The organism is Sedimentitalea todarodis, from assembly GCF_032595355.1.
Taxonomy (GTDB): domain Bacteria; phylum Pseudomonadota; class Alphaproteobacteria; order Rhodobacterales; family Rhodobacteraceae; genus Sedimentitalea; species Sedimentitalea todarodis.
In genome coordinates, this window is sequence record NZ_JASMWN010000018.1 from 57672 (window position 1) to 112416 (window position 54745).

General features: G+C 58.7%; 43 protein-coding genes and 1 pseudogene (1 of these 44 running past the window's edge). 32 read left to right on the top strand and 12 right to left on the bottom strand.

What is annotated here, in order from left to right; translation table 11 throughout:
• The 3 genes from QO231_RS19205 to QO231_RS19215 all read right to left on the bottom strand — a co-directional run.
• Positions 1–604: the start of a SpvB/TcaC N-terminal domain-containing protein gene (locus QO231_RS19205; RefSeq protein ID WP_316780190.1), read on the bottom strand. The gene continues 6749 nt to the left of window position 1, outside the view; only the first 604 of its 7353 coding nucleotides appear in the window; the start codon lies at positions 602–604; its stop codon lies off the left edge, out of view.
• Positions 605–1115: 511 nt separating this feature from the next.
• On the bottom strand, positions 1116–2456 hold the full coding sequence (locus QO231_RS19210; protein WP_316780194.1) for an MmgE/PrpD family protein: 1341 nt from the start codon (positions 2454–2456) through the stop codon (positions 1116–1118).
• 31 nt (positions 2457–2487) lie between these two features.
• Positions 2488–3288: a crotonase/enoyl-CoA hydratase family protein gene (locus QO231_RS19215; protein ID WP_316780198.1), complete on the bottom strand. Its 801-nt coding sequence runs from the start codon at positions 3286–3288 to the stop codon at positions 2488–2490.
• 293 nt (positions 3289–3581) lie between these two features.
• Here QO231_RS19215 and QO231_RS19220 point away from each other — a divergent pair, with 293 nt between their 5' ends.
• The 3 genes from QO231_RS19220 (at position 3582) to QO231_RS19230 (ending at position 8247) form a co-directional block, all read left to right on the top strand.
• The gene (locus tag QO231_RS19220; RefSeq protein WP_316780201.1) at positions 3582–6758 is read left to right on the top strand and encodes a 2Fe-2S iron-sulfur cluster-binding protein; all 3177 of its coding nucleotides are present in this window, start codon (positions 3582–3584) and stop codon (positions 6756–6758) included.
• 66 nt (positions 6759–6824) lie between these two features.
• Entirely contained in the window at positions 6825–7139 is a 315-nt protein-coding gene (locus QO231_RS19225; RefSeq protein ID WP_316780203.1) for an ArsR/SmtB family transcription factor, read from the top strand.
• 55 nt (positions 7140–7194) lie between these two features.
• A complete protein-coding gene (locus QO231_RS19230) occupies positions 7195–8247 on the top strand; it encodes a permease (RefSeq protein WP_316780206.1) in 1053 nt (350 codons plus the stop codon).
• Between the two features lie 120 nt (positions 8248–8367).
• On the opposite strand, the gene QO231_RS19235 is transcribed toward QO231_RS19230, so the two are convergent.
• Positions 8368–9390, bottom strand: a complete 1023-nt coding sequence (locus QO231_RS19235) for a LacI family DNA-binding transcriptional regulator (protein WP_316780209.1) — start codon at positions 9388–9390, stop codon at positions 8368–8370.
• Between the two features lie 146 nt (positions 9391–9536).
• Between QO231_RS19235 and QO231_RS19240 the strand changes: the two genes are divergently transcribed.
• From QO231_RS19240 to QO231_RS19300, 13 genes are all read left to right on the top strand, one after another.
• Positions 9537–9722: a hypothetical protein gene (locus QO231_RS19240; RefSeq protein WP_316780211.1), complete on the top strand. Its 186-nt coding sequence runs from the start codon at positions 9537–9539 to the stop codon at positions 9720–9722.
• Between the two features lie 21 nt (positions 9723–9743).
• A complete protein-coding gene (locus QO231_RS19245; RefSeq protein WP_316780213.1) occupies positions 9744–10892 on the top strand; it encodes a TRAP transporter substrate-binding protein in 1149 nt (382 codons plus the stop codon).
• 109 nt (positions 10893–11001) lie between these two features.
• Positions 11002–11514: a TRAP transporter small permease gene (locus QO231_RS19250; RefSeq protein ID WP_316780216.1), complete on the top strand. Its 513-nt coding sequence runs from the start codon at positions 11002–11004 to the stop codon at positions 11512–11514.
• 11 nt (positions 11515–11525) lie between these two features.
• Positions 11526–12854, top strand: coding sequence for a TRAP transporter large permease (locus QO231_RS19255; protein WP_316780219.1), 1329 nt, complete (start codon positions 11526–11528; stop codon positions 12852–12854).
• A gap of 11 nt (positions 12855–12865) precedes the next feature.
• The gene (gene hisD, locus QO231_RS19260) at positions 12866–14173 is read left to right on the top strand and encodes a histidinol dehydrogenase (protein ID WP_316780221.1); all 1308 of its coding nucleotides are present in this window, start codon (positions 12866–12868) and stop codon (positions 14171–14173) included.
• On the top strand, positions 14166–14927 hold the full coding sequence (locus tag QO231_RS19265) for an SDR family NAD(P)-dependent oxidoreductase (protein ID WP_316780224.1): 762 nt from the start codon (positions 14166–14168) through the stop codon (positions 14925–14927). Before hisD ends, QO231_RS19265 begins: the two co-directional genes overlap by 8 nt.
• Complete coding sequence (locus QO231_RS19270; protein WP_316780225.1) at positions 14924–15904, top strand: zinc-dependent alcohol dehydrogenase; 981 nt, start codon at positions 14924–14926, stop codon at positions 15902–15904. Before QO231_RS19265 ends, QO231_RS19270 begins: the two co-directional genes overlap by 4 nt.
• A 27-nt stretch (positions 15905–15931) precedes the next feature.
• On the top strand, positions 15932–16345 hold the full coding sequence (locus QO231_RS19275; protein WP_316780228.1) for a universal stress protein: 414 nt from the start codon (positions 15932–15934) through the stop codon (positions 16343–16345).
• Positions 16346–16402: 57 nt separating this feature from the next.
• On the top strand, positions 16403–16909 hold the full coding sequence (comD, locus tag QO231_RS19280; protein WP_316780230.1) for a sulfopyruvate decarboxylase subunit alpha: 507 nt from the start codon (positions 16403–16405) through the stop codon (positions 16907–16909).
• The gene (gene comE, locus QO231_RS19285; RefSeq protein ID WP_316780233.1) at positions 16906–17460 is read left to right on the top strand and encodes a sulfopyruvate decarboxylase subunit beta; all 555 of its coding nucleotides are present in this window, start codon (positions 16906–16908) and stop codon (positions 17458–17460) included. Before comD ends, comE begins: the two co-directional genes overlap by 4 nt.
• Positions 17461–17466: 6 nt before the next feature.
• Positions 17467–18612, top strand: coding sequence for an alpha-hydroxy acid oxidase (locus QO231_RS19290; protein WP_316780237.1), 1146 nt, complete (start codon positions 17467–17469; stop codon positions 18610–18612).
• A gap of 506 nt (positions 18613–19118) precedes the next feature.
• Entirely contained in the window at positions 19119–20498 is a 1380-nt protein-coding gene (locus QO231_RS19295) for a glutamate decarboxylase (protein ID WP_316780239.1), read from the top strand.
• 34 nt (positions 20499–20532) lie between these two features.
• Positions 20533–21387, top strand: a complete 855-nt coding sequence (locus tag QO231_RS19300; RefSeq protein ID WP_316780240.1) for a hypothetical protein — start codon at positions 20533–20535, stop codon at positions 21385–21387.
• A gap of 291 nt (positions 21388–21678) precedes the next feature.
• On the opposite strand, the gene QO231_RS19305 is transcribed toward QO231_RS19300, so the two are convergent.
• Positions 21679–22461, bottom strand: coding sequence for a DNA cytosine methyltransferase (locus QO231_RS19305; RefSeq protein WP_316780243.1), 783 nt, complete (start codon positions 22459–22461; stop codon positions 21679–21681).
• Here QO231_RS19305 and QO231_RS19310 point away from each other — a divergent pair.
• Positions 22397–22585, top strand: coding sequence for a PDDEXK family nuclease (locus tag QO231_RS19310; protein ID WP_316780246.1), 189 nt, complete (start codon positions 22397–22399; stop codon positions 22583–22585). The genes QO231_RS19305 and QO231_RS19310 overlap by 65 nt on opposite strands.
• A 531-nt stretch (positions 22586–23116) precedes the next feature.
• Here QO231_RS19310 and QO231_RS19315 read toward each other — a convergent pair.
• From QO231_RS19315 to QO231_RS19325, 3 genes are all read right to left on the bottom strand, one after another.
• Positions 23117–23434 carry a type II toxin-antitoxin system RelE/ParE family toxin gene (locus tag QO231_RS19315; RefSeq protein WP_316780248.1) on the bottom strand — a complete coding sequence of 106 codons (318 nt, stop codon included), beginning with the start codon at positions 23432–23434 and terminating at the stop codon, positions 23117–23119.
• 4 nt (positions 23435–23438) lie between these two features.
• A complete protein-coding gene (locus QO231_RS19320) occupies positions 23439–23693 on the bottom strand; it encodes a ribbon-helix-helix domain-containing protein (protein ID WP_316780250.1) in 255 nt (84 codons plus the stop codon).
• Between the two features lie 98 nt (positions 23694–23791).
• Positions 23792–24097, bottom strand: a complete 306-nt coding sequence (locus QO231_RS19325; RefSeq protein WP_316780302.1) for an XRE family transcriptional regulator — start codon at positions 24095–24097, stop codon at positions 23792–23794.
• Between the two features lie 250 nt (positions 24098–24347).
• On the opposite strand from QO231_RS19325, the gene QO231_RS19330 reads away from it, so the two are divergent.
• The 3 genes from QO231_RS19330 to QO231_RS19340 are packed head-to-tail and all read left to right on the top strand — an operon-like array spanning position 24348 to position 27744.
• Positions 24348–25919 (top strand): recombinase family protein, encoded by a 1572-nt coding sequence (locus QO231_RS19330; RefSeq protein ID WP_316780253.1) that lies wholly within the window; start codon positions 24348–24350, stop codon positions 25917–25919.
• Entirely contained in the window at positions 25919–26830 is a 912-nt protein-coding gene (locus tag QO231_RS19335; RefSeq protein WP_009502498.1) for a plasmid partitioning protein RepB C-terminal domain-containing protein, read from the top strand. Before QO231_RS19330 ends, QO231_RS19335 begins: the two co-directional genes overlap by 1 nt.
• Positions 26827–27744 (top strand): plasmid partitioning protein RepB C-terminal domain-containing protein, encoded by a 918-nt coding sequence (locus QO231_RS19340; RefSeq protein WP_316780258.1) that lies wholly within the window; start codon positions 26827–26829, stop codon positions 27742–27744. The genes QO231_RS19335 and QO231_RS19340 overlap by 4 nt, the downstream gene beginning before the upstream one ends.
• A gap of 352 nt (positions 27745–28096) precedes the next feature.
• Here the strand turns inward: QO231_RS19340 and QO231_RS19345 are convergent, their stop codons facing one another.
• A complete protein-coding gene (locus tag QO231_RS19345) occupies positions 28097–31066 on the bottom strand; it encodes an SNF2-related protein (protein ID WP_316780261.1) in 2970 nt (989 codons plus the stop codon).
• The gene (locus tag QO231_RS19350; RefSeq protein WP_316780265.1) at positions 31066–34032 is read right to left on the bottom strand and encodes a hypothetical protein; all 2967 of its coding nucleotides are present in this window, start codon (positions 34030–34032) and stop codon (positions 31066–31068) included. Before QO231_RS19350 ends, QO231_RS19345 begins: the two co-directional genes overlap by 1 nt.
• A 271-nt stretch (positions 34033–34303) precedes the next feature.
• Between QO231_RS19350 and QO231_RS19355 the strand changes: the two genes are divergently transcribed.
• From QO231_RS19355 to QO231_RS19370, 4 genes are read left to right on the top strand one after another with little or no spacing between them, the layout of a single operon-like run.
• Complete coding sequence (locus QO231_RS19355; protein WP_316780269.1) at positions 34304–36547, top strand: UvrD-helicase domain-containing protein; 2244 nt, start codon at positions 34304–34306, stop codon at positions 36545–36547.
• A gap of 25 nt (positions 36548–36572) precedes the next feature.
• Positions 36573–39731 (top strand): helicase-related protein, encoded by a 3159-nt coding sequence (locus QO231_RS19360; protein ID WP_316780271.1) that lies wholly within the window; start codon positions 36573–36575, stop codon positions 39729–39731.
• A complete protein-coding gene (locus QO231_RS19365; RefSeq protein WP_316780273.1) occupies positions 39728–41548 on the top strand; it encodes a DUF1998 domain-containing protein in 1821 nt (606 codons plus the stop codon). The genes QO231_RS19360 and QO231_RS19365 overlap by 4 nt, the downstream gene beginning before the upstream one ends.
• 2 nt (positions 41549–41550) lie before the next feature.
• Positions 41551–43224, top strand: a complete 1674-nt coding sequence (locus QO231_RS19370) for a nuclease-related domain-containing DEAD/DEAH box helicase (protein WP_316780276.1) — start codon at positions 41551–41553, stop codon at positions 43222–43224.
• A gap of 58 nt (positions 43225–43282) precedes the next feature.
• Here the strand turns inward: QO231_RS19370 and QO231_RS19375 are convergent, their stop codons facing one another.
• Positions 43283–44881: a DNA cytosine methyltransferase gene (locus QO231_RS19375; protein WP_316780278.1), complete on the bottom strand. Its 1599-nt coding sequence runs from the start codon at positions 44879–44881 to the stop codon at positions 43283–43285.
• A gap of 67 nt (positions 44882–44948) precedes the next feature.
• Here QO231_RS19375 and QO231_RS19380 point away from each other — a divergent pair, with 67 nt between their 5' ends.
• Positions 44949–45416 (top strand): very short patch repair endonuclease, encoded by a 468-nt coding sequence (locus QO231_RS19380; RefSeq protein WP_316780280.1) that lies wholly within the window; start codon positions 44949–44951, stop codon positions 45414–45416.
• A 326-nt stretch (positions 45417–45742) separates the two neighbouring features.
• Here QO231_RS19380 and QO231_RS19385 read toward each other — a convergent pair.
• Positions 45743–46765, bottom strand: a pseudogene (locus QO231_RS19385) (phage tail protein); the annotation flags it as partial.
• A gap of 41 nt (positions 46766–46806) precedes the next feature.
• Between QO231_RS19385 and QO231_RS19390 the strand changes: the two are divergent.
• The 7 genes from QO231_RS19390 (at position 46807) to QO231_RS19420 (ending at position 54339) form a co-directional block, all read left to right on the top strand.
• A complete protein-coding gene (locus QO231_RS19390) occupies positions 46807–47739 on the top strand; it encodes a recombinase family protein (RefSeq protein ID WP_316780282.1) in 933 nt (310 codons plus the stop codon).
• Positions 47736–49580 (top strand): arylsulfatase, encoded by a 1845-nt coding sequence (locus tag QO231_RS19395; protein ID WP_316780285.1) that lies wholly within the window; start codon positions 47736–47738, stop codon positions 49578–49580. Before QO231_RS19390 ends, QO231_RS19395 begins: the two co-directional genes overlap by 4 nt.
• 252 nt (positions 49581–49832) lie before the next feature.
• On the top strand, positions 49833–51065 hold the full coding sequence (locus tag QO231_RS26185) for a sulfatase-like hydrolase/transferase (RefSeq protein ID WP_394356640.1): 1233 nt from the start codon (positions 49833–49835) through the stop codon (positions 51063–51065).
• A gap of 192 nt (positions 51066–51257) precedes the next feature.
• Positions 51258–51527 (top strand): hypothetical protein, encoded by a 270-nt coding sequence (locus QO231_RS19405; RefSeq protein ID WP_316780288.1) that lies wholly within the window; start codon positions 51258–51260, stop codon positions 51525–51527.
• A 666-nt stretch (positions 51528–52193) separates the two neighbouring features.
• Entirely contained in the window at positions 52194–52646 is a 453-nt protein-coding gene (locus QO231_RS19410) for a DUF2924 domain-containing protein (RefSeq protein ID WP_316780292.1), read from the top strand.
• Positions 52643–53950, top strand: coding sequence for a recombinase family protein (locus QO231_RS19415; RefSeq protein WP_316780294.1), 1308 nt, complete (start codon positions 52643–52645; stop codon positions 53948–53950). The genes QO231_RS19410 and QO231_RS19415 overlap by 4 nt, the downstream gene beginning before the upstream one ends.
• Complete coding sequence (locus tag QO231_RS19420; RefSeq protein ID WP_316780297.1) at positions 53947–54339, top strand: hypothetical protein; 393 nt, start codon at positions 53947–53949, stop codon at positions 54337–54339. Before QO231_RS19415 ends, QO231_RS19420 begins: the two co-directional genes overlap by 4 nt.
• Positions 54340–54745: the final 406 nt, after the last annotated feature.

Genomic DNA, 54745 nt, shown 5'->3' on the forward strand with positions numbered 1-54745 from the left:
CCGCGCCGGCACCATAAACCGATGTGATATTGTCGCGTGTCTTGACGCGCCAATGAAGAACTCCGTTCGCAAGGTTTTCCCAACGCTCGATCCGCGAAAACGACCCCTCAATGCGCGGCCGGTAACGCCGCACCCGATGGCTCTGACTGGCCCCGTCGTCAAGCGTTGTCTCGATCAAGGCGCCGGATCCATCGCGCGCAGGGACCAGATCCTCAAGCCCCGCGATCACATATGTGTCGCTGTCCTCTGCATCGCGATACTGCGGCAATCCGCGATCGGTCCGGCGCGAGACCGAAGGGATATCGACGCTCCATCCCAGGCCGAAGGGACCATTGCCAGCCGCGGAGCAATAGGACAGCGTCAGCGCAGGTTCGCCACCGCGCGCTGGCGACACCGGTAAAGGCACCGAAAAGGTTGCGGTCCCGTTGGCACCGTTGACCGCGAACCGCTCGTCAAGACCACGGATCGCGCCGCCGCCTTCGGGAAGTGTCGTTTCCGGCAGGGTGAAGCGGGACGCCCCGGTGCTGGTGCCGGTGCTGGTGCCGGCGCTGGCATCCATCGGGCTGGCGTCCATCGGGCTGGACACAGGGCGGGTCTCGGACACGGTTCCAATCCTTCCTGGATCGCAGCGGGAGAAATCGGGATCCCACTATCCTGCTGTGGCGGGATCAATGCACAACGCCGTATCCGGCGGCCCACCATGCCCGTGTTCGGCGGAACAGGTCCGTCCAGCGGCTTGAAAAAACACAACACGTGGATCATTGCTGGCGGACGTGTCGCAGGATACCACAAATCGCCTCGAAGCAGAACCGAAAGCCAGGATTGCGACTCCTTGCTCAGATGCGCTTCAGCGCTGTGCAGCACCGCGTGACCAGAATTTGCGACCTGCCACTACTTGATCATGCCCCGGCTTTGGACAGTGAACTCTCCAGCGCCGGCAAACCGGTGCGGCCTTGAGTGCATCCGCTTCCTAGCGAAACCGAGCGACTAGATCGGACTGGCACTTGCGATGGCAGCAACAAGCACGCGGTGGGCACTGTCATACAGGAAAGGCGTGACTTGGTGGCCTTGCGTCTACTCCACCCGGGCGGGCGTTCCGTAAAGAACGGTATCGTTCATGTATCAGGTCCGTCTGCGGGTGTAAGAAGCAGATCTGGCAGCATGTCGTCAACGCCACTTCCAAGCGCGTCGACCGCAGCGGAAATCGCCGAACTTCGCCGGGCCCCGATCACCGGGGTCGTCCAGGCATGGAATTTCTCGCGCAGCTCTTGCAGCGATGCCCGGGCTTCGGGATCACCGCGGGCCTCGGTAGGCTGAGATGTCAGCCGTCGGCCATCTTTCAGCACCAGCGAAACATGAGCGATCCGGTTGGCCGGGAACGCGGTGTTGTAGGTATCGCTCTCGGTCACGATCATGCCTTCTGACAGGCGCAGGATCTCGGGGTCGGTCAACGCTCCGGCAGCGACATCTTCGGGCCCGACATCTCCCCGAACCATGGCCACTGCCGTGGGGAAAGAAGTGGAATACTGTGCTTCTTCGGTCGAGCATGGACGACGAACGGCCAGTCGAAGCGATTGGTGAAAGGTGGTAACCTCGATGCGCTCGACCTGATCGGAGGTCAGATTGTGCTCGGCCCGCAAATCCAGAACGGCACGCAGCGGGGGTTGTGCCCAACGGCAAACCGGGTGGGGTTTGAAGTATTGCTCGAAGATGCGCCAGTTTTCGCCGAGATCAGACCAGAGGTCGGAAACCTCCTCGCCTTCGACGGTGATCGCGGGTGCCCCGGTGAACCCATCCGCCGCAAGATAGGCTGCCGATACACCTGTCATGGCCCCCCAACCGGATCCGTCCTTGACCATGGTGGGATGATCGATACAGCGCATCATCTGGCTGCGCGGGCCGTGATACTCGGCGATGCCAATGGCCTCGCGGCTCTGGTTCCTGTCCAGTCCCAGCGTCCGAGCACCAAGTGCTGCGCAGGCCACTGCGGTCCAGGCCCCGGACGTGTGGTAGTCCGATGCGGTACGATGCAACGCAATGCCGGCTCGGGTGCCGATTTCGTAGCCGATCGCAAGCGCGGTCAGAAACTCGGCACCATCGGTCCGGCGTTCTGCCTCCGACATGGCGAGCAACGCGGGCAATATCCCGCATCCTACATGACCCTTGGTGAGCTTGTGGCCGTCATGACCATCAAGAGCGTCGATTGTCATGCCCCCTGCAAGGGCCGCACCTGCCGGGCTGACGGGGCGACCGTCAAACAGCATGCGGGCCGGTCTCGCACCGGCTCCGAAATGCGCGGCGGCGTGATCCCGGATCACCCGCGACAAGTCGGTCCTGCTGCCGCCGGCTGCGACGCCGATCAGGTCGAGCAGCCAGCGCCGTGCAAAGGCCCGGACATCCTCGGGCAGATCATCATACCTGGTGTCATGAAGGAAATCCGAAAACCTGGTGCCCATTGTTCTGGCCTCTGCGCAGGTGAAATTGAAGTCAGCGACCGGTGAACTCTGCGTCGCGTTTTTCAAGCAGTGACGCGACGGCTTCCTCGTGGTCTCTGGTCTGGTGGCAGGCCCCCTGATAGGCGGCGGCAAGTTCCAGAACCGTGTCCAGCCGGTTGTTCAGCCCCTCGCGCATCAGCCGCTTGGCCATGCGCAGGTGGCGAGGTGGGTTCTTTGCGATCCGCGATGCCAGATCGCGCGCCTCGTTCAGCAATTCATCCGGTTCGACCACTTTGGACACCAGCCCCCATGACAGTGCCGTCTCGGCATCAACGGGTTCGGCGGTAAAGGTCATCTCGGCCGCACGCGACAGCCCGATCTGGCGGGGCAGCAGCCAGGCGCCGCCATCACCGGAAATCAGACCGACGCGAACAAAATTCTCGGCAAATGTTGCACGGGTCGAGGCGATGCGGATATCGCACATACAGGTGGTGTCGCAGCCAGCCCCGTAGGACGGCCCGTTGACCGCTGCGATCAGCGGCACTTCGCATTCCCACATCGCCTTGGCGACCCGTTGGATCCCGTTGCGATATCCGTCCTTGGCATCGATGGCATCGCCGCCAAAGATCGAAGTTTTCTCTTGCATGTGCTTGAGGTTGCCGCCCGATGAAAACGCCTTGCCCGCCCCGGTGACAATGGCGCAGCGAACCGAAGCGTCGTTGTTGATCCTGTGCATCGCGTCGACAATGGCGGCGCAAAGGTCCATGTCGGTCAAGGCGTTGCGTGTTTCGGGCATGTTGAACGTAATCGTGACGACATGTCCGTCCTGATCATAGAGAAGTTTCTCGGTCATTGTGCAGTTCCCGTGGTTGTGACGGCAGCGGAAAGTCCGCGCTTTGGTCCCTTGCCGCTTGGATTGAGTGGCCATTCATTCCCGAAGGTATAGGCTATTGAATGCCTGTATGGTGCAACATCGTCGCCGGACCTGCAAAGGATGGCATGGTGTGTCGCAGCCGTCGATGCGTTCCGGGAGTTTCTGACCGGCGGCTGGGGATGCAGACCCTGCCCTCCCCTCATTGTGGCGGCCTTGTTTCCCGCATAGTCTGGCGCAAATCATGACACGCTCAGCAGTCAGGTAGTGCACAATTGGCCCGTTTCCTTTCCAACGCAAGGCGCCCGGTTCACCTCGGTCGGTTTCCGCTTGAGACGCTGAAACGGACGCCGGACCTGCCCGATCTTTCGGGTGTTCCGGCAACGCGGCAACTGTCATTTGATCGCAAAGACGATCCGGAATCGATTGTGAATGCGATGCGGGATCATCAGGCGGTGATGGATGCGATCCGTGGCGGTTTTGTCAACACGAGCAAGTCCACCTGCCCCGATGATCCGCTTGAACGGGCCAATCATATCAAGGCCTTTTGCCATTTTGCCGACGCCGCCATGGTCGGGGTTGCCCGGCTGCCCGCGCAGTCACTTCTGGAGCAGCCCTTTCGCAATTCCGATATTGACCGGCTTGCGCACACGCTGAAGACGCAACAGACGAAAACGCTGGCTTCCGGCATTGACATGGTGATGGCCGATCTGCGCGAGTCGATGGAGGCCCCGTCAAAATCGATTGCCGCCCACAGCCATGCTTTGGTGATCCTGATCGAACACCAGCGCGACCCGCGTGATGATGAACGTGGCGCGGACTGGATCCGGAACGCGCAGGACCATCGGGGCTGTCTCCTCGCATCGGAAATCGCGATCGTGCTGGCCAATTACATCCGGCTTCTGGGCTGGGACGCACAGGCCCACACCCAAAGCACATCGGATGTTTGCCTAAACCAGTTGGCCGTCGCTTCCGGACTGGCCGCTATGCAGGATGGCGCGTTGGTGAACCCGTTCGTCGGATCCCGGTTCACCATCGCCGTCGTGACCACAGAATTTGAAATGCAGACCGATCTGCCCCTTGCACCCTCGAGCGGCGACAAACCGTTGATAAAGCGCTCTGCGCTGGCAGAGAACCCGTTTGAAAATCGTGATTTTGCCGAGGGCGGCCACCCGTTCGAAACGCTGCGACGGGTCGCAAAACCTACGACCTACATCGACGAAGATCGTGTTGCACGCGTTCCAAAGCGGGCCGACATGTTCGCACGCGCGCAATTCGGCGAAATGGGCAAACGCCTTCAGGACAGCGCCAAGGGCGGGCATTACGTGCGCAAGGCCGCCCCGTCCTTTGCGCAACGCCGCCTGCTGGGCGCGTTCACCCTGTTGCAGGATGGCGAGCCTGCGCCCGATCGGCAAACAAGTGATCCGCAACGCAACGCCGACAACCTCAAGACGGTCAGCTATTTTTTGGGCGCGGATGCGGTGGGGCTTTCGGCCTGCCCGGATTGGACTTGGTATTCCCATGACGCCCTCGGCGCGCCGATCGTGCCCGAGCATGATCAGGCCGTTTCGATGATTATCGATCAGGGCTTTGAAACCATGGAAGGGGCCAGCGGCGATGACTGGATCGCGGTCAGCCAATCGATGCGGGCCTATCTGCGGTTCTCGCTGATCGGCGGTGTGATCGCCAAGCAACTGCGCAATCTGGGCTACAAGGCCAAGGCGCATACGGTGATGGATGGCGAAGTGTTGCAACCGCCCCTGTTGCTGCTTGCCGGGTTGGGAGAGGTGAGCCGCATTGGCGAGGTCATCCTGAACCCGTTCCTCGGCCCGCGCCTGAAATCCGGTGCCGTCACTACCGACATGCCGATGGCCCATGATCAGCCCATTGATTTCGGCCTGCAGAAATTCTGCGAATCCTGCAACAAATGCGCTCGTGAATGTCCGTCCGGCGCGATCACCGCCGGGCCGAAGCTGATGTTCAATGGCTACGAAATCTGGAAATCCGACAGCCAGAAATGCACCACCTACCGGGTCACCCAGCCGGGCGGGGCGATGTGCGGTCGCTGCATGAAAACCTGCCCGTGGAACCTTGAGGGGTTGTTCATCGAAAAGCCGTTTCGCTGGGCAGCGATGAACATGCCATCGGCGGCCCCTCTGCTGGCGTGGCTGGATGATGCACTTGACAAGGGCACCATCAATCCTGTCAAGAAATGGTGGTGGGATCTGGAACTGGGCGAGGACGGCGGCTATCACCCAACTCCAACACCGGTCAATCATCGCGAGTTGCAAAAGGATCTGGACCTCAAATACGAGGATCAGACGTTGGCGGTCTATCCCGCCAATCTGGCCCCCCACCCTTATGCCTATCCGTTCCCGATGAACCGCGACCAGGGCATCGAAGCCTATCAGGCGATGATCACCGCCGAGGCGTATCAAAAACGGCTCGAGGCCGGTCAGACCGAGGGGCTGGCCCATGAATACAAGGCCGATGTCACCAGCCCGGTCCTGCATGTCGAAATAACTTTGGCGCAGGAAATGGCATCGGGCATCACCAAATACGAACTGCGGTCCCTCGATGGGGGCGAACTGCCGGAATGGACTGCGGGTGCTCATATCGACATCGTGGTGGCTCCGGAATTTCTGCGCCAATACTCACTGTCGGGCGACCCGGCGGATCGGTCACGCTATCAGATCGCCGTGTTGCGCGAGGACGAAGGACGCGGCGGATCGCGGCTGCTGCATCGGATATTCCGGGAAGGGCGCAGGATCTTCATCTCGCGTCCCATCAATCATTTCCCAATCGCACAGCCTGCGAGTCGTCACCTTCTGATGGGCGGCGGCATCGGCATCACACCGATGATCGCAATGGCCCATGAATTGCACGCCAAGGGGGCGGAGTTCGAGCTGCACTATTCGATCCCATCACGTGCAAGGGCCGGGTTCCTGTCTGATCTGGCGGGATTCCCCTGGAGCGAACGGGTGCGCCTGCATGTCTCGGACGAAGGCAGCCGCGCCGATTTTGATCACCTGATCGGCACCTATCAGACCGGCTCGCAGTTCTATGCTTGTGGCGCCGACCGCTATATGCAAGCGGTCATGACGCGTGCGGAACAGGCCGGGTTCCCGGACGAGGCCCGACATCTTGAGTATTTCTCGGTTCCTGAAGTACCGGACTATGTGAACCACCCATTCCGCGTCCATCTTGCCCAATCGGGGCGCGATCTGGATATCCCCGCCGATCAGAGCATTGCCGATGTGCTTCAGGCCAGCGGGTTTGCAATAGATATCAAGTGTTCCGATGGGATTTGCGGAGTCTGCAAATGCGGTCTTCTGGCGGGTGAGGTGGAGCATCGCGACCTCGTTCTGTCAGGCAAGCAGCGCGAGACATCCATCATCACCTGCCAGTCACGTGCAGTGCGGGCCGGCGGCACGGTCATACTGGATCTTTAGACCGCGCGGATGCCGGTGACGCCACAAACGTATTTACAAAACTAGAAATGTAGTTATATTGGCGGAATGATGACACATACCTCAGTTGCAAACTCGCTCGCCGCTCTGGGCCATGAAGCCCGGCTCGCAATCTTTCGTCTGTTGGTCCGGGCCGGGCATGACGGGCTGAACGTCGGGGATATCGCGCAGGAACTGAACATGCCCGCGTCAACCCTTGCGCACCACCTCAAGTCGTTGGTTGACGCAGGATTGGTCGTGCAGGAACGCGTGGGTCGGCAAATCGTCAACCGGGTCGACTATGACGCGATGCAACAAACCGTTTCGTTCCTCACCGCGGAATGTTGCGTGGGTGTGAAACTGACAACAGATGATGCCGCCTGATACATGGCCACGGTTTTTTCCGGCCAATTACAACTATTTTTCTAGGAGAATAGATATGAATACGCTAGCGCAGAACACCCGGCATTGGTCCGTAGAATTGGCCCTCAAAATCTGGACAAAGGAACGGGTTTGGCTGGTCTCATTGGCCATACTGATCGTGTTGTTCCTCTTTGCCCCTGATCAGGGTGTGGAAAGCGCGAAATTCACCGCGACCAACCTGCGCGATGTCGCACCGTTCCTCGTGTTGTCGATCGGGATCGCGGCCTATGCGGGGGCGACTGGCGCGGATGGCCTGATTGCGCGGGCCTTTACCGGTTCCCCTGCGGTCATGATCCTGATCGCTGCCCTGGCCGGCGGCCTGTCTCCCTTCTGTTCCTGCGGAGTCATCCCTTTGATCGCCGCATTGCTGGCCATGGGCGTACCGTTATCGGCGGTGATGGCGTTCTGGTTGGCCTCGCCTGTCATGGACCCTTCGATGTTCGTTCTGACCACCGGCGTGCTCGGGGTCGAGTTTGCCATCGCCAAGACGATTGCGGCCGTCAGCCTCGGTGTCTTTGGCGGGACCGTTGTGCATCTGCTGGCGAAATCGGGCGGATTGACCGATCCACTGCGCGAAGATGTTGGCAACGGTGGATGTGGCGGCGCCAAGGTTCGCACGGCACAGCCAGTTGTCTGGACGTTCTGGCGCGACAGCGCGCGGGTCACGAAATTCGTCAGGGAAGGCATCAAGACGACGCTGTTCCTGGCCAAGTGGCTGACCCTCGCCTTTGTCCTGGAAAGCCTGATGCTGGCATGGTTGCCTGCGGATCTTGTCGCCAGCACTCTGGGCGGCGCCGGATTGGCCCCGATCGGCATTGCAACGCTTGTCGGCGTTCCGGCCTACCTCAACGGGTATGCAGCGCTCCCTTTGGTCGGCGGGCTGATGGGACAGGGCATGGCACCCGGCGCCGGGCTGGCGTTTCTTGTCGCGGGGGGCGTGACCTCCCTGCCTGCGGCGGTGGCGGTCTGGGCGCTGGTCAAGCGGCCGGTGTTCCTGTTGTATCTCGGCATCGCACTATCGGGGTCTTTCGCGGCCGGGTTGGCGTTTCAACTCTGGGTCACGCTCTGAGCGACCGGCCGGCGTCCGATACCAACACAGGACAAACCTGCCGAATGACTGAATCGTGCGGTTTCAACCGGACCGTTGTGCGTGCAGGCAAATGAAACCGACGGTCCGGCGGCAGACAAGTCAGGCACGAGGCGGTGCGAGGGATCCTCTGAGACGGACATCCGCTTCGAGTTCGATGGCCTCGCCGATACATTTTTTTTCAACAAGGCCTATCAGCATGCTGGCCGACCTGGTGCCCATGTCGCGATGCGGTACATGCACGGTTGTCAATGCTGGCTCTACAATCGTCGCCAATTCAATATCGTCAAATCCGGTGACGGAAACATCCCCTGGAACATCAAGTCCAAGGGCGCGCGCCTGCTTGATCGCACCAACCGCCAATACGTCGTTTCCACAGATCACGGCTGTTGGCGGTACCGGAGCCGCCAACAGTTGGTCGAACGCCTGAGCCCCGGCGTCGATACTGTAGGTGGTTTCAATAATCGGCAATTCTGCCGGGTCCAGCCCGGCAGAATTCATGGCGTCGCGTATGCCATGAACCCGCAAGCTGGCGCGGTCATTTGTTTTCATTGCCGCAGAGATAACGGCCATGCGCCGATGCCCCATTTCGATAACCTTTTCTGCCAGAGCACGCATTGATTTGCGGTTGTCGAACCCGATCGATGGCAGGGATTTGGTGCAGTCGTGGCTCCAGGCGACAAGCGCGGGAACATCCTGGGTTTCCAGGAACCGGTAGATTGCAGGATCGCGCTCGTGGCCAATCAGCAAGAGCCCGTCGGCTCCGCGTGATACCATCGAACGAATTTGCTCTTCCTCGATATCCGCCCGGTAGGACGAACTTGCCACCAGAAGCGTATAGCCGTGCCGGCGCAACTCCTCCTGAAAGGCCTGCAAACCGCGCGCGAAGATGGCGTTTTCCATGGTTGGGATGATTGCGCCGATCGTATTGGTGCGGTTGACCGCCATCACCCGGGCACCAAAATTCGGGGAATAGGCCAACTTCCGGACCGCGCTCATGACCGTCTCGCGGGTCTTGGCGGTCACCTGATCCGGAAAGTTCAGACAGCGCGAGACCGTCGCAGTCGAAACACCTGCTTGCCGTGCGACATCGTTCAAGGTGGGCGCTTTGCGCTTAACAGACATTGTTTTTCAATTCGTAGTAACGGCTTACCCAATGGATCAGTTATCCTAGAATTATGCCGAGTTTCGGGCAGAATGTAAACGCTTGCAAAGTTATGATGTAAGCGCTTACATTGCAGGTGGAACTGATTCCTATTGGAGCCGCTCACATGTTTCTTTTCGCATCTCTGCTGGCTTTTGTTGTTTTCGCAACAAACGTCGCCCTGGGAGCCTTTTCAGGAAACGCCTTTCTGAACGATGTGGGTGAAATGCTGGTTCTTCTTGCCGCTTCGGTCTTGTTCGTCGTGGCAATTCTAAAAAAGGAAGCTGACCGAAAAAGCGAAAACGGCAGCTGAACGTCCAGGGGAGGACAACAATTGACAACCGAACAGAACGAACTGAAATCGACCGAACGTCGGAATTTCCTGAAACTGGCGGCAGGTAGTGGATTTACTGCGGCGCTGGTTGCGGGCGCGGCAGGCACATTGTGGTCTTCCGCGGCGGCGGCGCAGACCGCGAACGAAGAACGTGACCGCGAAAAGGCGGCTGAACACGTCATGACCGTCGCCACCGCCTATGTGCTGGGAGCCTCGCGCAGCTATCCGATCATGCAGCTGGACCTGAAAGAGAACATCCAGAATGCAACGAATGGGAAAGTATATGTCAAACTGGCCCCGGGTGGCCAGCTGGGTGCCGGTGGCTCGTTGGTTCAGAAAGTGCAAGGCGGCACGATCCAGGCGGCACAGCATTCGGTGTCGAATTTTGCGCCCTTTGCCTCGACCGTTGATCTGATCAACATGCCCTATCTGTGTGGCTCTAACCAGCGCTTCACCAACCTCGTCACGTCCGACTACTGGAATTCCGAGGTGCATCCGAAAGTCGAGGCTGCGGGTTTCAAAGCCTTGTTCTACGTCAACATCGACCCGAGGGTCGTTGCCGTGCGCAAGGGTGGAGCAGGTGCCGTTCTGTCGCCAAGTGATCTGTCGGGCGTGAAATTTCGCGTGCCGGGTTCGAAAATGTTGCAGCAGTATTACCGCATGGTTGGCGCCAACCCGACGCCCGTCGCCTGGGGGGAAACACCTTCGGCGATCAAACAGGGCGTGGCCGATGCGCTCGATCCCTCGGTCGGCGCACTCTACGTCTTTGGCTTCAAGGACATTCTCAGCCATGTGACATTCACCCAGGCGGTGCCGGACAGCCAAGTGTACTCTTGCAATCTCGAATGGTTCAACAGCATGCCTGCCGACGTGCAGGACGGTATCGTGTGGGCCTCGGAAATGACCGCACACCAGAACCTGTCGAAAGTGCCTTCGGCCCGCGCCTATGCGATGGCTGAACTGGGCAAGGCCGGCGTCGAGTTCCACTCGCTCAGCGACGAACAGCTTGATGAATGGAAAGCGGCAGGCGGCTATCAGCGTACCGAATGGGACGAGTACAAGACCGAACTTGCCGGTTCGATGGAGGCCTTCAACAAGCTTGAAGAAGCCGCCGGCACGCAGGGCAAGTACTACGTGCACGACGCTTGATACGACTGCGGGCGTCAATCGCGACGCCCGCACCTTATGCGATCAGCAAGCCACATGCCCCGGCTATCTGCCAGGTCAGGGAAACTGCGGCCAACCGACAGGGTGAGACATGGGGATTCTAAAACGCATTGACCGGGACGCCGAACGCTGGTTGCTCCTTGTATTCTACGTCATGCTGGTCATTACGATGGCGATCGAAGTGCTGCGGCGCGAGATCTTTTCATACTCGTCGATCTGGGGCGAAGAGATCGTTCGCTATTCATTCATCTACCTTGCCTGGATCGGGGCTGCGGCGGCGGTCAAAGAACGCGCCCATATCCGGATTGATGTCCTGATGCATTATCTCGGGCCTCGACCAAAGGCCCTGCTCTACATTTTCGGCGACCTGGTGATGTTTGCTGTCGCGATCGTTGCTCTCTACTGGTCGTTCGAGACCGTGCACGTTTCGGCCAAGTTTGGTTCAGTAACCGATGGCCTACGCATCTCGAAGGTCTGGTTTCTAATGGCCGTGCCTGTTGGGTTCGGTCTGATGATCTGGCGTTTGCTGCAATCATTTTTGCGCGACTTTCGCGCCTTGCGAGACGGTACGCCGGTCTTCGAAGGCGACAAGCTGTTTGATTAGGGACACCCGATATGCTTTGGAATCAAATTGGTCAGACAGTCGAACTGGGCTGGGATTTCTATCTTCCCGTCATGATGTTCGTGGGGCTTATCGCGCTTGCGGTTCCAGTTTGGGCCGCCATTGGCGCCGCCGCAATCACCATGCTGGTGTTGTCAGGTGATCTGCCGCTGAGCCTGATTGGTGAAAGTCTGTTTACCGGCATTGACGCCTTCGCGCTGACCGCTGTGCCGCTGTTTATTCTCACCGGCGACGTGTTGGTGCGCACCGGGCTGTCACGCAAATTTCTGGATGTGGCCGAGGCCCTGACCTGTTTTGCCAAAGGCGGATTCGGATCGGCCACGGTGCTGGTGTGCGGGATGTTTGCTGCGATCTCCGGCTCCGATGCCGCAGGTGCCGCGGCGGTTGGCCGGATGACCATCGACCGGCTTGTCGAGAGCGGCTACCCCCGCCCCTATGCCTGTGCGCTTGTCGCCGCAGGAGCCTGTACCGGCATTCTGATTCCGCCCTCGATCGCTTACATCATCATCGGGCTGGTTTTGGGCATCTCCGCGTCAACCCTGTTCCTTGCCGCGCTGATCCCCGGCTTGGCCATCCTGGTCGCCATCCTGGTCACCAACCTGATCATGAACCGGCTTTACGCCTACGAGGGTGGTGGCATGATGACGTTTTCGGAATGGTTGGCCAATCTGGGTCGATCGCTGAAATCTGGCTGGTATGCCTTCATTGTGCCCGGCATCATCTTTTATGGGATTTTCTCGGGTCGGCTCACCCCGACCGAGGCCGGGGCAACCGCGGTCGTGGTCACGATCCTGATGGGATTTGCCCTTGGAACGCTTCGTCTGGCGGATTTTCCGGCCATGCTGGTCAGCTCGGCCAAGGTCAACGGGGTGATCCTGCCGATCATCGCCTTTTCGGCCCCGCTGGCCGAAGCGTTGGCAATCATGGGTGTGCCGCAGGGGTTTGTGACGTCGGTCACATCGCTGACCGACGAGCCCTGGCTGTTGATCCTGTTGATGATCGGGATTTTGATTGCCGCAGGGTGCGTGATGGAGACCACACCGAATATCGTGATCCTTGCACCAATCCTGAAACCTCTGGCTGACAATATCGGCATGAACGAGATTCAGTTCTGCATCATGATGATCACCGCATTGGGTGTTGGCTTCATCACACCACCGCTTGGACTGAACCTGTTTGTCGTCTCGGGCATCACCGGTGAATCCATCCTCAAGATCGCAGCCCGCGCCACACCGTTTGTGCTGTGTATGTTCTTTGTCGTCCTGCTGATTGCCTATGTCCCGGCCGTGTCGACCTCACTGCTTCCTGAAATCTACAAATAGAGCCCGCAAACATGACACGTGAATATCTGAAAAAGGCGACGTTGACCGCCAAATCCGATGCCTCGGAAGTGCATGATATCGTCAAGACCATCTTAAACGATATCGAAGCAGGTGGAGACCAGGCGGCTCTCGACTATGCTGCAAAGTTCGACAAGTACGAGGGCAGTATCATCCTCTCGGAAAGTGAGATCGAGGCGGCGTGCAGACTGGTGCCCGAAAAGCTGAAGAAAGACATCCAGTTCGCCCATGACAACGTCAAGCGCTTTGCCGAAATCCAAAAGTCCACTTTGACGGATATCGAGCTTGAAGTGGTGCCGGGGGTGATCACCGGACAAAAGGCGATCCCTGTGGATGCAGCAGGTTGTTATGTGCCTGGCGGGCGCTACAGCCATATCGCCAGCGCCATCATGACCGTGACCACAGCCAAGGTTGCCGGTTGCGACAGGATAACGGCCTGTTCCCCTCCTCATCCCGGTGTGGGAGTCGCCCCGGCCATCATCTATGCGGCGCATATCAGCGGCGCCGACAAGATCCTTGCGATGGGCGGGGTGCAGGGCGTTGCGGCGATGACCTTTGGCCTTTTCGGACTGCCCAAGGCCAAGATTTTGGTCGGCCCGGGCAACCAGTTCGTGGCCGAGGCCAAGCGCATCCTGTTTGGGCGCGTCGGCATCGACATGATCGCCGGACCGACAGACAGCCTGATCCTGGCCGATGGGTCTGCGGATGCACATTTCGTGGCGACCGATTTGGTAAGCCAGGCCGAGCATGGCTACAACTCGCCCGTCTGGCTGGTGACCGATGATCGTGCGCTGGCGCAAAAGGTTATGGCGTTGGTGCCCGATTACATCAACGACCTGCCAGACGTTAACCGCGAGAACGCCACGGCCGCGTGGCGCGACTATGCCGAGGTCATCCTGTGTGCCGACCGCGAGGAAATGGCCGCGACATCGGATGACTATGCCCCGGAACACCTGACCGTTCAGGCCGCTGATATTGACTGGTGGCTGGAACGTTTGACCTGTTATGGCTCGCTGTTTCTCGGCGAAGAAAGCACCGTGTCTTATGGTGACAAGGCCGCAGGCACCAACCACGTTCTGCCGACCAGCGGTGCTGCCAGCTATACCGGCGGGCTGAGCGTGCATAAATACATGAAAATCGTCACCTGGCAGCGCGGCACCCGCGAAGGGTACAAGCCCGTCGCCGAGGCCACGGCGCGGATTGCAAGGCTGGAAGGCATGGAGGGCCATGCCCGGGCCGCCGACGTTCGTCTGGCAAAATACTTCCCCGACGAAGAATTCGATCTGACGACCAATGGGTGATCCACGCCTTCTTTTTGATCTGACGGATCGGGTGGCCTGTGTCACCGGTGCAAGCTCGGGCCTTGGCCAACGCGCCGCCGGCGCATTGGCCAAGGCCGGTGCCCGGGTGGTGGGGGTTGCGCGGCGGCAAGCGGCGCTTGACGATTGGGTTGACGAAACCGGAGCAGGCAGCGCTGCTGTGGCAGCGGATGTTTCGGACCGTTCAGGCATTCCGGCGCTGGCCGAGGCCATTTCCGCCCCGTTCGGCGCGCCAGACATTTTGGTGCATGCCGCGGGGTTGAACACGCGACAAGCTGCGGATGAGGTAACTGCGGACGGATGGGATCAGACGCTGGCGATCAACCTGAGCGCGCCGTTTTTCCTGAGCCAGGCCCTGGTGCCTGCCATGAAAGGAAAGGGCTGGGGTCGGATCGTGAATTTCGCTTCGTTGCAAACTACACGCGCCTTTCCGGGGGGGATCGCCTATGGCGTGTCCAAGGCCGGGGTAGGTCAGTTGACCCGCGCCATGGCCGAAGCGTGGTCATCGTATGGGATCATGGCCAATGCCATTGGTCCGGGCTTTTTTCCGACCGAACTCACGCAATCGGTGTTTGCCGACCCGAGCCGGGCCGCGCGCAATGCCGCGCAGACCTGCGTCGGACGCAATGGCCGGGTCGAGGACATGGACGGGCCATTGCTGTTCCTGTGCTCTGACGCGTCAGGCTTTGTCACCGGGCAGGTTCTGATGGTCGATGGGGGATATACGGCAAAATGAAGGCACTGGTTTATGAAGGTGTTGAAAAACTCAGGTTTCGCGATGCACCCGATCCGGTCCCCGCACCGGGCGAGCACCTGATCAAGGTCGAAGCGACAGGCATTTGCGGGTCGGACATGCATGCCTTTCTCGGCCATGACGCGCGACGCCCGGCGCCGCTTATCCTTGGGCACGAGGCGGCTGGGGTGATCGTCGGGGGCCCACGCGACGGCGAGCGCGTGACGATAAACCCGCTGGTCCATTGCGGCACCTGTTCGGCCTGTGCTGCGGGCCGCGAAAATCTGTGCCCTTCACGCCAGATCATATCGATGCCGCCGCGCGAAGGCGCCTTTGGACAATATGTCGCGATGCGCGACACCAATCTTGTTTCGGTCCCGGATGGGTTTGCAATTGCAAAGGCCGCCCTGGCCGAACCGCTGGCTGTCAGCTGGCATGCGGCGCGGATGGGGTTAGAGGCTCTGACTCCGAAAATCGGCTCGAACGTCCTGATTTTGGGCGGCGGGCCTATCGGGCTGGGATCCGCGCTGGCGCTGCGCGCGATGGGGTTGGACGACATTACCATTGTCGAACCGAACCCGGTGCGGCGCAGCTATCTGATTGATCATTGCGGGGAAAATGCGGTCGACTCGGTTGATGGCCTCTATGCGCTGGTTGTCGATGCGGTTGGATACGCGGCAACCCGCGCCCGCGCGTCGGCTTTGGCGCGCCCTGGCGGCGTGATTGTGCATGTCGGCTTGGGAGAGGATACCGGCGGACTCGATGTTCGACGTGTGACCTTGCAAGAGATAACGTTCATCGGCACCTATACCTACACCTCCGACGATTTCCGCCAGACTGCAGAGGCGATGTATCGCGGCGAGCTGGGCGCGCTGGACTGGTTCCAGCCAAGGGCGCTGCAAGACGGTGCCGATGCATTTGCCGATCTGAGGAACGGCACTGTTTCAGCCCCAAAGATCGTTCTCGATCCTTGGGCATAATCGCAGAAACAAGAATGGAGCAGACACGTGTATAAGAAAATCTTGGTCCCTCTGGCGCTTGATCACGGCATCGCCCCGCAAACGCTTGGCGTTGCCAAGGCGTTGATTGTCCCCGGCGGCGAGATCGTCGCGTTTCACGTCTACGAGGCGCCGCAAGGATCGGTCAGCGTCTATCTTGACAAGGATGCCGTCAAGTCGGGCTTTGAGAGGGCACAGGCACGGCTGTCGGAAAAAGTGACTGGTCTTGATGGTGTGACCGCCGTTATCTTGACGGGTCATACGGCGCGCACGATCATCGACTACGTCACCGAACATGACTTTGATTGCATCGTAATCGGGTCGCACAAACCGGATTTGCGCGACTATCTACTGGGTTCAACCGCCGGCAGGGTGGTGCGCCACGCGCCATGCGCAGTACATGTACAGCGCACCCGCGACTGACCAGAACGCGATGAAGACACAACGATCATCCCTGAGAAAAGGAAACGGTCCGCTCCAATGAACATTGATAAGAAAATCGCCGACGATCTGGTTGCAAACGACATTTCGTTTGTGACCACAGTGCCGTGCAAACAGCTTGCCGGGGTGATCGAGGAAGTCGAAGCCCGGCCCGAAATCTTTCACATTCCCGCCAACAAGGAAGACGAGGGCATGGGCCTGTGTGCCGGTGCATTCATGGGCGGCAAACGCCCGGCGATCATCATGCAGAACACAGCCATCGGGGTCACGATCAACACGCTGGCGACGCTGATCCAGTACTATCGGTTGCCGCTGCCAATGCTGATCAGCTATCGTGGCGAATTGCGCGAGCCGGTCGCCTGTCAGGTCGAAATGGCCGTGCATACCAAGGCGCTGCTGGCGCAAATGAGTATCCCGACCTACCATTTTCACAAGCGATCGGACGTCGAAGAACTCGATATGATCCTGAAATACACCTTCATGTGCAACAAACCCGTGGCGATCCTGACCGACGCCAATTTCTGGGGAGGCTATGGCGACCAATGATCCGTTCTGAAATCCTGCGCGACATCGCGCCCATCCTGCGTGACCATCTGGTGGTCTGCAACATCGGTCTGCCCAGCCAGGAGCTGCATATGATCGATGACCAGCCAACGAATTTCTACATGCTGGGCACGATGGGTCTCTCATCGTCTATCGGTCTGGGGCTGGCTCTCGCTCAGAACAAGACGGTGATTTCCATCGACGGCGACGGGTCCGTCCTGACCAACCTTGGAACCTTGCCCACGATCGCCAACAACGTGGCTGACAATTATGTTCTGCTGATTATCGACAACGGGTCTTATGGCTCGACCGGGGATCAACCGACCTATGCGGGCAAAAAGACCAAGCTGGAGAGCGTCGCCACCGCCTGTGGCTGTGAAAATGTGGTGACCTGCAAGGCGGAAGACACTGGCAAGGTGCTGCAAGCCGCAATCGACAGCAAGAAAATGACCGTGATCGTCAGCAAATGCGAAAGCGGCAACATCAAGTTGCCGGTCATTACCAAAGATCCGGTCGTGATCCGCGACCGGTTCATGACGGCGGTGAAGGCGTAAGAGACCGTGGGCGCTGCCGCGCATATTCATTCGGCCGAGGATGCGCGGCGGCTGGCCCGGCGGCGGCTGCCATGGATGGTGTTCGACTATATCGACGGCGCCGCAGGGTCGGGGCTGGGCGCGGAACGCAATCGCGCGGCCCTGGACGCCATGTGCCTGCGCCCTCGGATCTTGCGGGATGTGAGTCAGCGGTCACTTGAAACACGGCTGTTCGGTTCGGTCGCAAAGCGCCCGTTTGGAATTGCGCCGATGGGGATGTGCAACCTTTCAGCGCCCGGTGCCGACCTGATGCTGGCACGTCTTGCCGCGCGATATCAGGTCCCTCTGGGCGTTTCGACCGTGGCGTCGACCGCGATGGAACAACTCATCGAGACAGCCGAAGGCCATGCCTGGTTTCAACTCTATTTCAGCGGCGATGGTCGCGGCTCCTTCACGCTGGCGGAACGTGCGCAATCGGCTGGTTTCAAGAGCCTGATCCTGACCGCTGACGTACCGGAGGTTGGTCGTCGACCGCGTGAATTGCGCCATGGCTTTGCAATGCCCTTTCGTATCGGTCCGCGACAGTTTCTGGATTTTGCGATGCATCCGCGATGGTCCTTGCCGACCTTGTTCAAAGGTCGACCCGAGATGGCGAATTTTCGGATGAATGGCTATGAATTCGATCGCACCGAGAGCCGGGCGAAGGCCAATTGGGATACGCTGAAAAGACTGCGGGACATGTGGAAAGGCAATCTGATCGTCAAAGGCGTTCTTGATGTCGAGGACGCTGTCAAGCTGCGCCAATTCGGCGTGGATGCGATTCAGGTCTCCAGCCATGGCGCACGTCAGTTGGAAAGTGCTCCGGCACCGATCGAGGCGCTCGTAGAGATACGCACCGCCGTGGGACCCGACTTCCCGTTGTTTTTTGACAGCGGTCTGCGATCGGGCGAGGACATCTTGAAGGCAAACGCTGCTGGCGCGGATTTCTGTTTCGTCGGCCGCATTCTCCAGTTCGCCATCGCTGCGGGCGGGGAAGAAGGCCTGGATCGTCTTTGGACAGTACTCAGCGATGAGTTGAGCATCGCCATGGCACAAACTGGTTTGACCAGCCTCGCCAAGGGGACCGTCGCGGCAGCGTGGAAAAGACACCCTATAGGCGCTGGCGCAACCTGAGCAAAGTTCACCGTGAGGGGCAGGACAGATGTTTATTGACTGGGCCGAGTTGGGTGCTTGCCGTTGCAGGTAATTGGCATCCGAACCGGAAGTTATTTTCGCCTTTAGGAACAACGTGTTCTGCTCAGAGCATTGATGCTTCTGAGGGCGTAAGATCGACGTGCCGCTATGTCGTGCAAGGCGCGACGGGCGCATTCTTCGTGATCAACTCCGACAATACAAAGTTGACACCCAAGGGAAACCGGTTCGGCGCAATGTCTAACGGCTCCGATTTTGGCGGGTATCCGACGAACATGAACACCTATACGTTCCTCAGCAACCTCGACAATTCCAGCGCGAGTTAGTGGGAGATTTCAGACCATGCGGCCAGACCCCGACGTTACGGTCATGCCAGCGCACCCAAGCAGCAAGCAAGAACCGCCTGTGCGATGAAGTAACAACAACCAAACGGGCTGGCGCCAATGCCGACAGTCCAAGAGACACTGCAAGATTACCCGGAGTTCAAAATGACCGATCAGCCCGAAAACCAGAATGACGAAGTCTATGGCTCGAACCTCTTGTCACAGACCCTTCCCAAGTCCGAGTTCCCCGCGACAGAGAACGACCCGCGCCGCGTGTTCGCGGCCGTTCGCGACGAATTGATGCTGGACGGAAATTCGAGGCAGAACCTTGCGACATTCTGTCAGACCTGGGAGGAGCCCGAGATTCACGAGCTGATGGACGCCTGCATCGACAAGAACATGATCGACAAGGACGAGTATCCGCAAACTGCCGAGATCGAAGCCCGCTGCGTTCGAATGCTCGCCGACCTTTGGCACGCGCCTGACGGGCCTGCAACCGGGTGTTCAACCACCGGCTCCAGTGAAGCTGCCATGCTGGGTGGTTTGGCCATGAAGCGCCGATGGGAAGCGAGGCGCAAGGCCGAGGGCAAACCGATTGACAAGCCCAACCTTGTAACGGGTCCGGTTCAGGTCTGCTGGCACAAGTTTACCCGCTACTGGGATATCGACCATCGTGAAATCCCGATGGAAAACGGTCGGCTCCTGATGACGCCGGAAGAGGTGCTGAAGTATTGCGATGAAAACACCATCGGCGTGGTGCCGACGCTTGGCGTGACCTTTACGGGAGAGTTCGAGCCTGTAAAGGCGGTCAGCGATGCGCTGGATCAGTTGGAACAGGATACCGGTCTTGACATCCCAATCCATGTCGATGGCGCGAGCGGCGCTTTTCTCGCCCCGTTCTGTGCACCCGAACTGGACTGGGATTTCCGACTGCCGCGCGTGTGCTCCATCAATGCATCCGGGCACAAGTTCGGGCTGGCACCTCTTGGTGTCGGCTGGGTTGTGTGGCGCGAAGAAAAGGATTTGCCGGAGAACATGATCTTCTGGGTGAACTACCTTGGCGGCAACATGAAGGACATCGCGCTGAATTTCTCGCGCCCCGGCGGGCAAATCGTATGCCAGTACTACAACTTCCTGCGTCTTGGTCGCGAAGGGTACGAAAAGGTCCATGGTGCCTGCTACGATTCCGCCAGGTTCCTTGCGGATGAAATCAGCGAGATGGGCCCGTTCGAGATCGTGTTTGACGGAAATCGCAACCGGGGCATTCCGGCTGTATCCTGGAAGTTGAAGGATGGGAGCGATCATGGCTTTACTCTGTTCGATCTCGCCGACCGCCTTCGGGTTCGCGGATGGCAGGTGCCGGCCTATTCCTTGCCTGCCGATTGCGAGGATCAGGCGATCCAGCGCATTCTCGTGCGCAACGGAGTCAGCCGCGATCTCTGCGCACTCCTGATCGAGGATATGAAGACCGCCCTTGTCCACCTCGACAAGCATCCGGCCAAAACTCCGCTGGGAAAGGAGGATGCATCCGGGTTCCATCACTGATGCGAACCAGGCACAAAACGATGCGAGGCGCGCAATGAGTGGGCCTCGCGCCAACGGTGAGGTCTCGGAAACGATGGCTCGGGGGGCCGGCCCTTTTGTCACTTTGCGCACCTACCTGCACCATGGGGCGCAGGTTCGCTGGAGGGCGAGACAACACCGAAAGGGTTTGTTGCGGCACCCGGATCAATCGAGCGTGCCGGTCTGGCAACGGCCGGCCTATAACTGGTGGACCGGGCTGGCCTTCAGTCTTGGTTCCCTTCTGTTCATACTGGGCGCGACCCTGTCGCTCATTCCCAATTCGCTCAGCGCTGTTCAAATCGGGATCATCTTTTTCTGTGGCTCCATTCCATTTACCACCGCCGGGTTCCTGCAGAATTTCCAGGCGGCCAACGCCGCAGATTTTTCGCCCGAGGCGCCAAGCTTTCCGGAGCGCCTGCACCTGCTGGGCTGGCATCGAAACAATTTGGGCTGGCTGAGTACGATTACACAATTCTTGGGTACAGTGGCCTTCAACTTCAATACCTTCGACGCGATCTACCCGGCAACGGGGTGGTACCAGCAGGATCTCACCATCTGGCTGCCCGGTATGCTGGGATCGGTTCTGTTCCTCGTCTCCGGATATCTCGCTTTCATGGAAACCAGCCACGCCTATTGGTCTTGGAAGCCGCATGATCTGGACTGGCGTATCGTTTTCATCAATCTCCTTGGCTGTATCTTCTTCATGACGGCCGGGATCCTGGCCGTTGTGCCGAAGGGACCTGAACCTGGTTGGATCGTCGATCTGGCAAACATCCATCTGTGGTTCGGCGCGCTTTGTTTTCTCTTGGGCGCTCTACTGATGATGCGGGAAAGCCGCCAGGTTGAAACGCTGGGAGCGCCGGCGCAGTAGTCCCTTGCGGTCGGCTCGGAAAGTGGTCGATCGCCCAAAGCACGTTGGATTCCGCAACCTAGACCGAGGCACGGCAACTAGCACTGCCCCAGGCAGAAGTATTGGTGCACGGGTTTGCCAGGCGTTGAGTTCACCCTGGGTGACGTGAGCATCACGTTTATCGACTATTCCACTTGACCGGCTTTGTTGCGCAAAGGCTGGATGAGGGATTCATTTTGTGAATCCAGCATGGTAGCTGGCCTGTATGAGCAGACCTATCCCGCCGAGCTACATGACCAAGAACTGGCCGGCTTACAACGAAGCGCTGAAGCAACGTCGCTCCCTGACGATCCACTGGTCGGTAGGCGATTGTCTGCAATCGGCGTAAGGCTGGTTCGACCCGGACATGGTGTGGGTGCCCTTGACGTTTTCCATCACGAAGGCCGCGGGATGAAGCCTGTCGAGCACGCGGATGTACTCTCGGAACAGGTAGTGCCGCTCATCCTCTTCAGGCACATAGCCGATCTTGCCCTTGGCCCGGGCGCGCCCGACAAGGGAATAAGCCTGACAGGGCGGTCCGCCGATCAGAATCGTATCGTCATAGTTTTTGCGCAGCTTCGCGATGGCACCGTCAATCGCCGTCGCAGCTGCCTCAGTGCCGAGTTCGAGTGCACGAGCCTCATCAATGGCACGCTGCCACGCTTCGGCGTCGACTGCAGACCAATTCGGCTCGGGGACAAGCCCCGCGTGGAAATCGATGAACTGAACGGACAAGGTGCCGTGAAGCGCCCGGTATTCACGCAGGAATGCGCGCAGCGTCAGGGTGCGATGGGCCGATGCCTCTTTCTCGACCGAGATGCCGATCCGGAACGGCGCATGTCCATCCTCGACGAGGGAGGCAAAGCCTTCGCCAAGTCCGCCGGGACCGGCAAACAGATCGACAATGCCGAAAGTGGCTGACAAATCAGGCTCCTGACGAAATTCATTCAGTCGGGGTATACTAGGTTCCAGATCGAAGACCAGGGTGCACGTGACCGATATCGTAGACAAACAGACCCGATCCCGAATGACGGCCGGGATCAAGGGGAAGGACACGAAGCCCGAACTGGTGCTTCGGCGGGCTGTTCATGCGCGCGGCTTGGCTGCCTGGCTCCGCAGCAGTGCTGCCGAAATCCAAATTGGGAATGCAGATGTCATCGCCGACGAAAATGCAGGATGATGTGCTTCAAGCTGATTGAAATTCCGATCCCAGTTCCAAGTGGCCGAAGGAGGCTGGCGTCGAAGTCAATTTTCGACCCTCGAAATATAGACAATAAATCATCCACTTACGAGCTATTCACTAAATCGGCGCAGTCATGAGGTCTGGAGAATATCGGCGCTGAGAGACTGCTTCCTGCCCTCCCGGCACATGGGCCGGTGAACAGCCCCGCCCGCATAACCCTTGAATATAACGGAAAAATCCGGCCAAAGCCGGATCGGGAGAACGGTTTCTCAAGGGCAAGTGGCGGAGGGAACGGGACCCCCGTCGAACCTTCTCCAATTCAAGGCATTGATTTTAATGAAATATTTTTCACTCGATGTACCCTACGTGAGCTTTCAACACTGCAAGCGTCTTACATGGCGATGCCGTCTGGCGAGAGCGGCATCCTCCCCACCTCCAGTAAGTAGGTGTCTACTATTACCGCTGGACCGTGCAAAAATTGACGATTCCAAGCTGCGCAAATCTGATGCGCCGTGAAAAGGCGTCCGATCAACCGAGCCCGAAATCTTCCCCAAATCGGTCGATCTGATGCATGCGCTCGTGCAGGATCGTCACAATCCCGATGTCGCCATTCGAGAGATGGCGCCAGTAGACGAAATGGCGCTCAAAGCGAAAGAAAAACCCCTCAACGCCGAATTCGGCAGGGATGGGTTTTGATGCGACGCCGTGGGCAGCGATCTTGTCGAAGGACGCGAACAGTCCGGCGATATATTTCTCGGCCTGATCATCTCCCCACCTGTCTCGAGTGTAGCGGTAGATGTCATCGAGGCGGTGGGACGCCCCTTCCTGGATTCGAATGGCGGGCACCGGATCAGGCCCTGTTCCGCGCAATCACCTCGGCTGCGGTCAGCGGTTGATACGTCTCCTCTGGGGCTGCGAATGCGTGGGTCAGCTCGCCCTTCAGCCGGTTGAAGGCTTCTTGCTCCGCCCTCTCCTTGTCACGCCGGATCAGGTCGCGGATGTACTCGCTGACGTTCTCATAGGACCCGTCATCGCCTACATTGGCCGACACGAAGTCACTCAGTGCTCCACCAAGGCGGACGGTCATCGTGGTCGTTCGGGCCATGGCGCAGCACCTCTCATCTCGCGTGTATTCAATATAACCAAAAACGCACACAAAACAAGAGTGAGCTGCCCCTATTCCTGCCGATCATCGTTCGCCTCTCAATCGTCTGCCTCCTCGATAATGTGGCGGCCTGCCAGTGCAAGAACAACGTAGAGCACAGCATCCGAATGCCGCGCGAGGGCGATCAGATGGTCGCCGCTCGGCCCCCGCTCGCCCGAAAACCAGTATTTCACAGTGCGTTCGCTGGCACCCGTCCAGCGCATGGCCATTTTGATTGCCCTGTGTGTGTCGTCCAACTCTTCGTGCAGAGCCATCGCTATGGCGGTACGATAATCAGTTGGTTCTTCGACCAGGTGCACAAATGTGCCCATTTTCGGCAAAACTGTGCCCATCTTCACGCGCATTTTCACGTCCTTCTTCGTTAAACAATTGAAGAACCATGAAAACGGCGGGAGTCGATTTTGTCCGCGGTGGGTCATTGGACCGCGCTTGACGGACACTACTGATTTTAGGAGCGCAGTAATGAATTGGAATTTGAGAACTGACTGCCGGGCAAACGGAAAGACCTTGCCCGTTTCAGGAAACGACTTTCCAGACGCGTTTGTGCCAGGTGGAAAAATATAAACCAAAAAAGGCTGAAAAGGAAAACCCGATTTGAATAACGGTCGAGACAACAGCGAGGGCAAAGGCGACGAGGCCGGACAGGATATTCCGGCGGTCGCCTATGTGCGGATGTCGACCGATCACCAGAAATACTCTACGGAAAACCAGCTCGACATCATTCGGGATTACGCCACCGCCCGGGGTTTGCAGATCCTGCGCATCTTCGAGGACTCCGGTCGGTCCGGGTTGCGATTGGACGACCGCGAGGCGCTGCAGAACCTGATGGCAGAGGTCCGAACCGGTCAGGCGGATTTCAGGGCCATTCTGGTCTATGACGTCAGCCGCTGGGGCCGGTTTCAGGATGCTGATGAAGGGGCCTACCACGAGCATGTCTGCTCCCGTGCCGGGATCCGGGTCCATTATTGCGGCGAGCAGTTCGAAAACGACGGCAGCATCGGCTCCAACCTTCTAAAAACCGTCAAGCGGGTGATGGCGGGCGAATACAGCCGCGAGCTTTCGGTAAAGGTTTTCGCGGGGCAATGCCGCCTGGTAGAGCTTGGATACCGCCAAGGCGGTGCGGCTGGATATGGGTTGCGCCGGGTACTGATCGACGAACACGGCAACCCGAAGGGTGCCTTGTCCCGCGGCCAACAGAAGAGTTTTCAGACCGACCGTGTCGTTCTCGTTCCGGGCCCTGAGCAGGAACAGGATGTCGTGCGCCGCATGTACCGAATGTTCGTTGAGGATGGCTGCTCGGAGCGTGAGATTGCGGAAACCCTGAATGCCGAGGGGCATCAGACGGATCTTGAGCGGCCGTGGTCCCGGGCATCCGTGCACCAGGTCCTGACCAACGAAAAATACATCGGCAACAACGTTTACAACAAGGTGTCCTTCAAGCTGAAGCACAAGCGAGTGGTGAACCCTCGCGAGATGTGGATCCGGGCCGAGGGCGCCTACCCCGCCATTGTGGACGAGGTGCTGTTTCTGCGCGCACGCGAAATCGTCGACGCGCGCAGCCAGCATTTCACGGACGCAGAACTGCTCGAAGCCCTGCGCGCCGTGCTGAAACAGAAAGGCGTACTGTCAGGACTGATCATTGATGAACAGGACAACGTGCCATCCTCCAGCGCCTTCCGGAGCCGCTTCGGCAGCTTGCTGCGCGCTTACCAGATGATCGGTTACGAGCCAGAGCGCGACTATCGCTACGTCGAGATCAACCGGGCCTTGCGGCAGGCCCACCCCGGCATCGTAGCCCGGATCCTCGACGGGGTCGCGGAACGTGGAGGACAGGCGGCGCAGGATCCGGACACCGACCTGATCCGCATCAACGACGAGTTCACGGCGTCGGTGGTGTTGGCACGATGTTTCGAGACGCAGGGCGGTTCCCTGCGATGGCGCATCCGTCTCGATACTGGCCTGGTGCCCGACATCACGATTGCCGTGCGAATGGACGAATTGAACGAAGTCCCGCGGGATTACTACCTGCTGCCGAGCATCGACATGACCATGGCCAAGTTGAGGTTGGCCAAGCAGAACGGGCTGTCGCTGGACGCCTACCGCTTCGACACGCTCGACTATTTTTATGCGCTCGCTGGCCGGGCCCGGATCACGGAGGCCGCCTGATGCCCGACGACGCCCAAGACATCACCCAGAAACAGGTTACTCTCATCCCCACCGACCGAATTCGCATCCTCAACCCCCGTGTGCGCAACCGGCGCACTTTTGAGGAAATGGTTGAGAACATCGCGAAAATCGGTCTGAAGCGACCCATCACTGTAGCGCAGCGCGCCGGAACAGACCCTGCGGAATATGATCTCGTCTGTGGCCAGGGGCGGCTTGAGGCGTTCATGGAGCTTCAGCAGCATGCCATACCGGCCATCATCATCGACGCCGACGAGAGCGACTGCCTGGTCATGAGCCTCGTCGAGAACTGCGCGCGCCGCCAGCACAGCCCGATCGACCTGATGCGCGAGATCGGCAACCTGCGCAAACGCGGCTACAACGACCGCCAGATCGCAAATAAGATCGGCGTCACGCCAGACTACGTCGGCATGATCGCGGGCTTGCTTGAGCGCGGCGAAGAGCGGTTGGTCTCGGCCGTCGAAACCGGCCTTCTGCCGCTGAACCTCGCCATCGACATTTCAAAGACAGATGCCGAGGGCGGGCAGCGCGCTCTGATGGACGCCTACACCCAGAAAAAGCTACGCGGCAAGAAACTGGCCGCCGTGCGCCGTCTCATCCAGCAGCGCGATGCACAGGGTCCGCACCTTCATCGCAACCGCTATGGCAGAAGCGACGGCACCAAGCGGCCCCTGACCAGCGACGCGCTTGTGAGAGCCTATCAACAGGAAGCAGAGCGACAGAAGTTACTGATCAAGAAAGCCGAACTGACACAAGGCCGCCTGATGTTCGTCGTGGAGGCGTTTCGCTCGCTGCGCGACGATGACCACTTCCTGACGCTCTTGCGCGCGGAGGGGCTGGATACCCTGCCTACCTATCTCGGGCAATCACTGGATGCGGGAGCGGCAGAATGAGCCGGGGCAAGCGCAAAACCCCGGACGCGGTCACGCTTGGCTTCGAAAGCGATTGCGTCACCGTGCCGGTAGAGGCCGTCTTGCCCGTGCGCGCGCTGAGCTCATCGGTCAAATCCAGCCGCAAGTACCGCCAGATCACCGCGTCCATCAAAGAGGTTGGCCTGGTCGAACCGCCGGTCGTCACGAGATCCACGGGTGAGGAAGACACATATATGCTGCTGGACGGGCATATCCGGATCGAGGTGCTGAAGGATCTCGGCATCGAACGGGTCGAATGCCTGATTTCCACGGACGACGAGGCCTTCACCTACAACAAGCGGATCAGCCGTCTTGCGCCCATCCAGGAGCACAAGATGATCCGCAAGGCCATTGAGCGCGGGGTCTCCGAAGAAAAGATCGCCCTGGCTCTCGACCTCAATCCGCGCAGCATTGTGCGTAAGGCCAAGCTCCTCGACGGGATCTGCGAAGAGGCCGTCGGCATCCTGAAGGACAAACACTGTGCGACCGCCGTGTTCGAAATCCTGCGCAAAATGAAAGCCATGCGCCAGATTGAGGCCGCCGAGCTGATGATGAACGCGAACAATTATTCTCCGGCTTACATCTCTGCAATTCTGGCGGGGACGCCCCAGGCGCAGCTGGTGGACACCAAGAAACCCAAGAAGATGAGGGGCATCACCCCCGAGGCCATGGCCCGCATGGAGCGCGAGCTGGCCCGGCTGCAGGAAGGGATCACATCGATCCAAGACTCCTACGGCCAGGACCACCTGCAGCTGACCGTCATCAAAGGGTATCTGGGAAAGCTACTAGGGAACGCCAGGATCGTCCGGTATCTGATGCAGCATCGGCCGGAGTTTCTGACAGAATTTCAAGCGATCACCGAGATGACCTCCGCTCCACCAACCGAGTTGGAATAGCCAAAGCTGCCAGAACTGATGGGGACCCGGACCCGACAAGCGCTGGGACCGCAGGAGACGCCGGACAGTGGGCCGGATCGAGCGCGGCGGGGATGGCGGCGAACCCGCTCGGAGCCCACCAGGTCGGCTGAGGTTTCGCCGACCGCGCGACCACGCATGTGGTTGCGACATTTGCAGGCGTGCCGAGGGTTGGCGCGGATCGGCACGCCTGCTTGGTTTATCGTTCGTTCTCGCCAAAACGGGTCCTGCCGTATCTGTTCGACCGTCTTGCATTTGGACTCATGCAGGGGAGGTTCCCCGAAGACTAGTGCCATGAAACGGTAGCGCTAGAGTAGTTTTCTTCCCTGGCAGATTAGGTTTCCGAGACGAGTGCAAGAAGGATGCTAATTGGCTCAGAGGACTTGGGACGAATTCTTCCGGAACCATATTCTTGTATATAAGCTGATGCCTCGGCACTAATGACCCGCGCCATCGATAGCGAGCGTTCCAACGCTGCTACCTGACCCTGCCAAAGCTCTACTGGTCCACTTTCGGGCGGAGAGCTTCTACGACGTTCAAGTGCGAGTTCTCTGTTTAGAATCTCGGCCTGGAAGTGCCCGAAGATCTGCATGGCGAGGTACTCGAGAGCGGGACGGGAACGCTCCAAGGTCTCAGATTGATACCGTGTCGTCTCTGTACTGAGCTGATTGAGCTGGCTAGACCTCACTGCGCGCGCGACCTCTGGCTTCTCAAGCGCAGATAGCGGTGTTTTCCCTCGAGCCACCGCATTATTGGTCGACGACGTTAACGGCTGCAGGCAAAGATCAACTTGCTCAGTCGATAATCCGGTCCAGCCATCCTTCCCTTTGACGGAACCAATGCGCAACATTTGCGCAGGCACTTCAAACCGCACCCTGCGCTGAATTGCACGCAACATGACCTGCAAACGCCGACGGTCGGCGGTCAGCGACTTTCTTTGAGCTTCGGTCGGTGCTGACGCCAGGATCTCATTTGCAGCGGGCGACCAAAGTGGCGGCAGAAGCTCGTCGGGAAAGGGATCCAGACTAACGACAGTCGCTATTACGATCGGCCCGATATCCCGTGCTGGATGCCCTTCTGGAAGCCGCACGCTCGTCTGGACAACTGGCTTCGTGGGTCCAAATTGTTCCATGACGCCGGTCGAGTAACCGTGCACCAAAGCGTCATGCAAATCGCCTCCATGATCGAGAAAATGCAGTGGGCGAGCGGATTTCGAACCCTCGGCGGATCGCTCCCCATCATCAGTGAAAACGCCCTTGCGCGGAGGAGCGGTAATTGCTGAACGCCGATAAATGAAAGGTACATGCCCCGTCATCCAGTTGTCCCGAGACGCTCCCGGCAGCAAGAATGGGCTGTCACCTGCACGCCCCCTCTCGCCAACTCCGTGGTACCAGATTGTCTGGAAGCCGTATCCGTCCTCTTTGTCGACACGACCTCCCACATCGAAATCGGTCGAACTCGAGATTGCCCTGAGCCATGCGCCTATCGCGCGCTCTTCCTTGCGTATCGGCGTATCATTTGGACGCGCTCGATCATTCATCATTGCGGGAGCTGGGCACGGCTGCTCATGCCAACTTTCGTATTCTGCCGACGCCCGCCTCACTGTGAAGGGATCAGCTGACGCAAAGCGAGTTTGCAGACCTGTACCCTTACCAGCGAGCGGTGATACGCCACGAGTTGTTTGGCGTTTGATTGCAGCTTGGCCTAGTAAAGCTTGAACCTCAGTCAACTCGGACGGCGATAATGGAGGAAGAGGTGAATCGAAAACTCCAAGGGCCGAAACTAGGTCGGCAATTGCTGCTTCTTGCGAACCTTCAAGCAGGATCCGCCAAATCTCAATTGTACGCTTGGCCCCCTTTCTATCACCTGTGGAACGGAGCCGGTCGACTCGACCGATCAACTGATCAATACTGTCAACTTCCCAAGGCAGAGAGAAAAAGATGATGCCTTGTGCGACGTGATGAAGATTGAGCCCTGCTTGCACCCAATCCCCCACAAGTAACAGGCGGCTGTCCCCGGACAGCATAGGAGCAAGTGTCTCTTGAATTTCTCTCAGGTTGGTCACGCCTTCGACGTCAGTCGAAGCGGGGCGGCGCAAGACCGAGATCGCATCCGCAAGATCTGGAAAGTAGCGAGGCAACGCCGTCCTCAGCATGTCGATGGTCGGGTTGTCGCCACATACAATGATGAACGCCTTGTCCGGATTCTCGCCCCACTGAGCGGAGAGAATGTCGAGGAGCGCGTCCAGGCGGCTGTCTCCAGGGTTCTCGAGCGAAGCAATACGCGCCTCTTCCGCCATTTTGCCGAGAGTGCCGCCGCGCGTGGTCACTTCAGCCAAGACCGTACGCGCAGCCCTTGCGCTTCGCTGGAGAGCTTTGGCTGACGTCCATGCCGAACCTTGAAGTCCCTGCTCGGGATCGGCGTCCTGGAGAAGCATGTCGGCAATTTCAAATCGCAACCGCTCCGGCGCCAAAGGCTGAATTCGGATTTCGTGGTTCCTTCGTTGAGGAAGGTACTCGCCCCAATCAGCGCGTCCGTTTCGTATTACCCGCCGTCCCGCCCCTGCTCGAACGAAGCCATTGGTTCTTTCGAGCAAATCCTCTGGGTTGCGTATCGCTGAAATGGCCTGCGCCTCGCGATCTTCCAGAATCTCGTCAAGCGGTCGGCCCTCGATTCTGGCGCGAAAGGCAGCTTCAGGTTCGATCATCCGCAGAATGGGATCGCGCCACGAGGGATCGCCTAGTCGGGGTGTGGCCGACAGTACCAGCACCTGTCGAAACTCGTCCGCAACTTGAGACACGAACTGGATCGCATCGCGTGGCATGGTTTGCGGCTCGTCCACGATCAGCAAATCGAAGACAGTAGGGTCAGCGCTAATAGTACGTGCTTCCTGTCCACTTCGAGTCATAAGATCACGCGGTCTGGCCAGCGTGATTGGCGAAGTCTCGTCATCGCTCGCGTCAATGGTCCCGGCTATCGCGGGCATTACATGACCGCGAATCCAAGCCTCCTCTTGCCATTGCGACAAGAGATTGTCCGGTGCGATCACGAGAGTTCTGTGCGACGGATCTTGCCATCGCAAGGCATTGATTATCATCAGTGCCTGGACTGTCTTCCCGAGGCCGACCTCGTCAGACAGCAAATGCCGAATATGGCTGTCGCCCAGCACCCGGCGTACAGTCGCAAGCTGATGAGGTAACGGATCGGCGGCGGCACCTAGAGCGCCTCCCAAGCCAATGCCAAGCGCGGATGTTTTGCGACGTAGAGCCTGTAGCCCGTTTATGAACCGCAGATATTGATCCATTACACTGGGCTCCCGTCGGGCATGTCCAACAGAGCCAGTTTTCGCCGGAGTGCAACGTAGCGGACAGCGCGGCTGGTTTGTATGTCTGAAAGGCCCTTTGCCAGAAATCGTGGCCACTCATCAGCTTCGATCATCGCCCGCGGCGAAAGCCACAATTGCAGCATTGTCCGCAATTCGGCCCTCCCAAGCCATCTAAGCCCCGGCCGCCGGAAGGCATCGACGTGGCAGGAGTCGAGCAGATCCACAAGATCATCCTCGGTAAGTTCAGCATACCAGGTGTTCATCAGTGCCTTCCACCGCGCTTCTGGCAGGATAAGGTGCCGGAACATTGGTAGAAGCGGGATGTCCCGAGCGCGTTCCAACGCCTTGCGCCATGTCGTCGAGGAACGGGCCATGTCGACTTCTTCGAACGCTTCGCGGCCGCCAGCTTGTACGTGTCTACGCAGATCCTCATATGCATCGATAACCGCGAGATCGAGGTCGCCAGCAAGTTCGTCGTCCAATCGGGCCAGCGCGTCTGTTATATCGGGTACCGTTTCCCTCAGACGTGCGATCAGCCGGTCCCGAAGAAAAAGCTGGTCCGAATTGGATTCGATCTCTGGCAGATCCTCGCCTGAAACGAGACCGAGTGCCTCAGCACTTCTCAAAAGTGCGCCGTGTTGAGACAGGATCGAAAGATCGATGCCGGATTCGAGCTTGCGCCATGCCACGCCACAGAGCAACTCGATCAGTGTTTCTTCCAGAGATTCAACAACCGACCAGCGTCGCCAGTTACCGAATTGATCGCTCGCTTGGGCGAGTTGCCATGCAACATTGGCACGCGCGAGATCAATCAGGCCAACACCGTTATTCCGCGAGCTTGCCTCTCGCAAAAGCGCAGGAATTGAGGTGGAATCGGCTTCGTGCATACCAATGTGAAACTCTGACCTCTCTGAGATGATCAGGCCTGACGCTAGCGCCCCGTAATCTGTGGCATCGGGGAGAATAAGCCGAGTGCCTGCAGGGACGATTTCTGACGTACGCGGGATCGGAGACTGCAGGGTTGCAACCATAGAAGGCAAAACCCTGCCATCTTCATTTGTACTGATCCACTGATCCGAGTCCGTATCATGGTGAAATTCGCGGCGCATTGAAGGAAGCGAAATGCTGAGTTGCACAAGACCATGAACATCGACTGTCAGGCGCAGGTCTGAAAGGCCCGCTGAGCCTTCAGCCAGCTGCGCCCGCAGCGCTCGAATTAGGGGTGAATGCCCAGTTATTCGAGCAGGAAGTCGGTCAATGACACCCTCGGAAATTACCTCGGGTTCCTCGGCCGATCGGAGCCGTAGCCTTACCGGGACTTCCTCAAGATTGAACGGTGCCGTAACCCTGATTTCCAACCGCCCAGCCTCCAGATCGGAGATGTTGGCGTTGGCGGGAAAAATACTGATCGACGCGGGCTCCAGGTCGGGGGGCTCGACAACTTCGAACTCAACTAGATCATGGTCATCGCCGTCTGCAGGTCCAACCCAATGCCTGCCTACACCAGGCTCAAAAACGGACCAGTCATCCTCTTGGAGTCGGAGCGTTTCGCTGGCAGGCTGAACCCCGTCGAGCAGCAATGTTCGATGTGTCAAGCTTTGCGCGGCAAGTACTGGAACGCCACGCAGAAAACTGTTTTGAGCGCCCGACATTAGCAGACCGAGAAGTCGTAGCGACGGTGCCTTATCGGAAACCTTGAATCCATTTCGTCGCAGCAGTTCGACATCAGCTCCCGAAGATGTCTCGAGCCAACGAAACTCTGGCGTGCCATCGTGGTCGATCCACAGCAATTGGATCATTGAGGCATTTGGAGCAAGGGCTTCGTCCGGAAAGATGGTGCGGGCAGTCCGTTCGCCCCGCTCGATGAGGAAGAAAGCCGATTGCAGAGGCTGCAAACTCTCAAGCGCCTCATAAGCGGGACCTTGCTCGACATGTGCTGCATCGCCACGGGATAGAGGGTCGGTAGGCATTCCGGTGAACTTGCCAAGCCCGATTTCCCCACCGGCGAGAAATGAACGGAGCGCGATGGTCTGATCGCTTCCTGCAGCCCTTATCCGGTCTCCCTGAATACGCAACGCGGCGATCACCTCATCACGCGATTGGGACGGCAGCGCAGGCCCTCTGACCAGAAGCTGCTTCGGCACGCTGTCAACAAGCGTCATTACGAATTGAGACGGCACAATCGCGGTAACACGAGCTGATCTTCTTGCTGCAGCCTTGCGCGCTTCCGAAATTGCGCGATGTGAGCTGAGGTCTTTCCTTATGTCATTGTCAATCCGCTGCAGGATACCCTGAGAAAGCCAGCCTTCTGCATCTGGCGCAAGAAGACGCCGCATGACCTCTGCAGCAATATCTTCCTGCTGCAACCAGTTCTCGAAGCGACGACTGGCATGCCCGGCAGCCAGCATCTTGAGATACTCAAGCAGGCCATCCATGTTTTCCGCCGAGATCCCCGCTCTAACGGATCGTCTCAGGGCATCCGTCAACTGCGGCTGTATCTCCAGCGGAACTAGAGCGTTGCCAATCGGCCAAGCGATATGTGGGAAATGACGCTCCCAAGGACTGTCACCCGGCCTTGCCAGTCGAAAACTCCGATGTCCCAGATCAAACAAGCGGGACAATCCTGAACGGAACGCCGACCCGGCTTCCACGCCGAGCTCATGAGCCAAGACCGGCCAGAAATCGGTACCCGTTCCACGGTACCGGTAACCCACCTCAGTGGCCATGACGAGAAGTGGCAGATAGCTCCAGGACCACGCAGCTCCTTGTAGCTGGGGATCGGCTTCAAGCTGACCAGAGACTGCCGTTCTCAGCTCTTCCAGTGCGGCTTCGTCAAGGCCATGCTCAATTGCAAAAAGAGGAAGCTGGTTTCGTGCACCGGCAAGGTCTGCGAAATGATTGGCAAGTGACTCATGTCTGTCTTTTAGCGAATTGCCGATATGCATTTGTATTTCCCGAACTCGCAACTCTGCTGCCGAGTCTTAGCTCCAAAAAGAATTTCACGGCGCGATATATCCGTGACAAGGTTGACTGCTAAGCAATTGAACGTCAATCATCTTCCTGTGGTACTTTGCGAGGCATTCTGTGAACATTGAACCTACTTTGATCACCGGCCTTCGTATACCATCGGGGTCCGGACCTCGCACTAGAAGAGCGATTGCGGATCTGGTGCGCCGTGTCGTAAGCGCCCGCCGTGGCGTTAGTCGGATTGCTGTGGTGGAATGGGTTCAGCAGTTTATTGAGGGACCAGACCGTTCGGAAGCCTCGGCACTGGTGGAAAGCGTGATCGATGCGCTGTGTGAGATCAAGGACGTCGGTTTCGGAACAACACTTGGCGAGCCAGTCCTCGTGGCTTTGCCCGTACGTCGTGTAGCGCTGCCTGACGGCAAGGTCGTTGCGATAGGAGATCATCGTATCGAGAGCGGCGCGGGTTCTGAACATCTGGTACCAGAAGTTGATGAGACCGCGACCGAGACTCTGATCGATTTTCTCGACTCCTTCGAAGGCCCGGCTGTCCTGACCGGGGCACCCGCTCTTTCTCCGAAGGGACGATGGATCGGCGATGGAGCAATGGCTTCAGCGCTTCGCAGAGCGCTTACATTGAGCGGCGTGTTCGATCCTGTGACCCTGGAGTGGTCAACGAGCGAAGTGAATGTCGCTTTCATCAATGATTGGTTCGGACTCGCGGATAATGCATCAAGCACGGAATCCACTTCGGGCCCCGATACAAGCCAACTGCGTGTGGCAAAAGCGGCCGCTGGTTCTCGCATGGTTGTTGAAGCCGGACCTGGTGCAGGCAAGACTCATGCTGCCTGCGAGCGGGTCATTGCGCTTGTACAGGACGAGGACCTTGCACCGTCACGCATATTGCTTCTCAGTTTCACTCGCGTTGCTGTTGCCGAGCTGAGAGCTCGCATTGCTCAGCGATTGCAGGATGTGCCAAATGTGGCGGCACTGCAGATCCGTACGTTCGACTCCTTCGCCGCGCGAATGCTTACGGCCTCGAATTCTACCTTTCCGGGTGGTTATGACGCCGCCATCCAGGCTGCGGCTCGACTTCTGAGGTCAGACGATCCGCTTGTGGCAGATGCGATTGGACAGCTGGAACACGTCATAATCGACGAAGCCCAAGACCTCGTCGGCGACCGAAAAGAACTTTGCGAAGCACTGGTGTCGTTGCTAGATTCCAGCTGCGGCATCACGGTTTTTGGGGATTTCGCGCAATCGATCTACGGATATCAGCAGCGTGACAAGTCTAGCTCGACATTTCTGACCGAAATCGCGCAGCGCGATGATTTTATCTCTGACAGGCTCGAGACGGACCACAGGACTAAAACAGTGGCTTTGCGGGAGATGTTCCGCGCTGTTCGAGGGACCTTGCGGGATGATCAAAGCGGATCTCGCGAGGGCTACTTCAACGTCCGAGAGCAGATCAAGGCTGCCGCACTCGAAAACGAAATCACCAGGTTCGCGGCGCATTCTTCAACGACAAGAGGGCTGATACTGACACGAAGCCGCCGAGGCCTTTTCACGGCGGCTGAAGCCATGAGGTCCACGGGCCGCCGATTCCGTCTCCGCCTGCCTGACCGCCCGCTGCGGATCGAGCCTTGGATTGGTGCCATTCTCGGCGCGCATCAGGCATCGGAGAGCATTTCGCGCGATGCATTCGGTGGCATGCATGAGATGCTTTTTCCGGCGGCTGTACGCGATGTCGATGAATCGTGGGAGATCCTGCTCGATCTCGATGGATCTGGTCGCGATAGCATAGTGGTGGGGCGCGTGGCCGACGGATTAACTGAGCCGCCGCTAGAACTACTCAGTGATCATGAGGGCAATGCAGGACCTTTGCTTTCAACGATACACGCCATCAAAGGTCGCGAGGATCAGCGGGTGATGTTGCTCCTAACCCGAGCGCCGCACGGCGAAACTGTAGACTGGGGCGAGGAAGCGCGTGCATTGTACGTCGGTGCGACCCGCGCGAGCACGGAGTTGCGCACTGGCTGGATCAGTCCGGTGAAGTTTTACACAACGGGAAAGCCTGAACGGTATTGGGCGGCCCGTTCTGATCATCGGTTGATCGAGATCGGCCTTGAGTCCGACCTTCTCGACTGGCGGGAGTTCCTTCATTCGGGGCATGTCATCAATGAAGCCGAAACAATTGCCAGAATCTGGCAGGCTTCGATCGAGGAACCCAAGGTTGTGGCAATTCCAGACTCCGAAGGCCGGTTGATCCTTCGGTTCGAGGACGAAGATGGATTTGCAATTGGCGCCCTTTCATCGGATTTTGCCGAAATGGTGCAGTCGATCAGGCAGGTCGCACCGGATGCCACCCCTCCAGAATTGATTTCGGGTATTTCGGTTGTGGGGGCAACCACCGTTGTTGTTCCGGGGAATGCTGGTGAATTGCCGGGGCTTGCGCTCACGCCCCTACTGGGTGGCTTTGCCCGGATCCCCCGCTGATCCCTTGGAATTACGGAGTAAAAAGATGATTGATGTGCGCGATACCCTGCTTGAACGGATGAAAGTCGATCTGATCGGCCCGGAGGCCCCAAATGAGCTGATTTCGGATCGGCCAACAGATCGGTATCTTACGGGGATTCTTTTTCCACCGCGCACCAGCATGTCAGCTGAAGACGATGATGAGGCGAGTGATGCCGACGATGCAGAGGGCACCGGCACCGCGCTGGATGGTGTAAAGGCAGCTTCAACATTTCGCCCTAGTTCAGCAGGGCTGTCCTTTGCAGTCGGGTCAATTGGCGCGGCCCCCAAATTGCGGGTCAAGGTTGAAGGTGCGCGTTATCGGCCAGAGGGTGCCGAGGGTGACGAGGGAGCTTCGCGGACAGGGCGTGCTACGCACTGGCGCCGTGAACCCAAAATGGCGGAGATTGATCTCGACCTCGAAACTATGAGGACACAGGCCGCTCCCACGGAAAGTCTCGACGGCAGCGGCCTGCCGGGTGTCACGCTTCACTGTCGCGTGGCTCCCTGGGGAGAAATTCTCATGGTCACGCTAGCAATTACTAATGACTTGAAGCCTGCCGCGAAGAAAAGCCGCGCAGCAAATGAGGAAGCTACACTGTTCCAGGTTTCGCTTTCCGTCGAATGTGCAGACGATTGTCAGTTCGTCCCGAAGCCTGATCAGGCGGGAGCCACCACCATGGACGATGACGGTCGATCTTCATCTCTGCTCTATCGTAATGTGCAGCAATGGGCCGTAGGGCATACCTGTTCAGCCATGTGGGACGAGCCGGATGATGGCACTGTCCAGAGCGTCATTACCAGCTGGTTTCCGGAAGCGATGGTTCATGTAATCAGCGCTGCGGGCGATAGCGAATTCCAGGACGAACATGTAAAGGCGCAGATGGGCGCTGCGTTTCTTGCCTCGCAGGAAAAGGACGGACTTTGCAGTGGCCTGACAGCATTCGTCGATGCCTATGGATCATGGATTTCGAGAATGGAAGAACAGGTGCCGTTCCTCTCGGAGCAGTTCTCTGACCAAGGCAATCTGCATATGCTACGTTGCCGTGCGGCCGAGACTCGAATGCGTGTGGGCATTGCTCTACTTGAAAGCTCGCCCGAGGTCTTGGCGGCCTTCCGCCTCGCAAATACCGCCCTTGCGTTGCAATATTCGTGGCGGATAGATCCCGATCCGCCCGAACTTGTCTGGCGGCCGTTTCAGCTAGGGTTCGCGCTGCTAAGCCTCGAATCCATTGCCAATCCGGAATCGCCAGATCGAGAGACAATGGATCTGCTATGGTTCCCGACCGGCGGCGGCAAGACCGAGGCTTACCTGCTGTTGACCGCGTTCGCGATTTTCTTGCGACGACTTCGTGCGACTGGCGAACCTCTTGGTGCAGGGGTGACCACCTTCATGCGCTATACTCTCCGCCTGCTGACGATTCAGCAATTCGAGCGCGCTGCCGCCCTGATCTGCGCTTGTGAGATGGTCCGGCTTGGCAAGCTGGAGAAAGGTGCGGTCCAGCTGCCTGATCATTTCTTGACTGACGTGCCGATTTCGCTTGGGCTTTGGGTCGGTGAGGGTGCGACTCCGAATAGCTTGGCAGATGCCGAAAAGGCACTGGATACAGAAGGTGAAAGCTCTCCCGCCCAGTTGCGGAATTGTCCATGCTGTCATGGTGTTCTTGATTGGACCATTGCGGTCGACAAAACCTGTGTGGAGGTAAGATGCCGTTCAGGAACATGTGCTGTTGGACGCGCCCTCGGTCGGTTGCCGATATGGACGGTTGACGAGGATGTCTATCGCGAGCAACCCACCCTGGTGATCGGCACGGTCGATAAGTACGCGCAGATCACACGCAATCAGACCTCTGGCCGTCTGTTCGGCTTAGGGACTCCTGCGGCACCACCCGATCTGATCATTCAGGATGAGTTGCATCTGATTTCAGGGCCGCTTGGAAGCCTTGCCGGTCTTTACGAAACTGCGGTTGATGAAATGTGTCGCGCCCGAAGTGGGCACAGGGCCAAGGTGATCGGGTCGACTGCCACAATCCGTAGGGCGGAGACACAGATCAGTGCCCTGTTCGACCGCGGCTCGTTTCAGTTCCCACCACCTGGTCTCGACCATGCGAACTCCGGATTTGCCATTGAGAACAGAAAAGTTCCAGGCCGCCGATATGTTGGCGTAACAACTGTAGGAAGGTCGGCAAAGTTCACCCAGCAGGCGGTCGCAGCCTCGCTCTTGCAGGCCGCGACTGATCCCGCGCTCGGCGACGACAAACGCGATGGCTACTGGACTTTGGTAAATTACTTCAATTCGCTGCGTGAACTGGGTGGAGCGCTGGTTCTGATGCGAGACGACGTCGCACGAAGCGTGAAGGACTATGCCTCGCGCAGGGGAAATGAAACAGCGCGCGAAGCCGCAACTCAAATCGAGCTGACTAGCCGGGTCCGTTCAAGCGATATCCCGCGATTTCTCAAGGACCTCGAGCGGCACTGGAGTGATCCGGATCACATCGACATTGTCTTGGCGAGCAATATGATCTCTGTAGGAATGGACGTCTCGCGTCTGGGTCTGATGGTGGTAAATGGTCAACCGAAAACAATTGCTGAGTACATTCAGGCAACGAGCCGAGTCGGCCGCAGTCAAAAGGCTCCCGGACTGATCATAACGCTCTTCAACGCCGCTAAATCCCGTGACCGCAGTCGCTATGAGACCTTTGCCAGCTGGCATCGCAGTCTATATCGCGATGTCGAAGCAACGAGCGTGACTCCTTTCGCTCCACGGGCTCGAGATCGAGCATTGCATGCGCCATTCGTTGCAATGATACGCCACCTCGTCGATGGGATGGCCGACCCCGGAGTAATCGAGCAACATCAGCGCGAGGCCGAGGCCCTTCTAGACAAGGTCATAGAGCGAGTCGAAAGAATCGATCCCGCCGAAGCAGTTGATGCGCGCAAACAACTCAACAAGTTTCTAGATGACTGGTTCGATCATCACGGCCTGAAGGATTATTGGAGCGACTACGGAGACGCACTTCTCACGTCAGCAGAGGCGGCCGCGGTCCGTGGGAACAAGGCCCGTTTCGAAAAGCAGAAACCTACGCCAAACTCCTTGCGCTCGGTCGAGGCGTCAACGTCGTATGTTCTGCTTGAAGGTGGACAAGAAAGGGGTCCGAGGCAATGAAACCCATTGGCAAGATCCGCCGCAGTCAGGTCCTTACGGGCAACGGCCCGGGGGCGATTATCGATTTTCGTGGAGAAGATGGCGCACCAATTTCCGTAGTCGCGGCTGGACTCGAGGCATGGGACCAACTTTCCATCAAGAAAGGCCTGTTGAACGACCAGCGCATTCATCACGAGCCCTTGCAGGCGCGGCTGCAGGTCAACGGCTTCAGACTGCCTCCTGTGGGAGAGGAAAAGGTCGGTAAGGACAATAGGCCCCGTTTGGTGCCTTCCTATCGTTTTCCGGATTGGCATGTCTGTCCAAAGTGCAATCTTCTGCAGCGCAGCAGGTTTTGGGGTGCCGAGATTGGGAAGCCTGAACTTTGGTGCCCGACCTGCAGCAGCGGGCGCGGTCGGCGCATAAAGAAAGTTTACGCAGTTCCTGTACGATTTGTCGTCACCTGTCCCGCTGGTCACTTACAGGACTTTCCATGGATGTCATGGCCCAGGCACTCAGAGTCTTGCTCGCGGAAGAAAGCCCTGAAGCTGATCGGTGATGGTGCTGGCCTCAAGGGGCTCAGGGTCCATTGCACTGAATGCAAGTCCGAGCGCGACCTTGACGGCGCCCTGTCACCTTCCGCGCACGCCAACCTGAGATGCGACGGAAAGTCACCATGGCTGAAACTACCAGCGACTGGTTGCAACCATCAGCCTGTTGCAATCCAGCGCGGCGCGTCAAACGCTTATTTCCCAGTGATCGCATCGGCGCTGGATGTTCCACCATTCGGCGGCTCATTCAGAGATATGCTGGAAGATTTCTGGCCAGATCTGGTTGCATTGGACGACCGATCTCAGCTTCCCGACTATGTTCGGAAGCGAATTCACCCAAATTGGCCAGACCCTGATGTCACGTCAGAAGAATTGACATCTCGGATCATGACGCTTCTGAAGATGCTGGACGAGAAGACTGGCGACCTACGGCCAAACGAGCATCTCATGTTGTGCTCGGGCGGACCAGACAACGAGGCGTTTGCCGAGTTTCAAGTCAGACCTCAACTTCTTCCTCACGAAATGAAGGGCTTGCTGGACCATGTCGTGTCGGTAGAGCGTCTTCGCGAGGTTCGGGCTCTGCAGGGTTTCACGCGACTAAGCCCCGTTGAGGCAGGAGATAGCAGTTCATTCATCGCTCCACTTTCGGAAAGGAAGTTGAACTGGTTGCCCGCGATAGAAGTTCGAGGCGAGGGAATCTTCATCAGCTTCGATGAGCCTCAGGTCATCGAGTGGGAGAACAGACCCGAAGTCATAGCGCGAGCCGCTGACGCGCATTCAGCAGCAGAGCGCTCTTGGAAAGAGCACAACAGCGAAGAGCGCCCTTTTCCACTTACGATCTCAGCGCGCTTCTTATTGGTACACACAACCGCGCATGCTCTCGCAGAGCGCCTGTCGCTAGACAGTGGATACTCCACAGCTTCTATCCGCGAAAGGCTATACGTTTCGCCGGGCCCGGGTGGGATGTGCGGCTTTCTTCTGTACACGTCGGCCCCAGACTCTGATGGAACACTAGGGGGACTGTCCCGCAAGGGACGAACGAGCGAGCTAGGCCCAATACTCCTTGCCGCATTGCGGGACCTCGAATGGTGTTCGTCTGATCCGCTCTGCAGTAGTGGTATTCTCTCCCTTTCCGAGGGCTCCGGTTCTGCCGCTTGCCATTGCTGCACGTTTATCCCCGAAACTTCCTGCGAGCATTTCAACAGGCACTTGGACCGCGGAATGCTTGTCGGTAAGCCGGATCAGCCAGAAATTGGTTTTTTTCGGGCTCTGCTTGAAGGGAAGATTTGACGATGGCACGGGTCTATCCGAAGCAGCTGCCCAAGCATGTTCTTGAAAACCCAAAGTTGTCATCAGAGGTCCGCGTCTATGAGCGTATCCGTGACAAGGTACCAGGCGACTTTACCTGCTATTACTCGCGGTCATGGCATGAAGCCGATGATCATGGTGCCGAGTTTGATGGTGAGGCAGACTTCATAGTTGCACACGCAGAGTACGGCCTGCTGTTTCTCGAAGTGAAGGGAGGGCGTGTCAGTTGTCGTGAGTCAGACGGCCAGTGGCTGACCGAGGACCGGGATGGCTTCAAATTCAAGATCAAAAGCCCGATAGCACAGGCGCGCAGCAGCAAACACCACTTCCTCAAGCGTCTGAATGAAAACAAGAGGCTCGGACGACGCTTCCTTCGTGTTCGGCACGGTGCAATTCTTCCCGGAAGTGCACGGCCGAAACGTCCACTTGCGCCGGATGCGCCGCTTGAGATCGTTGCGTTTGGCGACGATATGGAAAATCTCGACAAGTGGATATTGCGCCGCATGACCGAAGGCGGCGATCCGAGGGAAAAGCCTCTCGGCCTCGATGGATTGAGGGCGCTGGAGGAGCTGCTCGCAAGCCACTTCGAGTTGCGGGCACATGTTGGCTTCAGCCTTGCCGATGACGCGATGACTATAGATCGGCTCACGGGGGAACAGGCATGGATTCTTGACTCCCTGGAGGACAACAGGGAGATGGCCATATCCGGCGGTGCAGGTAGCGGGAAGACAGTGCTAGCGATCGAGAAGGCTATAAGGTGCGCGGCCGAGGGCCGCCGCACCCTCTTGACCTGCTTCAATGCACCGTTGGCCAATCACCTACGCGACGTCTGCCAAGACAATGAATTCCTTGTAGTTGCCAGCTTTCACTCGCTTTGCCGTTCGCTTGCAATAAAAGGGGGAGTCGTGTTGCCCTCGAATGCTGGTCAAGCGCTGTTTGACACCCATCTTCCGGAAGCACTGGTCGAAGCGATAGGTAACAATCCAAATCTCGGCTTTGATACTATTGTGGTGGACGAAGGACAGGATTTCCGTGACTCTTGGTTGAATGCACTCCGGCTTGCCCTGAGGGACATAGATGAGGGACGTTTCTACGTATTTTACGACGATAATCAGCGCTTGTTCTCTCCAGAGGATGGGTTCATTTCCGCCCTGCCGAAGTCATCGATCGCGCTCACTCGAAATCTTCGAAACACAAAACGGATTCACGAGCTCATGTCTAAATGGTATGAAGGTCGGCGTAGCACTGCGGCAGGGCCCGAAGGGGAAGTCATAGGCTTGCTCGAGTGCCGAAGAAGCGAAATGGCGATGGAGCGCGTAAACGAGCGCGTTGCGCAACTATTGCGCTCAGGACAAGCCAAACCTGGACAAATTGCCGTGCTTACTGGCTCCGGCTCAACATCGATGGCCGCGCCAGAAAAGATCGCGGGGATTCCAACATGCCAATCCGACGAAATACACCCCGACCACATTGTTTTTGATACTGTGCGTCGATTCAAGGGATTGTCTCGCCCATGCGTCTTTCTCGTTGGGATTGAAGAGCTGACCGACCCCGAACTGATCTATGTTGCCACCAGCCGGGCCAACGTCTTGCTAGAAATGGCGGGAACGCCTGAGGACATCGCTCGGATGATGCAGAATACAGTGGATACTTACTGAAATCGACGACATTTCCGACCGTGCTTGGTCAAAGTTATTCGGAAAACCATTTCCGAAATCAGTCAAAAAGATCGTTTCGAATCCGATCCGACGCCCTGTTGTCCTTGGCTCTTGACGCGCTTTTATCGGAAAGCGCAGTCAGAAGAAGATGAGAGATCTGCCGAGCAAGAAACGGCGGCACCGCGTTTCCTACCTGGACGTACTGCTGTGTCCGGTTGCCGAGAAAGAGGTAGTCGTCGGGGAAGGTCTGCAGCCGAGCAGCCTCGCGCACGGTCAGGCTGCGGCACTGCATCGGATCGGGATGTATGAAGTAATGTCCATCCTTGGAGATATGGCTCGTTACCGTAGTCGCGGCCGCGTCGGCCAGCTGGACTCGAAATCGGTCATTGAAGACGCCGCTGTGCCAGTTCCGATGATCTGGGCTGAGCGCGAGGGGAAAATCGGCGGCCTTTGGGCTATAGCCGCTCACTGCTCCGAACACAGCGGCGAACAGATACCGTCCCAGATCCGAGGGCATGTGTCCGCGCGTCTCATGTTGGGCAACAGCACGCAGGTTCGGCCGCTCGAGCCAACGCAGCAGTTCATCGTTCGAGGTGCCATAGCCATCCGGCAGGCATGACGCCGTCCGACGGCTCGACGCGCCCGACTTCATTCGCTTGGCAACGGATGAGAACGCCTCCCTAAGCGGGCCGTCCTCCTTACCCTTATGGATGCTCGCCAAGAGTTTCGCCGCTTCGACAACCTCGTTTCGCCAAGCCGATGAATCGTCTCGACCACGACTAATGCCGCTGCGCAGGTCCGGCATAGTCCCGATCACGTCACTGACCGTTCGCGTCAGGCCCGAGACGGCAATCTCGGCGCGCGCAGCCTTGCCCGCAAGGTCGGACCGAATTCCGACGATGATCACCCTGTGGCGTCGCTGCGGAACCCCGAACTCTTCGGCGCGCACAATGAAATCTGACGGTCGCGCTGCTTCTTGCAGGCTGGCTTTTCCATCTTCCATCCGAACAGTCAGCAGCTCGTAGTGATGACCGTGGCCCGTGCCGAGCGAGGACAGATCCTCCATCAGCATCTCGAAGACAAGTCGGCTTTCGACAGTCGAGGACAGCATGCCCTTGACGTTTTCCATCACGAAAGCGGCGGGACGAAGCCTGTCGAGCACGCGGATGTACTCTCGGAACAGGTAATGCCGCTCATCCTCTTCAGGCACATAGCCGATCTTGCCCTTGGCCCGGGCGCGCCCGACCAAGGAATAAGCCTGACAGGGCGGTCCGCCAATCAGAATCGTATCGTCATAGTTTTTGTGCAGCTTCGCGATGGCACCGTCAATCGCCGTCGCAGCTGCCTCAGTGCCGAGCTCGAGTGCACGAGCCTCATCAATGGCAATCTGCCACGCTTCGGCGTCGACTGCTGACCAATCCGGCTCGGGGACAAGCCCCGCGTGGAAATCGATGAACTGATCGGGCAAGGTGCCGTGAAGCGCCCGGTATTCACGCAGGAACGCGCGCAGCGTCAGGGTGCGATGGGCCGATGCCTCTTTCTCGACCGAGATGCCGATCCGGAACGGCGCATGTCCGTCCTCGACCAGGGAGGCAAATCCCTCGCCAAGTCCGCCTGGACCGGCGAACAGATCGACAATGCCGAAAGTGGCTGACAAATCAGGCTCCTGACGAAATTCATTCAGTCGGTGTATACTAGGTTCCAGATCGAAGACCAGGGTGCACGTGACCGATATCGTAGACAAACAGACCCGTTCCCGGATGATGGCCGGGATCAAGGGGAAGGACACGAAGCCCGAACTGGTGCTTCGGCGGGCACTTCATGCGCGCGGCTTCCGTTACCGGCTGCATTCGAAGAATGTCCCCGGGCGACCTGACCTTGTGTTTCCAAAGCATCACGCAATCGTCTTCGTACATGGCTGCTTCTGGCATCGCCATGAGGGCTGTCGTTACACAACCACTCCATCGACGCGTCCAGAGTTCTGGCAAGCAAAGTTCGACGCGAATGTGATCCGAGACGCCGCCATAGGAGACCAGGTGATAGAGGCAGGATGGCGGGTCGCAACGGTGTGGGAGTGTTCACTGCGCAAGGCCGACCAATTGACGGCAACGGTTGAGCTTCTCAGTGCCTGGCTGCTCTCGGACAGCCGGCAGCTCGAAGTTGGCGAAAAGAATATCAAGCATTCTGAGTGATCGATACTCTGCAGACTGCGCTGAAGACCAAGATGAGCTGACTCTATCTGCAGCCGCGCGCCTGATCTCGCATTACTGCGTAATCACCCATCATCTCGACGACGACCGACCGATCCGGCAGCATCGCCAATTCTTCGGCCGCCCGCGCCTGTAACTCCCTGCTGTATTCCACGACCGGCGGACATGCTGCCACGCCGTTCGTTTCAAAACCCGCCGTCGCGCAGCCGGTCAACCAGCTCGTCACGATCACGAGGGCGGCGAGCCGCCGCCTCCAACATCCTGCGTTGGGCATCATTGGCCTTCTCCGTGGTTTCAAGGCGTTCGGCGAACACAACGGCTTTTGACAGGGACGATGGTCGTGGTGACCCGGGTGGCAGATCGTGGGCCTCGCGGTCCTGACGAACGGCTTCGATGCCGCGTGCCTCGGCATCCGCGATGGAGACGAGCCGCAACGGGATCTGTCGCCCGTCATGGCTGAGCGTCACGACATCCGCCGGATCGAGCGCCAGTCGCGACGGTGGCAGGCGGAATGCAGCGGTCTCCCGCCCAGTCCAGGCTTCCATCAACGCACGGCGGCAGCGCCGTTCAGCTTCCTCGGGCGGGACCGCCATGGGGAAGCTCTCGGAGGCGATCCGGTTCGTGTCCACGGTGATGCGACGCGCCTCGACAAGAGCGGCATCGTAATCCTCGTCAGCCCGCGCTACCTGCCACTTCAGCGCCTGTGGCAGTTCGGTCTCCTGCGCGCGGGTCAGTTCCAGAACGTCGCCGTCGCGAGCGGCCACCAGATCGTCGTGTGTCACACTGGCCACCGCTGCGCGCCCGCGCATGACAAACCGGATCACCCCCTCGGTCTCGACTGCGTCGAAACCGAAATGGCGCGACAACGTGGTAATCGAGGCGCGCGGGCTTTCTAGCGCACCAATCGCATAGCCCTCAACCGCCCCCCAGAGCCCCGATACGTCGATCAGGTTCTCTGGCAAGCCCGCCCGCAGGCAGAGGAGGCGAACGAGCGCCGCCAGCGACACCGCGCCAAGCCGCCCTGTCAGCCAGTGGCCGAGCCGCCAGTTCGCCCCGTCCGTCCACACGTCGGTCAGCGCCGGAAAGAACGGGTATGGCCGGGCATCCCAGGTCCAGGCGGCGCATTCAGGCACATGCACCATCCGGCCGCCATAGACACCGGAAACCGGATTGTTCGCGGCCTCGCCCCACCAGAGATAGGTCGCCTCCAGATAGGCGCGCTGGATCGCGTCATCGCGCCAGCCCCGCGAGAAATGCGGCGTGAAGCTCTCGGACGACTTCGGGTCGAAGAAGACGTTCGGCTGGTTCGTGCCCCGGTCGATGGCGGGACACCTTCGTTTCCGTCACGCAGTCCTTCAACACCACCACGTCCATGGGGCGGCTGACGCTGAACATCCTGCTCAGCTTTGCCCAGTTCGAGCGCGAGGTCATCGGCGAGCGGATCCGCGACAAGGTCGCTGCGTCGCGCAAGAAGGGCATCTGGATGGGTGGGCCGGTGCCGCTCGGCTACAACGTGAAGGACCGCAAGCTGATCGTGGACCCGGCCGAGGCCGAGACGGTGCGGACGATCTTCACGCTCTATGCCCGGTCCAGCTCCACTGCGGAGGTGATCCGCGAATTGGACGCACGCGCGATCCTGACCAAGACCGGTAGGCCTTACGACAAGACCTCGCTGCTCAAGACCCTGCACAACAAGGTCTATCGCGGCCTCGCTGTGCACAAGGGCACGGCCTATCCCGGCGAGCACGACGCGATCATTGACGTCACACTATGGGACGACGTCCATCATGTAATCGCAAACAATCGCGTTAAGCGGGTTGCCGTTGCCAAGGAACCGTCACCGGCGCTGCTGCGCGGGCTGATCTTCACCGAGACCGGCGTCGCGATGACCCCGCACCACACCAAGAAAGGCACGCGGCGCTATCGCTATTACGTCTCGATGGACGCGATCAAGAAACGGCCCAAGGCCGAGATCCGAGGCCCGCAGCGGCTGCCCGGTGGCATGGTCGAGGATGCCGTGGTCGGCGAAATACGCCGCCTGCTGCGCACCCCGGAGGTCGCTGCGCGGGTGTCGCGGACCCTGCGCAAGGATCGGCCAGACCTTGGCGAGGCGGACATCAGCGCGTCGCTCACCCAGTTCGACGACATGTGGAACGCGCTGATCCCGGCCGAGCAGGCGCGCGTGGTCAAGCTTCTGGTGGCGCGCGTCACCGCCAGCGAAGCCGGGCTGGCGGTCGATCTCCGGCATGAGGGCTTGGGCGCTATTGCCGCCCTAATGGCTCCAGCCAAGCCAGAGGTGGCATGATGGCAGAGCCTGAAACCCTCCGCGTCCACATACCGCTCACCATGCGCAATCGTGGCGGTCGCCCCCGCATCCTGCCACCAAAGGAGATCGAGGTGGCCATGGAACGCGGCCAGGATGCCCGCCTCCTGCGCGCCATCGGCCGTGCGTGGGACTGGCGGCGCAGGCTGGAGCGCGGCGACGTCAATACCATCGCCGACCTCGCCAGAGAGGAAGGCATCTCCGACCGCTACGTCAGCCGCGTGATCCGGCTGGCATGGCTCTCGCCATCGGTGCTCGAACGACTGGTCCTGCGGCGCGAGACGCCCAATATCGACCGCATCGCGCAGGAAGGTGCGATGTTCACCGACTATTACGCAGAGCAGAGCTGTACCGCAGGGCGCAACGCCTTCATCACAGGCATGCAGCCGTTGCGGACCGGCATGATCATGCCGCAATTGCCCGGCAGCCCGAGCTATCTTCAGCCCGGCACGCCGATGCTGTCCAAGTTCCTGCTGGATCTTGGCTATAACACTGGGGAATTCGGCAAGAACCACCTAGGGGATCATACCGACGCCCTGCCGACCGCGCACGGTTTTCAGGAATTCTGGGGCTATCTCTATCACCTTGACGCGATGCAGGGGGTGAGCTTTCCCGACATCAATTCGTCACCGACCAGGCAGACCATCGTGCCGCCGTGCAAGAACACGCCGGTTCCCGGGCTGACCGAAGTGGCCGGTGCCGTCGATCCGGCGACCACCATCTGCCTGACGCCACCGCGTCCGGTCATGCATTGCACGTCGAGCGATGGCACCGCGGCAAACACGACCTGCAAGGACGAAGGTCCGCTGACCCTGGACCGCTCCAAGAACATCGACGAGGAGATTTCGGCGCAGGTCATAGACTTCCTTGACCGCAACGACCCCGAAAAGACCGACAAGCCGTTCTTCGTTTGGTACAACCCGGCCCGCATGCACATCACAACCGTCTTGGATGACAAATATCTGGGCATGGTGGGTGAGCCCGGCGGCAAGGACTGGGGCGTCAACGAAGCCGGCATGAAGCAGATGGACGACAACATCGGCTATGTGCTGAAAAAGCTCGAAGATATGGGCGAGCTTGACAATACGATCATCGTCTTCACCACCGACAACGGCGCCGAAACCATCACCTTTCCCGATGGCGGTACGACCCCGTTCAAGGGCGGCAAGCTGACCACATGGGAAGGTGGCATGCGGGCGCCGGCGGTCATTCGCTGGCCTGGCAAAATCGAACCTGGCACCGTGCTGAACGACATCTTCGCGTCGCTCGATTGGCTGCCGACGTTGGTCGAAGCGGCCGGTGGTCCCAAAGGGAACGATCTGAAAGCTGAAATTGAAAAAGGCTCATATCCCGGAATCGTCAAGACGACGCTCGATGGGGTCAACCAGATGGCCTATCTGACCGGAGAGTCCGACAAGGCGGCTCGGGACTACTTCATGTACTACTCGGGCAAGGATCCGTCGGCGGTTCGCTTCAAGAACTGGAAGATGTACTTCGCCATGGTTTCGGATGACCCAACCGGCTTCCTCGCCGGCGTTCTCCCCTACCATTGGACCCAGGTCGTGAACATCAGGCGCGATCCCTTCGAGACCTCAGTCGGGTCTCAGCTCAAGACGTTGATGGGCGTGGGCGGCGCGATTGCCGCGCCGGTTACTGCCTATCAGTATGACTGGAACATTCTGCCGATCGGCCAGCAGTTGTGGCTCAGGGAGCTTGAGACATACGCCACCTTCCCGCCGATGCAGGATCCGTCCAGCTACAACCTGGAAGACGTCATCCAGCGGGTGAAGAACTTGAACACCTCCAGCCACGCGGGGCACTAACGGTCCGGTTGAGGTGAACCAGCGTCAGGCGCCTGGGATTCAGGCGCCTGACAAAAAATACGACTGTGGCGGCGCATCGCGTTTTGCGCCGCCCTCACGACGCAAGGCGCGCTTTCCGGCGGATATGTCGCCTCGCGGAGGAGATGTACAATTACCGGTTGATGATCCTGTCATCGGGACATCCCGTCCAAGCCGAGACGCCAATCAAACGTAGCGCGCGGCCGGCGCGCAGAGCCAGAGCTGGAGAAGACCATGTACAAATTGATACGAAACGTGACCGCGGCCCTGACGGTCGGCCTTGCGCCAATCGCGCTTCCGGCCTTGGCGCAGGACGCGGGTGCCAAACCCAATATCCTGGTGATCTGGGGCGACGACATCGGCCAATTTAACATCAGCGCCAACAACTTTGGCACGATGGGCTACCGCACGCCGAACATTGACAGGGTCTACACTGAAGGTGCCATGTTCACAGACTGGTACGGCCAGCAAAGCTGTACTGCCGGGCGTGCCGCCTTCGTAACCGGGCAATCTCCCATTCGAACCGGCCTGACCAAGGTTGGCCTGCCGGGGGCACCGGAGGGAATGAACATCCTGGACCCGACCATCGCAGGTCTGCTCAAGCCGCTGGGCTACATGACGGGCCAGTACGGCAAGAACCATCTCGGCGACCTCGATGAGATGTTTCCGACCAACAATGGCTTCGACGAGTTCTTCGGCAACCTCTACCACCTGAACGCCGAAGAAGAGCCGCAGAATCCCGATTACCCCCAGAACCCGGAGTTCAGGAAAAAGTTCGGTCCGCGCGGCGTCATCAAATCAACCGCGATCTACGACGATAGCGGCGCACTTATCGGACAGGATATCGTGGATACCGGCCCCCTGACACGCGAGCGGATGGAGACGGTGGACGAAGAAGTGACGGAAGGCGCACTCGCTTTCATGGAGAAGGCGCATGCGGCGGACAAGCCCTTTTTCTTGTGGTGGAACTCCACCCGGATGCACATCTTTACGCATCTGAAGCCAGAATCCCAGGGCGTGACCGGCCTGGGCATCTATGCCGACGGTAGGGGCGCGGCCCTCCTGCATGATGTTCCAATGCCGAAGCAAGCGGTGGCCAAGTACCCTTTCAAAGGGGTCGTCCAGGCTGAGCAAGCTGCTGGTGTTTCGGTCCGTCAGAGTGAAATTCAGAGTTTTCTCATTGGCACCTTCGGCACGGCGGTACCTTACTGCAATTTCCACAAACCTGATAGCGACCGCACGCGAGAATACCTTTCCGAGACCTGGTTGATCATCAATGATCTTCGAAATATTCTGTTCGATCGTAGTAGAAAGCGCGAGCCGGTTTCCAAGGTTTCCTACACTGACATCGGCGCGGATTACCTGAGCGCGCAAGACAACCGCATCCTCAAAGTCTGGCGTTTCCAGCTCAAAACCCTTCAAGAATTGCGATATATCATATGCTTGGAAATCGACAGGCTGATTTGAATAGGTCTGATCCAAGGCGGTCTCGATGAACCGCTCGGCAATTGTGTTGCGCAAAGTTCTGGTGCCTGCACGGACATGGACCCGCCCGGTCGACGGGGTGTAGACGATCATTGCCTCTCCGGGCGGCCGAAAATAGATGCTTGACCGATTGCCGTCGTCGTCGATCTCCCGAACGCTGGTCGGCGGATTTGGATGGTACAGCAGGTACATCTCTGCGGCCGGTTCGTCACCGTCCTCGGGTATAGCGAAACGGTCAATGTCATAACCGTCACCACGATCAAGCTGGTCGTTGAGATCGGAAAGAAGAGCGTCCAGCAATGCGCTGCCGGCATCCGGGCCACCATCGAACGATGGTTCTGCCATGAAGGTCTGGTAGTGCTTGTCATACCGCCGGTACAGACGCAGGTGCAGGCTGTTCTCCGCAGCTTCGAACAGACTGTTTTCGTTGACGAAGGCCCATAGGCTTCGCGCAAGTTTGTCCCGCTGGTTCAGAAGCACATTGGCGCGCTCGGGTTCGAGCTTGGTCTTTGCCAGGCCTTCGAGGACGTACTCGCCACGGTCGCTCGCGATTGTGACAATCCGGGCCGCTTCGGATTCGAGCGGGCCCAGCCGGTCCTTCTTTTCCCGCCGCAGCATTTCTCTCGCAGTTTCCAATGACCCGGAATCATTCGGTTCAAATCTGTAGTTATTGAGCCAGTTCAACTTGCCAAAAGCCTTTGCACCCAGAAATGCCGCAAAGAGTTCTGGCCTCGCGTCATCAATCAACCGGGAGAGATTTGGGCAGGTCTTGGTCGGGGCGCGTACCATGCGGATCTCCTGAAACACTCAGCCATCGCAAAAATTGCCGGGACGGCGTCATATCCGAATTTGAATACCTGATGTCCCATTTGACAATCGAAAAAGGCGTTTCTCCAGAAAGGAGAGATTGATGAAGCGCCCCAACCCTTTGCATCCACAACACATGACCCCCGCCGAACGCCGCGCAGAACTGTGCCGCATCCTGGCGCTCGGCCCGATCCGTCTGCGTATGGGAGACGCTGCGCAAGCATCTGCTGAACATGGAGAATTTCCGCTACACAACTCACCCGACCAGAGGGCTCATGCAACTCCAAACAATCGGAGAACCGCATGACCAGACCAGATCCCATCCCCGCGCGCCTGGCGGCGCTGAAGACAACGTCGACGCCAGACTTGAAGAAACAATGGCGTGAGCTGTTCGACAGCGAGCCACCGCCGTTCAATCGTCGCTACCTCGAGAGCCGACTGGCGTACCGAATTCAGGAGCTGGCCTATGGCGGCCTGAAGCCGGAAACGGTGAAAAGGTTAGAGGCCCTTGGCGATCAACTCGATGGCGGGGATCGCAAGAAGAGCCGCATCCGCGCCGATCTGACTCCAATCGTCGGCACACGGCTGATCCGTGAGTGGCAGGGTGTCGAGCACGTCGTCACCGTCACTTCCGACGGATTCGACTGGCAGGGTCGGCCCTACAAATCGCTCTCTGCCATTGCTCGCGCCATCACCGGCACGCGCTGGAACGGCTGGGTGTTCTTCGGCTTGAAAAATCACAGGAGGGGTACATGAACAAACCAATCGTCAGAAAACTGCGCTGCGCCGTCTATACCCGGAAGTCATCGGAGGAAGGTCTTGAGCAAGAATTCAACAGCCTCCACGCCCAACGGGAAGCCTGTGAGGCGTACATCGCCAGCCAGCGTTCCGAGGGCTGGGTGCTGGTCCGCGATAAGTATGACGACGGTGGCATCTCCGGCGGTACGTTGGAACGACCCGGCCTGAAGCGGCTGCTGGCCGATGTCGAAGATGGCTTGGTTGACGTGGTCGTCGTGTACAAGATCGACCGCCTGTCGCGCTCGCTGATGGATTTTTCCAAGCTGGTCGAGGTGTTTGACCGGAACGGCGTCACCTTCGTATCCGTCACCCAATCGTTCAACACCACGACATCGATGGGGCGGCTGACGCTGAACATTCTGCTGTCATTCGCCCAGTTCGAACGTGAGGTCACGGCTGAACGCATCCGGGACAAGGTCCGCGCCAGCCGGATGAAGGGCATGTGGATGGGCGGCGTGCCCCCGTTAGGCTACGAGGTGAAGGACCGGAAACTGATCATCAAGGAAGCCGATGCCGCCAACATCCGCTGGATCTTCGACCGGTTCATCGAAACCGGCTCGGGCACGGAACTCGCCCGGGAACTGGCGGCACGCGGCATTCAGACCAGCCGTGGCAACAGGATCGACAAGAAGTACCTGTATCGCGTGCTGAACAACCGCGCCTACATTGGTGAGGCGGTCCACAAGGGCGACAGCTATCCCGGCGAGCATGATGCCATCATCGACAGGGATGTCTGGGACAATGTCCACGCCATTCTGACCGAAAGCCCCCGCAAGCGCGCCGCACGCACCCGAGCAGACACGCCTGCGCTGCTGAAAGGGCTGCTCTACGGCCCCGACGGGGCGGCCTTCTCGCCGACGCACACGCGGAAGAGCGGCAAGCTATACCGGTATTATGTCAGCCAGACGGTGCTGAAGCACGGCGCTGGATCGTGTCCCGTCGGTCGTGTGCCAGCGGGTGAGATAGAAGCCGCTGTCATCGACCAGCTCCGCGCCGTGTTCCGACAACCCGAGATTGTTGCGGGCACATGGAAAGCGGCACGCGCACAGGACGGCGAGATCACCGAGGCCGACGTCCGCGTGGCACTGACCGGTCTTGATCCGCTGTGGGATGAACTCTTCCCCGCTGAGCAGGCGCGCATCGCGGCGCTGCTGGTAGAGCGGGTCGACATCGGTACCGATGGCCTAAATGTTCGCCTCCGCATGGATGGCCTGAGTGGGCTGGCACGAGAAATGATGGCTGATCTAGGAACGGCGGCATGAGCCGCGCGAAACCAGTGCCCGAAACGGTGACAGTGCACATCCCGTTCCGCCTCGTGAAACGAGGCGGTCGCAAGGAAATGCACCTGCCGGATGGGGCATCAAGCCAACGCAAGATGGACAACACTTTGGTCAAGGCGCTGGCACGAGCATTTCGATGGAAGCGGATGCTGGAGTCGGGTGAGTTCACGACCATCGCCGAACTCGCGAAGTGCGAGGGGATCGCACCGTCTTACATGACCCGCGTCCTGCGACTTACACTCCTCGCGCCAAACCTCGTAGAGTCGATCGTGGATGGGCAGCAAGGGCCGGAGGTAACGCGCGCGGTGCTGCTGGAGCCGTTTCCGTTGGACTGGAAAACGCACCGACAGCTCATCGCTGGAACGTCCTGAACGGCCCAATGCCGACCTTGAACACGACCGTCAAATGCTGCGGTCGCAATCCGCATTCCTGCCATTCGCTGCACGTGCAAAATCAGCATTTGATTGAACTCACGTTCTGCGGGACAAAACCGACCTTGGATTTTGCCACTTCGCTGACGCAGCATACTTTCGCGGTTGCGGCAGGTTTATCGCTGCCACGCGGCAAATGTTACCGAACCGGACGTTCGTGGGCGTCACGGTGGCCTGAACCGAAACCGTAATTTCGCCGCAGCTCCATCGGACAGCTCAGACCCGGGACTTAGCATGGGTAATCGGGCTGACCATGATGATGGGTCAGGTTCTTGATAGAGTTGCAGAAGTTTTTGCAATTTGAGGAGGACAAAATGGATTACTATGTTGGACTAGATGTATCACT

Bases quoted from the DNA above. Each gene is read 5' to 3' on its own strand.
- QO231_RS19210 (WP_316780194.1), bottom strand. From the start codon at position 2,456: ATGGGCACCAGGTTTTCGGATTTCCTTCATGACACCAGGTATGATGAT.
- QO231_RS19215 (WP_316780198.1), bottom strand. From the start codon at position 3,288: ATGACCGAGAAACTTCTCTATGATCAGGACGGACATGTCGTCACGATT.
- QO231_RS19225 (WP_316780203.1), top strand. From the start codon at position 6,825: ATGATGACACATACCTCAGTTGCAAACTCGCTCGCCGCTCTGGGCCAT.
- QO231_RS19230 (WP_316780206.1), top strand. From the start codon at position 7,195: ATGAATACGCTAGCGCAGAACACCCGGCATTGGTCCGTAGAATTGGCC.
- QO231_RS19235 (WP_316780209.1), bottom strand. From the start codon at position 9,390: ATGTCTGTTAAGCGCAAAGCGCCCACCTTGAACGATGTCGCACGGCAA.
- QO231_RS19240 (WP_316780211.1), top strand. From the start codon at position 9,537: ATGTTTCTTTTCGCATCTCTGCTGGCTTTTGTTGTTTTCGCAACAAAC.
- QO231_RS19250 (WP_316780216.1), top strand. From the start codon at position 11,002: ATGGGGATTCTAAAACGCATTGACCGGGACGCCGAACGCTGGTTGCTC.
- QO231_RS19255 (WP_316780219.1), top strand. From the start codon at position 11,526: ATGCTTTGGAATCAAATTGGTCAGACAGTCGAACTGGGCTGGGATTTC.
- hisD (WP_316780221.1), top strand. From the start codon at position 12,866: ATGACACGTGAATATCTGAAAAAGGCGACGTTGACCGCCAAATCCGAT.
- QO231_RS19265 (WP_316780224.1), top strand. From the start codon at position 14,166: ATGGGTGATCCACGCCTTCTTTTTGATCTGACGGATCGGGTGGCCTGT.
- QO231_RS19270 (WP_316780225.1), top strand. From the start codon at position 14,924: ATGAAGGCACTGGTTTATGAAGGTGTTGAAAAACTCAGGTTTCGCGAT.
- comD (WP_316780230.1), top strand. From the start codon at position 16,403: ATGAACATTGATAAGAAAATCGCCGACGATCTGGTTGCAAACGACATT.
- comE (WP_316780233.1), top strand. From the start codon at position 16,906: ATGATCCGTTCTGAAATCCTGCGCGACATCGCGCCCATCCTGCGTGAC.
- QO231_RS19295 (WP_316780239.1), top strand. From the start codon at position 19,119: ATGACCGATCAGCCCGAAAACCAGAATGACGAAGTCTATGGCTCGAAC.
- QO231_RS19300 (WP_316780240.1), top strand. From the start codon at position 20,533: ATGAGTGGGCCTCGCGCCAACGGTGAGGTCTCGGAAACGATGGCTCGG.
- QO231_RS19320 (WP_316780250.1), bottom strand. From the start codon at position 23,693: ATGGCCCGAACGACCACGATGACCGTCCGCCTTGGTGGAGCACTGAGT.
- QO231_RS19325 (WP_316780302.1), bottom strand. From the start codon at position 24,097: ATGCGCGTGAAGATGGGCACAGTTTTGCCGAAAATGGGCACATTTGTG.
- QO231_RS19335 (WP_009502498.1), top strand. From the start codon at position 25,919: ATGCCCGACGACGCCCAAGACATCACCCAGAAACAGGTTACTCTCATC.
- QO231_RS19340 (WP_316780258.1), top strand. From the start codon at position 26,827: ATGAGCCGGGGCAAGCGCAAAACCCCGGACGCGGTCACGCTTGGCTTC.
- QO231_RS19345 (WP_316780261.1), bottom strand. From the start codon at position 31,066: ATGGATCAATATCTGCGGTTCATAAACGGGCTACAGGCTCTACGTCGC.
- QO231_RS19350 (WP_316780265.1), bottom strand. From the start codon at position 34,032: ATGCATATCGGCAATTCGCTAAAAGACAGACATGAGTCACTTGCCAAT.
- QO231_RS19360 (WP_316780271.1), top strand. From the start codon at position 36,573: ATGATTGATGTGCGCGATACCCTGCTTGAACGGATGAAAGTCGATCTG.
- QO231_RS19365 (WP_316780273.1), top strand. From the start codon at position 39,728: ATGAAACCCATTGGCAAGATCCGCCGCAGTCAGGTCCTTACGGGCAAC.
- QO231_RS19370 (WP_316780276.1), top strand. From the start codon at position 41,551: ATGGCACGGGTCTATCCGAAGCAGCTGCCCAAGCATGTTCTTGAAAAC.
- QO231_RS19390 (WP_316780282.1), top strand. From the start codon at position 46,807: ATGGGGCGGCTGACGCTGAACATCCTGCTCAGCTTTGCCCAGTTCGAG.
- QO231_RS19395 (WP_316780285.1), top strand. From the start codon at position 47,736: ATGATGGCAGAGCCTGAAACCCTCCGCGTCCACATACCGCTCACCATG.
- QO231_RS26185 (WP_394356640.1), top strand. From the start codon at position 49,833: ATGTACAAATTGATACGAAACGTGACCGCGGCCCTGACGGTCGGCCTT.
- QO231_RS19405 (WP_316780288.1), top strand. From the start codon at position 51,258: ATGGTACAGCAGGTACATCTCTGCGGCCGGTTCGTCACCGTCCTCGGG.
- QO231_RS19410 (WP_316780292.1), top strand. From the start codon at position 52,194: ATGACCAGACCAGATCCCATCCCCGCGCGCCTGGCGGCGCTGAAGACA.
- QO231_RS19415 (WP_316780294.1), top strand. From the start codon at position 52,643: ATGAACAAACCAATCGTCAGAAAACTGCGCTGCGCCGTCTATACCCGG.
- QO231_RS19420 (WP_316780297.1), top strand. From the start codon at position 53,947: ATGAGCCGCGCGAAACCAGTGCCCGAAACGGTGACAGTGCACATCCCG.